The organism is Brachybacterium sp. NBEC-018, from assembly GCF_024860185.1.
GTDB lineage: Bacteria > Actinomycetota > Actinomycetes > Actinomycetales > Dermabacteraceae > Brachybacterium > Brachybacterium rhamnosum.
Genome location: NZ_CP100650.1, coordinates 3,324,829 through 3,380,791, shown reverse-complemented (window position 1 = coordinate 3,380,791; position 55,963 = coordinate 3,324,829). Strand labels below are relative to the sequence as shown.

49 protein-coding genes (2 of these 49 running past the window's edge) are annotated in these 55,963 nt (G+C 74.4%); 29 read left to right on the top strand and 20 right to left on the bottom strand.

Features of this window, described 5'->3' with window-relative positions; genetic code table 11:
- Both selA and selB read left to right on the top strand, forming a co-directional pair.
- Positions 1-324: the end of an L-seryl-tRNA(Sec) selenium transferase gene (selA, locus tag NLU66_RS15345; RefSeq protein ID WP_259360481.1), read on the top strand. Its footprint begins 1,011 nt before the window's first position; 324 of the gene's 1,335 nt are visible here — the last part of the coding sequence; the start codon falls outside the window, past its left edge; the stop codon is at positions 322-324.
- Positions 324-2,162, top strand: a complete 1,839-nt coding sequence (gene selB, locus NLU66_RS15340) for a selenocysteine-specific translation elongation factor (protein ID WP_259360480.1) — start codon at positions 324-326, stop codon at positions 2,160-2,162. The genes selA and selB overlap by 1 nt, the downstream gene beginning before the upstream one ends.
- Positions 2,163-2,190: 28 nt before the next feature.
- Here selB and NLU66_RS15335 read toward each other — a convergent pair whose 3' ends face one another.
- Entirely contained in the window at positions 2,191-2,667 is a 477-nt protein-coding gene (locus tag NLU66_RS15335) for a hypothetical protein (RefSeq protein WP_259360479.1), read from the bottom strand.
- Between the two features lie 109 nt (positions 2,668-2,776).
- Between NLU66_RS15335 and NLU66_RS15330 the strand changes: the two genes are divergently transcribed.
- Positions 2,777-4,051 (top strand): hypothetical protein, encoded by a 1,275-nt coding sequence (locus tag NLU66_RS15330; RefSeq protein ID WP_259360478.1) that lies wholly within the window; start codon positions 2,777-2,779, stop codon positions 4,049-4,051.
- 46 nt (positions 4,052-4,097) lie between these two features.
- On the opposite strand, the gene NLU66_RS15325 is transcribed toward NLU66_RS15330, so the two are convergent.
- Both NLU66_RS15325 and valS read right to left on the bottom strand, forming a co-directional pair.
- Entirely contained in the window at positions 4,098-4,586 is a 489-nt protein-coding gene (locus tag NLU66_RS15325) for a PH domain-containing protein (RefSeq protein WP_259360477.1), read from the bottom strand.
- A 97-nt stretch (positions 4,587-4,683) separates the two neighbouring features.
- Positions 4,684-7,350 (bottom strand): valine--tRNA ligase, encoded by a 2,667-nt coding sequence (valS, locus tag NLU66_RS15320; protein ID WP_259360476.1) that lies wholly within the window; start codon positions 7,348-7,350, stop codon positions 4,684-4,686.
- A gap of 138 nt (positions 7,351-7,488) precedes the next feature.
- On the opposite strand from valS, the gene NLU66_RS15315 reads away from it, so the two are divergent.
- Positions 7,489-8,277: a metallophosphoesterase family protein gene (locus NLU66_RS15315; RefSeq protein ID WP_259360475.1), complete on the top strand. Its 789-nt coding sequence runs from the start codon at positions 7,489-7,491 to the stop codon at positions 8,275-8,277.
- Here NLU66_RS15315 and NLU66_RS15310 read toward each other — a convergent pair.
- From NLU66_RS15310 to NLU66_RS15275, 8 genes are all read right to left on the bottom strand, one after another.
- Entirely contained in the window at positions 8,249-8,830 is a 582-nt protein-coding gene (locus tag NLU66_RS15310; RefSeq protein ID WP_259360474.1) for a GNAT family N-acetyltransferase, read from the bottom strand. The two genes, NLU66_RS15315 and NLU66_RS15310, sit on opposite strands and share 29 nt — an antisense overlap.
- The gene (locus NLU66_RS15305; RefSeq protein ID WP_259360473.1) at positions 8,827-9,852 is read right to left on the bottom strand and encodes a PLP-dependent cysteine synthase family protein; all 1,026 of its coding nucleotides are present in this window, start codon (positions 9,850-9,852) and stop codon (positions 8,827-8,829) included. The genes NLU66_RS15310 and NLU66_RS15305 overlap by 4 nt, the downstream gene beginning before the upstream one ends.
- Positions 9,853-10,024: 172 nt before the next feature.
- Positions 10,025-10,615, bottom strand: a complete 591-nt coding sequence (locus NLU66_RS15300; RefSeq protein WP_259360472.1) for a hypothetical protein — start codon at positions 10,613-10,615, stop codon at positions 10,025-10,027.
- Positions 10,616-10,646: 31 nt separating this feature from the next.
- Complete coding sequence (locus NLU66_RS15295; RefSeq protein ID WP_259360471.1) at positions 10,647-11,732, bottom strand: lipoyl protein ligase domain-containing protein; 1,086 nt, start codon at positions 11,730-11,732, stop codon at positions 10,647-10,649.
- Positions 11,733-11,797: 65 nt separating this feature from the next.
- On the bottom strand, positions 11,798-13,153 hold the full coding sequence (locus NLU66_RS15290; protein WP_259360470.1) for a hypothetical protein: 1,356 nt from the start codon (positions 13,151-13,153) through the stop codon (positions 11,798-11,800).
- A gap of 60 nt (positions 13,154-13,213) precedes the next feature.
- Positions 13,214-14,284 carry an ABC transporter ATP-binding protein gene (locus NLU66_RS15285; protein WP_259360469.1) on the bottom strand — a complete coding sequence of 357 codons (1,071 nt, stop codon included), beginning with the start codon at positions 14,282-14,284 and terminating at the stop codon, positions 13,214-13,216.
- 2 nt (positions 14,285-14,286) lie between these two features.
- Positions 14,287-15,144, bottom strand: a complete 858-nt coding sequence (locus NLU66_RS15280; RefSeq protein ID WP_259360468.1) for an ABC transporter permease — start codon at positions 15,142-15,144, stop codon at positions 14,287-14,289.
- Complete coding sequence (locus NLU66_RS15275) at positions 15,137-15,940, bottom strand: ABC transporter permease (protein ID WP_416232165.1); 804 nt, start codon at positions 15,938-15,940, stop codon at positions 15,137-15,139. The genes NLU66_RS15280 and NLU66_RS15275 overlap by 8 nt, the downstream gene beginning before the upstream one ends.
- A 125-nt stretch (positions 15,941-16,065) precedes the next feature.
- Between NLU66_RS15275 and NLU66_RS15270 the strand changes: the two genes are divergently transcribed.
- From NLU66_RS15270 to NLU66_RS15230, 9 genes are all read left to right on the top strand, one after another.
- Complete coding sequence (locus NLU66_RS15270; RefSeq protein WP_259360466.1) at positions 16,066-17,346, top strand: dicarboxylate/amino acid:cation symporter; 1,281 nt, start codon at positions 16,066-16,068, stop codon at positions 17,344-17,346.
- A gap of 120 nt (positions 17,347-17,466) precedes the next feature.
- Entirely contained in the window at positions 17,467-19,698 is a 2,232-nt protein-coding gene (locus NLU66_RS15265) for a molybdopterin oxidoreductase family protein (RefSeq protein ID WP_259360465.1), read from the top strand.
- Positions 19,695-21,173: an FAD-dependent oxidoreductase gene (locus tag NLU66_RS15260; RefSeq protein ID WP_259360464.1), complete on the top strand. Its 1,479-nt coding sequence runs from the start codon at positions 19,695-19,697 to the stop codon at positions 21,171-21,173. The genes NLU66_RS15265 and NLU66_RS15260 overlap by 4 nt, the downstream gene beginning before the upstream one ends.
- Positions 21,174-21,220: 47 nt before the next feature.
- On the top strand, positions 21,221-21,673 hold the full coding sequence (locus NLU66_RS15255) for an ArsR/SmtB family transcription factor (protein ID WP_259360463.1): 453 nt from the start codon (positions 21,221-21,223) through the stop codon (positions 21,671-21,673).
- Positions 21,673-22,608 (top strand): cation diffusion facilitator family transporter, encoded by a 936-nt coding sequence (locus NLU66_RS15250; RefSeq protein WP_259360462.1) that lies wholly within the window; start codon positions 21,673-21,675, stop codon positions 22,606-22,608. The genes NLU66_RS15255 and NLU66_RS15250 overlap by 1 nt, the downstream gene beginning before the upstream one ends.
- 87 nt (positions 22,609-22,695) lie before the next feature.
- Positions 22,696-23,493, top strand: coding sequence for an SDR family oxidoreductase (locus NLU66_RS15245; protein ID WP_259360461.1), 798 nt, complete (start codon positions 22,696-22,698; stop codon positions 23,491-23,493).
- A 14-nt stretch (positions 23,494-23,507) separates the two neighbouring features.
- Positions 23,508-25,328 carry an ABC transporter ATP-binding protein gene (locus NLU66_RS15240; protein ID WP_416232198.1) on the top strand — a complete coding sequence of 607 codons (1,821 nt, stop codon included), beginning with the start codon at positions 23,508-23,510 and terminating at the stop codon, positions 25,326-25,328.
- A 189-nt stretch (positions 25,329-25,517) separates the two neighbouring features.
- Positions 25,518-25,760: a hypothetical protein gene (locus NLU66_RS15235; RefSeq protein ID WP_259360460.1), complete on the top strand. Its 243-nt coding sequence runs from the start codon at positions 25,518-25,520 to the stop codon at positions 25,758-25,760.
- 128 nt (positions 25,761-25,888) lie between these two features.
- Positions 25,889-26,692, top strand: a complete 804-nt coding sequence (locus tag NLU66_RS15230; protein ID WP_259360459.1) for a phosphotransferase — start codon at positions 25,889-25,891, stop codon at positions 26,690-26,692.
- Positions 26,693-26,944: 252 nt separating this feature from the next.
- Here NLU66_RS15230 and NLU66_RS15225 read toward each other — a convergent pair whose 3' ends face one another.
- Together NLU66_RS15225 and NLU66_RS15220 are read right to left on the bottom strand one after the other, a co-directional pair.
- A complete protein-coding gene (locus NLU66_RS15225; RefSeq protein ID WP_259360458.1) occupies positions 26,945-27,850 on the bottom strand; it encodes a MurR/RpiR family transcriptional regulator in 906 nt (301 codons plus the stop codon).
- Positions 27,847-28,800 (bottom strand): N-acetylmuramic acid 6-phosphate etherase, encoded by a 954-nt coding sequence (locus NLU66_RS15220; RefSeq protein ID WP_259360457.1) that lies wholly within the window; start codon positions 28,798-28,800, stop codon positions 27,847-27,849. The genes NLU66_RS15225 and NLU66_RS15220 overlap by 4 nt, the downstream gene beginning before the upstream one ends.
- A gap of 333 nt (positions 28,801-29,133) precedes the next feature.
- Here NLU66_RS15220 and NLU66_RS15215 point away from each other — a divergent pair, with 333 nt between their 5' ends.
- Complete coding sequence (locus tag NLU66_RS15215; RefSeq protein ID WP_259360456.1) at positions 29,134-30,201, top strand: BadF/BadG/BcrA/BcrD ATPase family protein; 1,068 nt, start codon at positions 29,134-29,136, stop codon at positions 30,199-30,201.
- Between the two features lie 40 nt (positions 30,202-30,241).
- Here the strand turns inward: NLU66_RS15215 and NLU66_RS15210 are convergent, their stop codons facing one another.
- Positions 30,242-30,514 (bottom strand): 2Fe-2S iron-sulfur cluster-binding protein, encoded by a 273-nt coding sequence (locus NLU66_RS15210; protein WP_137771319.1) that lies wholly within the window; start codon positions 30,512-30,514, stop codon positions 30,242-30,244.
- A 124-nt stretch (positions 30,515-30,638) separates the two neighbouring features.
- The gene (locus NLU66_RS15205) at positions 30,639-31,046 is read right to left on the bottom strand and encodes a hypothetical protein (RefSeq protein ID WP_259360455.1); all 408 of its coding nucleotides are present in this window, start codon (positions 31,044-31,046) and stop codon (positions 30,639-30,641) included.
- Positions 31,047-31,224: 178 nt separating this feature from the next.
- Between NLU66_RS15205 and NLU66_RS15200 the strand changes: the two genes are divergently transcribed.
- From NLU66_RS15200 to NLU66_RS15180, 5 genes are all read left to right on the top strand, one after another.
- Entirely contained in the window at positions 31,225-33,093 is a 1,869-nt protein-coding gene (locus NLU66_RS15200) for a serine hydrolase domain-containing protein (RefSeq protein WP_259360454.1), read from the top strand.
- A 115-nt stretch (positions 33,094-33,208) separates the two neighbouring features.
- Positions 33,209-33,952 (top strand): response regulator transcription factor, encoded by a 744-nt coding sequence (locus NLU66_RS15195; protein WP_259360453.1) that lies wholly within the window; start codon positions 33,209-33,211, stop codon positions 33,950-33,952.
- Positions 33,949-35,496: a sensor histidine kinase gene (locus NLU66_RS15190; protein WP_259360452.1), complete on the top strand. Its 1,548-nt coding sequence runs from the start codon at positions 33,949-33,951 to the stop codon at positions 35,494-35,496. Before NLU66_RS15195 ends, NLU66_RS15190 begins: the two co-directional genes overlap by 4 nt.
- 279 nt (positions 35,497-35,775) lie before the next feature.
- Entirely contained in the window at positions 35,776-39,075 is a 3,300-nt protein-coding gene (gene ileS / locus NLU66_RS15185; protein WP_259360451.1) for an isoleucine--tRNA ligase, read from the top strand.
- 231 nt (positions 39,076-39,306) lie between these two features.
- Complete coding sequence (locus NLU66_RS15180; protein ID WP_259360450.1) at positions 39,307-39,735, top strand: hypothetical protein; 429 nt, start codon at positions 39,307-39,309, stop codon at positions 39,733-39,735.
- Between the two features lie 80 nt (positions 39,736-39,815).
- Here NLU66_RS15180 and NLU66_RS15175 read toward each other — a convergent pair whose 3' ends face one another.
- A complete protein-coding gene (locus NLU66_RS15175) occupies positions 39,816-41,357 on the bottom strand; it encodes a WXG100 family type VII secretion target (RefSeq protein ID WP_259360449.1) in 1,542 nt (513 codons plus the stop codon).
- A complete protein-coding gene (locus tag NLU66_RS15170; RefSeq protein ID WP_259360448.1) occupies positions 41,354-42,175 on the bottom strand; it encodes a hypothetical protein in 822 nt (273 codons plus the stop codon). Before NLU66_RS15170 ends, NLU66_RS15175 begins: the two co-directional genes overlap by 4 nt.
- A 233-nt stretch (positions 42,176-42,408) precedes the next feature.
- Between NLU66_RS15170 and NLU66_RS15165 the strand changes: the two genes are divergently transcribed.
- The 5 genes from NLU66_RS15165 to ftsY all read left to right on the top strand — a co-directional run bounded on the left by NLU66_RS15165 (position 42,409) and on the right by ftsY (position 46,606).
- Entirely contained in the window at positions 42,409-43,779 is a 1,371-nt protein-coding gene (locus NLU66_RS15165; protein WP_259360447.1) for a bifunctional folylpolyglutamate synthase/dihydrofolate synthase, read from the top strand.
- Positions 43,780-43,781: 2 nt separating this feature from the next.
- Entirely contained in the window at positions 43,782-44,237 is a 456-nt protein-coding gene (locus tag NLU66_RS15160; protein ID WP_259360446.1) for a DUF4233 domain-containing protein, read from the top strand.
- 76 nt (positions 44,238-44,313) lie between these two features.
- Positions 44,314-44,739 carry a nucleoside-diphosphate kinase gene (ndk, locus tag NLU66_RS15155; RefSeq protein WP_259360445.1) on the top strand — a complete coding sequence of 142 codons (426 nt, stop codon included), beginning with the start codon at positions 44,314-44,316 and terminating at the stop codon, positions 44,737-44,739.
- A 114-nt stretch (positions 44,740-44,853) separates the two neighbouring features.
- Positions 44,854-45,072, top strand: coding sequence for a hypothetical protein (locus NLU66_RS15150; protein WP_259360444.1), 219 nt, complete (start codon positions 44,854-44,856; stop codon positions 45,070-45,072).
- 91 nt (positions 45,073-45,163) lie between these two features.
- A complete protein-coding gene (gene ftsY / locus NLU66_RS15145) occupies positions 45,164-46,606 on the top strand; it encodes a signal recognition particle-docking protein FtsY (protein WP_259360443.1) in 1,443 nt (480 codons plus the stop codon).
- A 60-nt stretch (positions 46,607-46,666) separates the two neighbouring features.
- Here the strand turns inward: ftsY and NLU66_RS15140 are convergent, their stop codons facing one another.
- A complete protein-coding gene (locus tag NLU66_RS15140) occupies positions 46,667-48,040 on the bottom strand; it encodes an acetamidase/formamidase family protein (protein WP_416232164.1) in 1,374 nt (457 codons plus the stop codon).
- 246 nt (positions 48,041-48,286) lie between these two features.
- Here NLU66_RS15140 and NLU66_RS15135 point away from each other — a divergent pair, with 246 nt between their 5' ends.
- The 4 genes from NLU66_RS15135 (at position 48,287) to NLU66_RS15120 (ending at position 52,656) form a co-directional block, all read left to right on the top strand.
- Positions 48,287-49,651: an ammonium transporter gene (locus tag NLU66_RS15135; RefSeq protein ID WP_259360442.1), complete on the top strand. Its 1,365-nt coding sequence runs from the start codon at positions 48,287-48,289 to the stop codon at positions 49,649-49,651.
- On the top strand, positions 49,648-49,986 hold the full coding sequence (locus NLU66_RS15130; RefSeq protein WP_137771304.1) for a P-II family nitrogen regulator: 339 nt from the start codon (positions 49,648-49,650) through the stop codon (positions 49,984-49,986). The genes NLU66_RS15135 and NLU66_RS15130 overlap by 4 nt, the downstream gene beginning before the upstream one ends.
- Complete coding sequence (locus tag NLU66_RS15125; protein ID WP_259360441.1) at positions 49,976-52,321, top strand: HD domain-containing protein; 2,346 nt, start codon at positions 49,976-49,978, stop codon at positions 52,319-52,321. Before NLU66_RS15130 ends, NLU66_RS15125 begins: the two co-directional genes overlap by 11 nt.
- A gap of 110 nt (positions 52,322-52,431) precedes the next feature.
- Entirely contained in the window at positions 52,432-52,656 is a 225-nt protein-coding gene (locus NLU66_RS15120) for a hypothetical protein (protein WP_259360440.1), read from the top strand.
- Positions 52,657-52,677: 21 nt separating this feature from the next.
- Here the strand turns inward: NLU66_RS15120 and NLU66_RS15115 are convergent, their stop codons facing one another.
- Both NLU66_RS15115 and NLU66_RS15110 read right to left on the bottom strand, forming a co-directional pair.
- On the bottom strand, positions 52,678-53,820 hold the full coding sequence (locus tag NLU66_RS15115; RefSeq protein ID WP_259360439.1) for an NAD(P)/FAD-dependent oxidoreductase: 1,143 nt from the start codon (positions 53,818-53,820) through the stop codon (positions 52,678-52,680).
- A gap of 67 nt (positions 53,821-53,887) precedes the next feature.
- Positions 53,888-54,832 carry a sigma-70 family RNA polymerase sigma factor gene (locus NLU66_RS15110; protein ID WP_259360438.1) on the bottom strand — a complete coding sequence of 315 codons (945 nt, stop codon included), beginning with the start codon at positions 54,830-54,832 and terminating at the stop codon, positions 53,888-53,890.
- Positions 54,833-54,980: 148 nt separating this feature from the next.
- Here NLU66_RS15110 and ffh point away from each other — a divergent pair, with 148 nt between their 5' ends.
- Positions 54,981-55,963 carry the 5' portion of a signal recognition particle protein gene (gene ffh, locus NLU66_RS15105; RefSeq protein ID WP_259360437.1) on the top strand. The gene runs 601 nt beyond the window's last position, so the window shows 983 of its 1,584 coding nt (coding positions 1-983); its start codon is at positions 54,981-54,983; its stop codon lies beyond the right edge, outside the window.

The following is a 55,963-nucleotide window of genomic DNA, read 5'->3' as shown; positions in this document are numbered from 1 at the left end:
ACCGGGCCCGTGCCGCCCGTCCTCGCGGCGCTGCGCACCGACCCCGCCGCGCTGCGCCGGCGCACCGAGGCCCTCGCCGCGCGGATCGGCGGGGAGGTCGTCGCGCACGACGGCCGCGTGGGCGGCGGAGGCGGCGCCGAGGTGCCGCTTCCCGGCTGGGCGATCGCCCTCGAGCCCGAGCTCGCCCCTGCCCTGCGCACGGGAGACCCGGCCGTGGTGGGCGTGCTCTCCCAGGGACGGCTGCTGCTGGACCTCCGCTGCGTGCCCGAGGCCCAGGAGGACGCGCTCGTGACGGCGGTGGACGCGGCGAGGGAGCACCGCTGATGCAGGTCGTCGCGACCGCCGGGCACGTGGACCACGGCAAGTCCACGCTGGTGCGCGCCCTGACCGGCATCGAGCCGGACCGCTGGGACGAGGAGCGCCGTCGCGGGCTCACGATCGACCTCGGCTTCGCCTGGACGACCCTGCCCTCCGGCGCGGAGGTCGCCGTCGTCGACGTCCCCGGCCACGAGCGCTTCCTCGGCAACATGCTCGCGGGGATCGGCCCCGCCCCGATCGTCTGCTTCGTCGTCGCGGCGGACGCCGGCTGGCAGGCGCAGTCCTCGGACCACCGCGACGCGATCGCCGCCCTCGGCATCGACCAGGGACTGCTCGTCGTGACCCGCAGCGACCTCGCCCCGGACCGCGTCGAGGAGGTCACCGCGCAGGCCCGCGCCGAGCTCGCCGGGACGGGCCTCGCCCAGGTGCCCGCCGTCGCCGTCTCCGCCCGCACCGGCGAGGGCCTGGACGCGCTGCGCGCCGCCCTCGACGACGTGCTCGCCGCCGCCCGCCGGCCCCAGCCGGAGGCGCCCGTGCGGCTGTGGGTGGACCGCGCCTTCTCGATCACCGGCGCCGGGACCGTCGTCACCGGCACCCTCAGCGGGGGAACCCTGCGCACCGGCGACACCCTCGAGCTCGCCGGGGCGGGGGAGCCGAGGCGCGTCCAGGTGCGCGGGCTGCAGTCCCGCGGGGGTCAGGTCCCCGAGCTGGGTCCCGTGAGCCGCGCCGCCGTGAACCTCCGCGGCGTGGACGCCGACGACGTGGCCCGGGGCGACGCCCTGCTCACCCCCGGGGCATGGCCGGCGACGGCGCTCCTGGACGTGCGCGCGACCGTCCCGGGCACCTTCGCCGACGCGCCGGGGGAGCTCGTCGCCCACGTCGGCACCGCCGCCGTCCCGGTGCGCGTGCGACCGCTCGGCGAGGACCATGCGCGCCTCACCCTCGCCCGCCCGCTGCCGCTGCGGGTGGGCGACCGGATGGTGCTGCGCGGCTCGGGGGAGCAGACCCTCCGCAGCGGCGCCCTCGTGCTCGACGTCGACCCGCCCGTCCTCACGCGCCGCGGGGACGCCGCCCGCCGGGCCGCCGCGCTCGCCGCGACCGGCGACGGCGGCGACCTCGCCGCGGAGGTCGCGCGACGCGGCGCGGTGCCGTCGGCCGTCCTCGCGCGCCAGGGGGTGCAGGTGCCGGCCGTGCTGCCCGAGGGCGTGGCGCGGGTGGCCGACGGCCGCGGCGGCGAGCTCCTCGCCGCGGAAGCGGCGCTGCGGGACTGGACCGCGCGGCTGCGCGCCCTCGTCGAGGCCGAGCACCGGGAGCACCCGCTCTCCGCCGGCCTGCCCCGGAAGGCCGCGCTCGACGCCCTGGCCCGGGAGCCGGCGCCCCGTGCCTCAGGCGCACCGCCGCTGCCGGCACCCGCGCTCCTCGAGGTCCTCGTGCGGCGCGCCGGTCTCGAGGATCAGGACGGCCGGCTCCGCGATCCGGCGCGGCAAGACGGCCTCGGCGACGCCGAGGGAGCCGTCGCCGAGCTCGAGCGGCGACTGCGTGCGGAGCCCTTCCGGGCCCCCGAGGCGGATGATCTCGCCGCCCTGGACCTGGGTCCCGAGCAGCTCGCCGCCGCGGCGCGCCTGGGGCGACTGCTGCGCCTGCCCGGCGAGGTGATCCTGCTGCCCACGGCGGCGGCCCTCGCCATGCGGGAGCTGTCCCGGCTCGAGCAGCCCTTCACGACCTCCCAGGCCCGGCAGGCCCTCGGCACCACACGGCGGGTCGTCATCCCGCTGCTCGAGCATCTCGACGCGCGGGGCTGGACCCGTCGCCTCGACGCCGGGCACCGTCAGGTGGCCCGCTGAGCGGGAGTCCTCATGTCGGGGTGTGCTCTCAGCCCCGGGCGGCCAGCCACCGCTGGTGCGCGGTGACCAGCGCGTGCTGCACCGCCGAGTGATCGGGGCCGCCGCTCAGCACGGACGGCACCGTCGCGGGCTCCCACAGCGCCCGGACGGGCACGGCCGTGCCGTCGTGCAGCAGCGCGAATGCCACGAGCCGGCGGTCCCCCGGGGTGGGCGGCGCGATCCGCTGCAGCTGCTCCCAGCGCACCGACTGCTCGGCGCCCACGAAGCCCGCCCACCGGAAACCGGCGGCGTCGATCCGCAGCCGCGAGCGCCGGGCGCCCCACAGCACGAGCGCCCCGCCGCCCAGGGCGAGCGCGGCGGGGATCAGCAGGGCCAGGAAGCCCGCCTCGCCCAGCACGAGCGTGAGCACCACCGCGCCGATCGCGGTGCCGACCCCGATCAGCATCACCGCAGGGCCGACGACGACGTTCACGTGGGAGTCGGCGGAGCGGAAGGTCGAATGCATGGCCGCCAGCCTATGGGGAGTCCTCCCCATCGCCGTGCGGCACGGGGGCGGCCTAGTCTCGGGAGCACGTCAGGGACAGTGGGGCAGGACAGACAGGGACGGTGCCGCGATGAGCGGGTTCTACGGTGCGGACACGGAGCAGCTGCGCGAGCAGGCGGGGGCCTGCCTGCGCGGCTCGGGCACCCTCAGGGACCTCATCGGGACCACCTCCGCGATGGTCGGCGCGGTCGAGTGGACGGGGCCCGACGCGGAGGCCTTCCGCGAGCGCTGGCAGTCCGAGGTGCGCGCCCAGCTCACCGCGCGGGCCGACGCCCTGCGCGCCCGGGCGGACGAGCTGACCGCCCAGGCCGAGGAGCAGGACGGCGCCTCCGACGGCGACGGCAGCGGCGGCGGCGGGCCCTTCGGCAGCCCGCTGCCGTTCCCCTTCCCGTTGCCGGGGCCGGGAGGGCCGTGGGAGAACCCCGGCCCCTTCGATCGTGCGAATCTGCCGAAAGGTCCACAGGAGTTCTACGGCGACCCCGGGTACGGCACCCGCGGGCAGATGTACGGCCAGCAGCGCCCGGTGGGGGAGCAGTTCACTTGGACCGACGATCTGCTCCCCGGGCAGGAGATCAGCAACGGGACGGGCACCCTGGATGCGCATGCCGGGGTGAACTACAGCGTCGGAGCGAGTCTGACCGAGGATCCCTACGGCAACCACACGGGTACCGTCGGTGCGCGCGGGAGCCTCGAGGCAGGAGTGGACACGCACCTGAACGGGCCCTTCGGTACCGGGATCGACGCGAGCGCACGGGTCGGCGCCGAATCCTATGCCGAGGCCGGTGGCACGGTGGGACCGGACGGGTACTCGTTCGGAGCCAAGGCGGGATCGGGGCTGTACGCGTCGCAGAGCGCCACTGTCGACGGACCGCTCGGGACCTCGGGCACCCTGACCCAGGACTACTTCGTGGGTGCCAACGCGGATGCCTCGCGGTACGCGCATCTGACGCGCAACGAGGATGGTCAGGCCAACGGGGTGACGTTCGGTGGCGGGGCGAACGCCTTCGCCGGCGGTCAGGTCACGCAGAAGTTCGAGCAGACGGGCCCGTTCGGCTGGTTCTCCGGGTCCACATCGATCAGCGAGAAGGCGGGGGCGGGCGCCGGGGCCTCGGGAGGGGCGACGATCTCCACGGATGAGGTCTCGGTGAACGTCGGTGGCCAGCTCGCCGTCGAGCTCGGGCTCGGGGGCACGACCAGTCTCGCCGTTCATCCGAACGCCATCGTCAACACCTTCACCCCAGGGGATTACGACCTCGACGACGCGATCTCCGACGCCTCCGGAGCCTTCGACGGCGCTCGTGATGCCGTGGGCAGCACGGTGAGCGCGATCAACCCCTTCGACTGAGCCCGACAACGGGGCCCACGCTCAGCACATCCGCGTCCTGGCGGCCTCAGCGCCTCTGACCGTGATGACTCCACCATCCACGGTGCGCGTCCGTGATCGCCTGCGCGGTGCGGAGGTATCCGGCATCGGCGCTGTTGCCGCCCTCGCCCCCGGACATGCTCACCGCGGTGACCGGGACGACGGCGCCGTCCCTCAGGTGCAGACGGACGCTGCGCGGACCGCGGCGGGCTGTCGGGACCTCGACCCCCTGGATCGCGGAGAAGGGCACGGTGCGCGGGGCGCTCGTGAGCGTGCGCCAGGTGACGGCCTCCCCGGTGAGCTCGACCCGGCTGCGCCGTCCCGCGAGATGCAGGAGCAGCCCGGCGACCAGACTGACCGGCACGAACAGCAGCATCAGCAGCACCGCCGCGTCCCCGCTGGTCGCCCAGAGGACCAGGGGGAGCGGGACGAAGAGCACCACCGCGATCAGGGCGACGAACGGGCCGATCCACATCATCATCGTCGCGGCGCCGGAGCGGAACGTCTGGGTCTGCATGAGGTCGAGTCTGTCAGAGCACACGGAGCAGCACATGCCGACGGCGCCCCCTGTGGACAGGAGGCGCCGTCGGGACGCTCAGCGGTGCAGGCCCTGATCAACCCTGGTTGCGCGGCTGCTTCACGGGCGGCTCGCCCAGCTCGGCGTCCTCGGTGCTGATCGCGTCGACGTCGCCGCCGGCGATCTCGAGCGCTTCGATGCGGCCCAGCGCCATGAGGTCACCGCGGGCGGCCTCGAGGTGGCCGGCGGCAGCCTCCGGGGCGCGGAGCGTCACCGAGAGCACGGGCGTCTTCTGGGAGACCTTCGCGTCGGACTTCAGGCGGCGCACGACGATCGCGGCCTGGGCCACGGTGTCCAGCAGCGCGGCGTCCTGCCCCTGGGCGGCGGCGCGCAGCGGCTCCTCCACGGGCCAGGGCTGCGTGTGCACGCTGCCGCCGCGCCACCACGACCACACCTCCTCGGTCGCGAAGACGATCACGGGTGCGAACAGGCGCAGCTGCACCTCGAGCGCGATCGCGAGCGCCGCGCGGGCCGAGTCGGCACCGGCCTGGCCGGAGGGGGCGTTGCCGTGGGCACGCTCCTTGACCAGCTCGATGTAGTCGTCGCAGAACGCCCAGAAGAACGGCTCGACGAGCTCGAGCACCCGCGCGTAGTCCATGTCCTCGAAGGCGGTGGTGGACTGCTCGACGACCTCGGCGAGGTTCGCCAGCAGCGCCCGGTCCAGCGGATCGGTGACGGCGGCCGGGTCCGCGGCGAGGGCGCCCGAGGGATCCGCGGGGGCCTCGCCGAAGCCGAGCGCGAACTTCGAGGCGTTGAGGATCTTGATCGCGAGACGGCGACCGATCTTCATCTGGCCCTCGTCGAACGCGGTGTCCACGCCCTGGCGGGCACGGCCGGCCCAGTAGCGCACGCCGTCGGAGCCGTGCTGCTCGAGCAGACCGATCGGGGTGACGACGTTGCCCTTGGACTTCGACATCTTCTTGCGGTCGGGATCGAGGATCCAGCCGTTGATCGAGGCGTGCTTCCACGGCAGGGCGTCCTGCTGCAGGTGCGAGCGCACGATCGTCGAGAACAGCCAGGTGCGGATGATGTCGTGGCCCTGGGGGCGCAGGTCCATCGGGTACACCTTGGAGAACAGTTCCGGGTCGGAGTTCCAGCCGCCCGCGAGCTGCGGGGTGAGCGAGGAGGTCGCCCAGGTGTCGAGGATGTCGGGGTCCGCGACGAAGCCGCCGGCTTGGCCGCGCTGCTCCTCGGTGAAGCCCTCGGGCACGTCGATCGTGGGGTCGATCGGGAGGCGGTCGACGGACGGGGTGAGCACCGTGTCGTAGTCGGTCTCGCCGTCCGCGCCGACGCCGTACCAGACGGGGAAGGGCACCCCGAAGAAGCGCTGGCGGGAGATCAGCCAGTCGCCGGCGAGGCCCTCGACCCAGTTGCGGTAGCGGGACTCCATGTGCGCCGGGTGCCAGGTCAGCTCGCGGCCGCGGGCGATGAGCTCGTCGCGCAGACCGCCCTCGGAGCCGTCGCGGCCGCCGTTGGTGAGGTACCACTGGCGGGAGGTCACGTACTCGAGCGGCTTGTCGCCGTTCTCGTAGAACTTCACCGGGTGGGAGATCTTCTCGATCTCGCCGGTGAGGTCGCCGGACTCCGTCGCCATCTCCACCACGCGCTTCTGCGCGCTGAACACGGTGAGCCCCGCGAGCTCGGCGTAGTTCGCCTGCCCCTCGGGGGTGGTGATCCACGGGGCCTCGGGCAGGAAGCGGCCGTCGCGGCCGATCACCGAGCGGGTGGGAAGCTCGAGCTCCCGCCACCAGGTGACGTCGTTCGCGTCGCCGAAGGTGCAGATCATCGCGATGCCGGCGCCCTTGTCGGGCTGGGCGAGGGGATGGGCGAGCACGGGCACCTCGACGCCGAACAGTGGCGAGGTGACGGTCGAGCCGAACAGGCCCTGGTAGCGCTCGTCGTCGGGGTGGGCGACGAGGGCCACGCACGCGGGCAGCAGCTCGGGGCGGGTGGTCGCGATGACGACCTTCTCGCCGGAGCCGTCCGTGCGGGTGAAGCCGAGGCGGTGGTACGCGCCGTCGCGGTCGCGGTCCTCCTGCTCCGCCTGGGCGACGGCGGTGCGGTAGGTGACGTCCCACATGGTGGGGGCCTCGGACTGGTAGGCCTGGCCGGCGGCGAGGTTCTCGAGGAACGCCCGCTGGCTCGTGGCGCGGGAGTGGGCGTTGATGGTCTGGTAGCCGTGCTTCCAGTCCACCGAGAGGCCCAGGGTGCGGAAGACGTCCTCGAAGGACTTCTCGTCGATCTCGGTGAGGCGCTCGCACAGCTCGATGAAGTTGCGACGGGAGATCGGCAGCTGGTTCGCGGCCTTCGCGGACTTGTTGTCGCCGCCCTCCTGCGGGGGCGTGAAGTCCGGGTCGTAGGGCAGCGACGGGTCGCAGCGCACCCCGTAGTAGTTCTGCACGCGGCGCTCGGTGGGCAGGCCGTTGTCGTCCCAGCCCAGCGGATAGAAGATGTTCTTCCCGCGCATGCGCTGGTAGCGCACGATCATGTCCGCCTGCGAGTAGCCGAACACGTGGCCCACGTGCAGGGAGCCCGAGGCCGTGGGCGGCGGGGTGTCGACGCTGAACACCTGGTCGCGGGTGGTCTCCGGATCGAAGGCGTAGAGCTTCTGCTCGCTCCATACGCGGTCCCACTTCTCCTCGAGCCCCTCGAGGGAGGGCCGATCGGGGATGGCGGCGGGCTGGCGTGGTGCGGTATCGGTCATGGGGGCCATTGTTCCAGGCCCGCGCCCGCACGCAACGTCGATCCCGCTCCCTGGAGCGTCAGGTGCGCCACGCCCGGGGGAGGAGGGGCGGCCGACGGGTCGCTGCCGCGGTCCCCGGCCCCGCCGTAGCGTGAGCGCATGGCCCTCACCCGCATCGCCCTGGTCTCCGACGTGCACGGCAACCTCACCGCCTACGAGGCGGTCCTCGCGGACATCGCCTCCCGCGGCATCACCCGCGTGATCGACCTCGGCGACGTCGTCGGGAAGGGGCCGCGAGGTGCGGCCTGCGCGGACCTCACCCGGGAGCGCTGCGAGGCGACGGTGCGCGGGAACTGGGAGGTGTTCGTCGCGGGCACCGAGGCGCCCGAGGGGGAGGGGCCCGCGTGGTGGCACGGCGAGCTGGGCGCCGAGCGGCGCGGCTGGCTGCTCGGGCTCCCCGGCAGCCTCGACCTGCGGCTCTCGGGCCGGATCGTGCGGCTCGTGCACGCCTCGCCGATCGACGAGTTCACCCGGGTGCACCGGGACCCGGAACCGGCGACCTTCGCGATGATGTTCGAGCCGACGCCGTTCACCGGGGACGGCCCGTCGGCGGACGTGCTCGCCTACGGCGACATCCACGACGCCTTCCTCGAGGTGCAGGGGGAGCGGACGCTCGTCAACGTCGGCAGCGTCGGCAACCCGCTCGACGGCCCCGTCCCCTCGTACGTGATCCTCGAGGGCGACGACGAGGACGGGCCGGGCGGCGCACCCGCCCCGTTCGGCGTGCAGTTCGTGCGCGTCCCCTACGACGTCGAGGCCGAGATCGCCGTCGCCCACGAGCGGGGCATGCCCGCCGCGGAGGCCTGGGAGATCGAGCTGCGCACGGGGATCTACCGCGGGCGGCACGCGGCGCTCGGGCTCACGACCTCCCGGGCTGCGGCAGGGTGATCCCGAACGCGAGCGAGACGTGCCCGTCGCCGAACTCGCGGACCCGCTCGGTGAGCACCTCGAAGCCCAGGGACTCGTAGAGCCGGTGCGCGGGGTGCATCTGCCCGCCGCTGTTCATCACCACGGCGCTCGCGCCCCGCTCCCACGCGAGGCGCAGCACGTGCTGGGTGAGCGCCCGCCCCACGCCGCGACGGCGGGCCGACGGCGCGACGCCGAGGAGGCGGAAGTCGAGCTCGCCGGGCCGACCGATCGGGGTGATCAGCTCACCCGGTCGTCCCGTCGTCACGGTGCCGAGCAGGGAGCCGTCCTCGGCGTCCACGGCGACCCAGGTCTCGTGGTCCCTCGCCCGCGTGCGCACGTCCAGCAGCACCTGCCGGTAGCGCTCGTCGATCGAGTAGTCGGAGCCGTAGGCGTCGACCAGCAGCGCGGCCGTCGGCTCCAGCTCCTCCGGCGCGATCCGGCGGATCGTGAGCGCGGCCGCGGCCGCGGGATCGGGGCCCGCGGCGCGGGAGGCGGAGGGGGAGTGTGCGCCGACGACGGCGACCCCGGTCATCGCCGCGGCTCCGGGCGGGCGCCGAACACCCCGGCGGAGAGGTAGCGCTCGCCGGTGTCCGCGAGGATCACGACGATCGTCGCGCCCTCGAGCTCGGGCCGCTGGGCGAGCCGAGCGGCGACCTCGAGGTTCGCGCCCGCGGACGGGCCGACCAGCAGACCCTCCTCGTGGAGCGCGGCCCGCGCGGCGGCGTAGGCCTCCGCGGCCTCGACGCCCACGACCTCGTCCACGAGCGCGGCGTCGTAGTTGCCGGGGAGCTGCTCGGGCTCCACGTCGACGACCTTGTGCACGCCGTCGATCTCGTCCGGGTAGGGCGCCTCCTCGGTGGGCACCGAGCCCTCGCCCGGCTCGGCGATGACGACCCGCACCTCGGGCTTGCGCTTCTTGAGGAAACGGCCGGTGCCGGCGGAGGTCCCTCCGGTGCCGACCCCGGCGACGAGCACGTCGACCGCGCCCTCGGTGTCCCGCCAGATCTCCGGGCCGGTGCTCGCGTAGTGCGCGGCGGGGTTCGCGGGGTTGCTCAGCTGATCCGCGATGAAGGCTCCGGGGTTCTCCTCCTGGGCGCGGGCGAACAGGATGTCCAGCGCCTCGGGGTCCAGGAAGAGGCTGTTGGGGACCGTGACGAGCTCGGCGCCGATCGCCTCGAGCAGCAGGTGCTTGTCCGGGCTGATGTTGTCGCCGAGATAGAACTTCGTGCGGTAGCCGCGGCCGGCGGCGATCGCGGCGAGCGCGATCCCGGTGTTCCCGCTCGTGATGTCGACGATGAGGTCCCCGGGGTGGAGGCGGCCCTCCTCCTCCGCGCTGCGGATGATGCCCCAGGCGATGCGGTCCTTCACGCTGCCCAGGGGGTTCTGGAACTCCGCCTTGCCGAGGATCCGTGCGCGGGCCCCGCGCGCGGCGGCGAAGCGGCTCAGCTCGATGAGCGGGGTCCCGCCGATGAGGTCGATGATGCCGCTGGCGATGGGCCGGGCGGCGTCCGTCCCGGCGGCGCCCGCGAGGGGTGCGGTGTCGTGGAGTGTCATGGAGGCTCCCGCTTCTGCTGCGCTGCCGGGGCGCCTGCTGCGCCTCCGGTCGGTGTCGTCACGCTAGGCACGGCGGCACCGGGGGAGCGCGGTTCGTGGCGAAGAATGACCACAGCAGGGATCGGGTCGGGCAGAAGTTGAGCTTATGGGTTGACGTGGGTGTCGGCCCGGCTCACGCAGGGGCGATCCGCAGCGCCTCCGCCCCGTCGCCGGGGGTGGGGAAGCTCGGGCTCAGCGGCACGGCGGCGGCCGGCACGGTGGTGCCGTCGTGGTCGAGCACGCGGAGCGTCGGCCCCCACATCAGGGCGCCGGTCGCCATCACGACCGCCTCGCCGTCGGGCCCCATGAACAGGGCGAACGTCGCGGGGAGGTCCTCGTCGAGGGGCTCGGGAGCCGTCCGGGCGAGAGCGGCGGCTTCGGCATGGCGGAGCCAGAACGCGGAGTCGCAGGGCCGGCACGTGGCTCCCGCGGGGCTGGTCCGGCTCAGCGGATTCAGGAAGACGTCGGCGCCGCCTCGCACGCAGTTCCGCGCATCCTCCGGGGTGAGGCCGGCCTCCCGCAGGGCGCACAGCGCCCCGTCGAGATGGCGGAGGAAGAGGTGCGCGCCGTTCTCGGCGAGGTCGCCCGGTGCCAGGTCCCCGTAGGCGTCGCCGGGGGAGGCGTGGGTCGAGGCATCGGCGGTCAGCCCGGCGAAGGAGCCGGGCGAGAGGCCGCGGCTCAGCAAGTCCGCGCGGGCGCCGGGAAGGAATCGGCGAGCATTCACGTGCACTTCTCCTGGGTCGCGGGCCCGCACATCAGGGGATGCGCGCGGTCCATTCCTCGGTGCCGAACTTGGTGCGCACCAGCTCGCGGGCCGCCTCGAGCTCCGCCTCGGTGTACGCGGAGTCCGTCGTCGCGTAGCGGGAGCGGAAGACGTCCAGGAAGCCGGCGATGATCTCGTCGCGCGGAAGGCCCGTCTGCGAGCGGATCGGGTCCACGCGCTTGTTCGCGCTCTTCGTGCCCTTGTCGGAGAGCTTCTCCCGGCCGATCCGCAGCACCTCACCCATCTTCTGCGCGTCGATGTCGTAGCTCATCGTCACGTGGTGCAGCAGCACGCCGCCGGCGAAGCGGCGCTGGGCGGCGCCGCCGATCTTGCCCTGCTCCGAGGCGATGTCGTTGAGCGGGACGTAGCGGGCCTTCACGCCGATCTCCGCGAGCGCCGCCATGACCCAGTCGTCGAGGTAGGCGTAGGCCTGCTCGAAGCTGAGGCCCTCGACGAGCGAGGTGGGGACCACGAGCGAGTAGGTGATGCAGTTGCCGTGCTCCATGAACATCGCGCCGCCGCCGGTGATGCGGCGCACCACGTCGATGCCGTGGCGGGCGGCGCCCTCGGCGTCGACCTCGTTGCGCAGCGACTGGTAGGAGCCGATCACCACGCACGGCTCGTCCCAGTCCCAGATCCGGAACAGGGGCGCCCGGCGGCCCGCGGCGACCTCGTGGGGGAGCACCTCGTCGAGGGCGACGTGCATCGCGGGCGGCAGCACCTGCGGGCCGATGACGTCGAAGGTGAGGTCGTCCCAGGAGCTCGCCTGGCCCAGGGCGCGGCGGGCGGCGATCGCGACCGCCTCCGCGTCGAAGCCGATCATCTGCACGCCGCCGGGCAGCGCCTCGAGGCGGGTGGTGATCGCGGCGGTGGCGGCGGAGGAGGAGACGTCCGAGGGCAGGCCCACGAGTGCCGCGTCGATCTCCTCGAGCGCATGGTCCGGCTCGAGGAAGAAGTCGCCGAACACGTGGGCGGAGGCGATCCGGCCCTCGTCGATGGTGAGGTCCACCGAGACGAGCTTCCCGCCGCGGACCTTGTACTCCCCGTGCCGCACCGCGGCCCCTGCGCTCTCCGTCATGGCACCATCCTGGCGCACCGGGGCGGCAGGTGGCGGCGTGAGATCGCCGACGGCCGCGCGGATCCTCAGCCGCGCAGGTCGCGCACGGGGATCGTCAGCGAGCGCAGGGCCCGGTGGACCTCCCACACGAAGTCGGAGGTGGACTGGCCCTTCCCGGGCGCGACCGCGTAGGACTCGGGGGCCAGCTCCGCGGTCGCCTCGCGGGTCACGCGCGGCACGAGGGAGGTCCACGGCGCGGCGCCGCCCACCGAGATCCGGTACAGCACCTCGGGGTCGCCGTCGGCCTCGACGAGCCGCAGGGCGAGGGTCGTCGAGGTGAGCGCCGGCTGGCGGCGCGCCGGTGCCAGGGCGAAGCCGCGCTCGGCGAGCAGGGTCGGATGGAACAGGGCCCACAGCAGGAGCCGCGCGCCCTCCGCCTCGGGGGAGACCGCCGTGCCGATCAGCTCCGGGGGATCCGGGAGCAGGGACGGATCGGCCCGCCAGGCGGCGGCGTCGCGGGCGAGCGCGTCGAGCCGCTCCTCGGCCAGCGCGAGCTCGGCAGGGTCCTCGAGGGAGCCGATGCCGAGCGGGATCGGGGTGCGGGTGCCGCGGCGGGCGTGCACGAGGGTGCCGCGATCCGCCTCGCCCAGCTCGAGCCCGGCGCGGGCACGGGTCACGCCGGCCTGCAGGTGCGCGCCCACCTGGCCGCGGCGGGTGGAGAAGCGGGGCGAGGTGTTCAGCAGCTCGCGGCTCGCCCGGCGCAGCAGCTCGAGGTGGCCGTGGAGCTCCTCCGCGACGCGCGGGGAGGTGAGCAGGGCGCGGGCGTCGAGCGGGTACTGGACGACGGGCGAGCCGGCGTTCTCCCCGATCTCCCCGATCGTCTCCCAGAGGTCCTTGTGGCCGGGATCGGCCTTCGCGAGCTTCTTCCCGATGCGGCTCCAGGTGGAGACCACGATCGCGGGCACCGTGGGGGTGGTCGCCTCGAGCTGGGCGGTGGCCTCCGCGGCCGTGCGGCGCTGGGCGTCCGCGTCGTGGCTGCGCACGATGCTGACGATCGCGTCCTGCGGGTCCGGGCCCAGCGCGGCGGCGATGCGCACGAGGCGGGCGGTGCTCAGCGGCGACTGCACGCGCACGGCGACGCCGAGGCGGGCCGCGTCCTCCGCGGCGCCGTCCTCGGGCAGGAGGTCCGCGACGAGATCGGGGGAGGAGCGGCGGGGTCGGGGGTCGGCGACGATCGCGCCGGTCCCGCGCTCGCTGCGCGCGATCGTGCGCAGGAACGCCTCACGGCTGCGCGGCGCCATGAGCACGAACTCGAGCATGTGGCTCAGCATGAGCTCCACATGCGCGGTGTGGTCACGGTGGGAGGCGAGGTCCGGGGAGGAGACGGCCTTGTCCACGGCATAGGTCGTCATCTGGCCGACGGTCGCATACGAGCGGGCCATGGTCCTCCTTCAGGGGCGCGGGCGGGGAGTCGTCCATCATCGCACCACCCGGGGTGTCCCCTATGCCCGGTCCGGCCCCTGGTCGGGCCCGTCGCCCGCCCCGCGAGCCGGTCCCTTCCCCCGCGCGTACACCTGACGCACGAGGTCCTCGATCGCGGGCTCGGTCAGCGCGAGGTCCCGGATGGTCGCCTGCGTGCCGATCGCCTCGAGCAGGGCGGGCACGGTCAGCGAGGTGCCGGAGAAGCGGATGCGGTGGCGGATCCCCTCGGCCTCGACGGCGTCGGTCGCGGCCCCGGCGGGCAGGGTCAGGGCCTCGCGCGGCTCGGCGAGGTCCACGATCAGCTCGCGCGGGGAGTCGAGGTGCTCGCGGAACGCGGTGATCGTGCCGTCGAAGGCGACGCTGCCGTGGTTGACGACCGCGATCCGCTCGCACAGCCGCTCCACGTCGCCCATGTCGTGGGTGGTGAGGAAGAGCGTGGTGCCGCGCTCGGCGCGGTCCTCCTGGAGGAAGCGGCGCAGCCCCTCCTTGGAGACCATGTCCAGCCCGATCGTCGGCTCGTCGAGCACCACGAGCGCGGGGGAGTGCAGCAGCGCGGCGGCGACCTCGCCGCGCATCCGCTGGCCCAGCGACAGCTGGCGCACGGGCCGGTCCAGGAACTCCTCGAGGCCCAGGCCCTCGACGAGCCGCTCGAGCCGCCGCTCCCGGGCGGAGTCGGTGAGGCGGTGCATCGCGGCGAGGATCCGGTAGGACTCGCGCAGCGGCAGGTCCCACCACAGCTGCGAGCGCTGGCCGAAGACGACGCCGATCTCCCGCGCCAGGTGCCGCCGCTCGGGGACCGGCTCGCGGCCCAGCACGCTCACGGTCCCGGAGGTGGGGCGCAGGATGCCGGTCATCATCTTGATCGTCGTCGACTTGCCCGCGCCGTTCGCGCCGACGAAGCCGACGGCCTCCCCGCGGCGCACGGTGAGGGTGAGGTCGTCCACGGCGCGGACGGTGCGCCGCTCTCGGCGCAGGGAGCCGGGGCGACGGCTGCGCACGGCGAAGTCGCGGCGCAGGGCGTCCAGGACGATGGCCGGGGCGTCGTCGGCCGCGGCGGGGGAGTCGGTGATCGAGGTGGGGGACGTGGTCATGGTCAGCCTCCGGCTCCGGTGTAGCGGCGCACCCCGGCGCGCCAGAGCAGCGACGCGAGGGTCCAGGTGAGGATCGCCGCCGGCACCCCGAGCCATCCCGACCACGCCGGGATGAGGGCGGGGCCCGGCAGGTCCAGCAGGGTCAGGGTGGGGGCGTAGGCGATGAGGGTCGCGGGGACGACGAAGGTGAAGAAGGCCCGCAGCGGCAGCGGGAAGACGGCGCCCGGGTTCGTCGCGACGTAGTTGCCGCCGTAGGTGAAGGCGTTCGCGAACTCGCGGCCGTCGACGAGCCAGAACTGCATCGCCCCCGCCATCGTCAGCAGCGCCGCGAACACGGCCGCGCCGGCGAGCGGCGCGGTGACGGCGAGCAGGAGGGTGAGCGGCGTGGGCGAGAACCCGGCGACCACGAGCGCGATCACGTAGGTGGACAGCCCCACCAGGATCCGGCCCAGGCGCCGCAGAGAGAGGTCCATGCTCGAGATCTGCAGCAGCACGGGAAGCGGCCGGATCAGCAGCGTCTCGAGCTTCCCGGAGCGCACCATCGTGGAGAGCCCGTCGATCTCCCCGAAGAAGAGGTCCGCGAGGCCGAAGGCGAGGGCACCGAGGCCGTACACGACCGCCACCTGGGTGAGGGTCATCCCGCCGAGCACCCCGACCTGCGAGAGGATCACCCAGAGCTCGAGGAACTCGGTGCCCACCACGAGCATCTGGCCGAGGACGTCCGCGACGAAGCTCGTGCGGAACGAGGCCTGCGAGCGGATCCGGGACGCGTAGAGCAGGCCCATGACGCGGGGCAGGGAGAGCGGTCGCTCGCCGCGCGGGGACGCGGCGGCGGGAGCGCTGCGGGCGTGATCAGCCACCCTGCACCTCCAGGGAGCGCACGCCGATGCGCAGCATGAGCACGGCGGCGACCGTGAGCACGACCGCCCAGGCCGCCTGCTCGCCCAGCAGCGCGAGCGCCTCGATCGGCGGGATCCGGCCGGAGAGCGCATCGATCGGGGTCTGCACCATCGAGGGGAAGGGGGTCGCGCGGGCGATCGCGGCGAGCCAGTCCGGGAACCAGGCGATCGGGATGAGGAAGCCGGAGAGCAGGTTCATCACCGCCATGTAGACGACGCTCAGCCCGCGCGTCTCGACGAGCCAGAAGGAGGCGAGATTGATCATCGCGTCCCCGAGGAAGGCGACGGTGATCGCGAGCAGCAGGCAGGCGGCGCCCACGAGGTAGGAGAGCGGGTCGCTCGGCAGGGCGAGCCCGGTGAGCAGGGCGCCCACGAGCATCGGAGGCACGCCGCGGGCGAGCAGCAGGAACCCGGCGCGGCCCAGCTTCTGCGCGTAGAACATGCCGAGCAGGTGGGTGGGGCGCAGGAGGTCCACGGCCACGTCGCCCTGGTGCACGCGCTGGGAGATCTCGCGGGTGCCGAAGGCCTCGATGGGGGCGAGCAGCGCCTGCCCGAGCCACACATAGGTCGCGGCCTGGAGGGCGTCGTAGCCGCGCAGCTCCCCGCCGGCGGCATGGATCGCGGCGAGCAGGATCGAGGCGCGGATCAGCCCGAAGATCGAGTTGGTGAACACTCCCGCGGCCGTCGCCATGCGGTAGGTGGAGTACTGCCGGAAGGAGGCGCGGGCGACACTCCAGTAGGCAGACACTCGCGGCATAGTACGCAGTCGTGGCGCCGGTCACAAGGGGGTGCGGGAGGGAATCCGCGGATTCCCCTGCGGGCGGCTCCCGCCCCCGCCTACCCTGACCCGGTCCCCGCCCCCGCACGGAACCGGATCCCCGTATGACCTCCTCCGTCCCCGCGCCCGCACCCTTCGGCGCGCCCGACGCCGCCGGCGACCCCGCCGGCCCCACCCGCCGCAGCCGGTTCGGCCTGCTCCCGCGCATCCTCGTCGCGATCGTCCTGGGCGTGCTCCTGGGCCTCGTCATGCCCGAGGCGATCGCCCGGGTCTTCACGACCTTCAACGGGATCTTCTCGAACTTCCTGGGCTTCCTCATCCCGCTGATCATCGTGGGCCTCGTGACCCCGGCGATCGCGGAGCTCGGCCGCGGCGCCGGGAAGATGCTCGCCGCGACCACCGGCATCGCCTACCTCTCCACGATCCTCGCAGGAGGCTTCGCGCTCACCGTCGCGCTGCTCGTGCTGCCACGCATGCTCGACGGGGTCAGCGTCGGCTCCCTCGACAACCCCGAGGACTCCGCGATCGCCCCGTACTTCGCGATCGAGATCCCGCCGGTGTTCGACGTCATGACCGCGCTCGTGCTGAGCTTCTGCCTCGGCATCGGTCTCACGGTCGTGCGCCCCGGCGCGCTGCAGGAGTCCTTCGTGCAGCTGCGGGACATCGTCGTGAGGATCATCGAGGTGGCGCTGATCCCGCTGCTGCCGATCTACATCTTCGGCATGTTCCTGGGTCTGACGATGAACGGCCAGATCTGGATCGTCATCGGCACCTTCCTCGCGGTCATCGTGCTCGTGTTCGCGATGACGATCGTCGTGCTGCTGGCCCAGTACGGCGTCGCGGGCCTCGCGACCGGCCAGAACCCGCTGCGCATGCTCGGCCGGATGGCGCCCGCGTACGCGACCGCGCTCGGCACGAGCTCCTCCGCGGCGACGATCCCCGTGACCCTCGAGTGCACGAAGCGCAACGGCGTGCCCGCGGCGATCGCGGACTTCGTGGTGCCGCTGTGCGCGACGATCCACCTCGCCGGCTCCACCCTGAAGATCACCACCTTCTCGGTGGCGATCATGATCATCACCGGCATGGACCTGAACCTGCCCGTGCTGATCGGCTTCGTGTTCATGCTGGGCGTCGTCATGATCGCGGCGCCGGGCGTGCCGGGCGGGGCGATCATGGCCGCCGCCGGGATCCTCTCCTCGATGCTGGGCTTCGGGGAGGCCGCGGTGGGTCTCATGATCGCGAGCTACATCGCGATCGACTCCTTCGGCACCGCGACGAACGTGACCGGCGACGGTGCGATCGCCGCGGTCATGGGGCGCCTGTCCCGGGGCCGCGTCTCGGGGGACCTCTCGGTCGACGAGGCCCCGCACGTCCAGGGCGTCTGAGCGCAGCGGCGGCGGCCCGGGCGGCGAGATCGCAGGGCCTCCGTGACCGGATCGTGACCCGGCGTCCCGGGCGGTGACCCGGGGCCGACGCCACCCCGCCCTGCCGCGCACGCTCGGCCCATGCCGAGCACTCCGAGCGCCCCTGCGGGCTCCGTCCCCGCGGGCACCACTCCTGCGGGCAGTGCCTCGTCGGGGACGGCGACGCACTGCCCCTACTGCGCGCTCCAGTGCGCGCAGACGCTCACCCCCGTCGAGGGAGGCGGGGCCGACGGCGCCCCCGTGCTCACCGTCGAGGGCCGGGACTTCCCCACGAACCAGGGCGGGCTGTGCCGCAAGGGATGGACCTCCGCGGAGGTCCTCACCGCCCCGGACCGGCTCACCGTCCCGCAGCTGCGCGGCGCGGACGGGGTGCTGCGCGAGGTGAGCTGGGACGCGGCCCTCGACCACGTCGCGACCCATCTGCGCGAGCAGCGGGAGCGCCGCGGGGCGGATGCCGTCGCCGTGTTCGGCGGCGGCGGGCTCACCAACGAGAAGGCCTACGCGCTCGGCAAGTTCACGCGGGTCGTGCTCGGCTCGCGGCTCATCGACTACAACGGCCGCTTCTGCATGTCCGCCGCGGCGACCGCCTCCAACCGCTCCCTGGGCCTGGACCGCGGCCTGCCCTTCCCGCTGCCGGACCTCGCCGGCGCGGACTGCGTGCTGCTGCTCGGCTCGAACCTCGCCGCGACCATGCCTCCCTTCGTCCAGCACCTCGAGGGCGTGCGCTCCCGCGGCGGCCTCGTCGTCACGGACCCGCGCGGATCGGCGACGGCCGCCCTGACCGCGGAGGGCGCCGGCGTGTATCTCGCCCCGGTGCCCGGCACGGACCTCGTGGTGCTGCTGGCCCTCCTCCACGTGGTGCTCGCGGAGGACCTCGTGGACCACGAGTACGTCGCCGCGCGCACCACGGGCCTCGCGTCGCTCCGGGCGAGCGCCGCCGCCTGGTGGCCCGAGCGCGCGGAGGCCGTGTGCGGGGTCCCCGCCCGGCGACTGCGGCAGGTCGCGCGGATGCTCGCCGACGCCTCCCCGTCCCGCGGCGGCCGCGGCGCCTACGTGCTCACCGGTCGCGGGGTCGAGCAGTCCACCCAGGGCACCGCGACCGTCACCGCCGCGATCGACCTCGCCCTGCTGCTGGGCCTCGTGGGCCGTCGCGGCTCCGGCTACGGGCCGCTCACCGGCCAGGGCAACGGGCAGGGCGGCCGTGAGCACGGGCTCAAGGCGGATCAGCTGCCCGGCTACCGGAAGATCACCGATCCGGAGGAGCGCGCGCACGTCGCGGCCGTCTGGGGCGTGGACCCGGAGTCCCTGCCCGGCCCGGGCGTCCCCGCGGTCGAGCTGCTCGACATGCTCGGCACGGCGGGCGGCCCCTCCGCGCTGATCGTGTGCGGGGCGAACCCCGTCGTCTCGGCGCCGGACGTCTCCCGGGTGCGGGAGCGGCTCGCCGCGCTCGACCTGCTCGTCGTCCTGGACACCGTCCCCTCGGAGACGGCGCTGCTGGCCGACGTCCTCCTCCCCGTCACCCAGTGGGCGGAGGAGGAGGGCACGATGACGAACCTCGAGGGCCGCGTGATCCGCCGCCGCCGGGCGCGGGAGGCCCCGGGCGGGGCGCGCAGCGAGCTGTGGATCCTCCGCGAGCTCGCCGCGCGGCTCGGCGTGCCCCGCGGCTTCCCGGCCGAGGCCTCCGTCGTGTTCGACGAGCTCGCCCGGGCCTCCGCGGGCGGCCGCGCCGACTACTCCGGCCTCAGCCACGAGCGGCTGGACCGCGAGGGATCGATGCACTGGCCCGTCCCCGCTCCGGACCATCCGGGGACGCCGCACGCGCTGCTCGACGGCTTCCCGACGGCCGACGGCCGTGCCCGCCTGATCCCGGTGACGCACGAGGACCCGGCCGATCCGCTCCGGGCGGACGCCCCGCTGCACCTGGTCACGGGGCGCCTTCTCGAGCAGTACCAGTCCGGGGCGCAGACCCGCCGGGTGCCCTCCCTGCTCGCCGCGCGACCCGCGGCCTTCGCCCAGATGCACCCCCTGCTCGCGGACCTCCTCGGCATCGAGGACGGCGAGGAGGTGCTGCTGCGCACCCGCAGCGGCGAGCTGCGGGTGCCGGCGGAGGTCACCGAGGAGATCCGGCCGGACACCGTCTTCATGCCCTTCCACTACCCCGGGGAGGGGAGCGCGAACCTGCTCACGGGCGGCGCGACCGATCCGCTCTCCGGCATGCCCGGCTTCAAGGTGACGGCGCTCGAGGTGCTCCCCGCGCCCCGGCCCGTCCCCACCCCCGATGTGGTCACCGTCCAGCAGAGGAGCGCCGTATGAGGATCGTCGTGATCGGCCACGGCATGGTCGGCTCCCGGGTCGCCGCGGATCTCGCGGCGGCGGATCCGCAGGCCCGCCTGACGGTGCTCGGCCAGGAGGACCACGACCCCTACAACCGGGTCCAGCTCTCCTCGGTGGTCGCCGGGAAGGCGGATCCCGCCGCGCTCGCCCTCGAGCAGGTGGGGCCGGAGCGGGCGCGTGTGCTGCGCGGCGTGCGGGCCGTGCGCATCGACCGGGCCTCGCACCTGGTCCATGACGAGCTCGGCGAGGCGCACCCCTACGACCGCCTGGTGCTCGCGACGGGCTCCGCGGCCCGGATCCCCGACGTCCCCGGGCTGCGCGCACCCGGGGGCGTGGCGGAGGAGTCGACGCTGGTGGACGGCGTGAGCCCATTGAAGGACCTCGACGACGCGGAGCGGATCCTCCGCCGCTGCGAGGGCGGCGGCGAGGTCGTCGTCCTCGGTGCGGGCGTGCTCGGCATCGAGGTCGCCACGGGACTCGCCGGCCGCGGGGCGCGGGTGACCCTCGTCCATCACCGCGAGCGGCTCATGGAGCGGCAGCTGGACCGCGACGCCTCGGAGATCGTGCACGGCGCGCTCGAGACGCTCGGCATCACCGTGGTCACCTCGGCGAGCGCGACGCGCGTCGACGCGCCGGAGGGTCGTCTCGAGACGGTGCACCTCTCCGACGGCTCGGCGCGGCCCGCGGGCCTCCTCGTGCTGTGCACGGGCACCGTGCCGCAGACGGCGCTCGCCGCGGCGGCGGGCCTCGAGTGCGGGACGGGGGTCCTGGTGGGGGAGGACCTCGCCTGCCCGGGGGACCCGGACGTCTTCGCGATCGGCGACTGCGCCCAGCCGCCCGAGGGGGCGAGCGGGCTCGTCGCCCAGGGCTGGGAGCAGGCGCGCCGGCTCGTCGAGTCCTGGCGCCCGCGGGCGCAGGAGGCATCGGTGCCCGTGCCGGCGCGCGGGACGGGCGGGGACCTGGTGCGGGTCAAGGCGGTGGGCCTCGCGCTCGTGACCATGGGCCGCATCGAGCGGCCGGGGCCCGGCCTGCACGCCCCGCGGTCCGTGCGGCTCGCCGATCCCTCCGGCGGTCGCTTCACCGAGGTGGTCGTGCACGAGGGGCGTCTCGTCGCGGCGACGATCGTGGGGGACGAGGACGCCGCGGCGGAGCTCAGCGCCGCGTTCACCCTGCGCACCCCGGTCCCGCGGGACCCGGTGCACCTGCTCGCCCGTCCGCTCGCCGCGCGGGCCGCGGCCCCGGCGGCCTCCGTGGCGGACATGGCGGAGGAGGACGTGCTGTGCCAGTGCAACGGGGTCACCAAGGGGAGCGTGTGCGCGGCGGTCGCGGGCGGCTGCGGGAGCACGGCGGAGGTCTCGCGGGCCACGCGCGCGGGCACCGGCTGCGGCACCTGCCGCTCCCGGATCCAGGAGCTGCTGGACGCCTCCCGCGACCGGGAGCCCGCTCCCGTGTGAGCGGAGCCCCCTTGCCCTCGTGGGAGGGCTGCTCCTACCCTTGACGTATGAACATCTCGTCAGGTGATCAGGTGGCAGGGGTCGGCCCCGGCTCCCCCGTCGGCCCCGGCTCAGCGGTCGCTGACGCAGCGGTCGCAGATTCCGTGGACCCCGCCGCCGTCGAGCACGCCCGCGCGCACCTGCCGGCGCCCGCCGCGGTCGCGGACGTCGCGGACGTCCTCTCCCTCCTCGGCGAGCCGCACCGTCTCACTCTCCTGCTCGCCCTGCGCGGCGGGGAGCTGTGCGTCCACGACCTCGCCCTCACGGCCGGCCAGTCCGAGTCCGCGACCTCGCACGCGCTGAAGCTGCTGCGCGCCCACCGCGTCGTGACCCCTCGCCGCGAGGGGCGCCGCATGTACTACCGGCTCGAGGACCCGCACGTCCTCGAGCTGCTGGACCTCGCCCTCACCCACACGGCGCACTCGCCGCTGCGCCATCCCGAGCGCGGGGAGGGAGCCTGATGGGACACAGCCACGGCCACGGCCACAGCCACACCCACGGCGGAGGTGCGGAGGCGCTCAGCGCCGGCGGCCGCCATCGCTCCCGCCTCGCGATCGCCCTGGTGCTGATCGGTGGCTTCTTCGTCGTCGAGCTCGTCACCGCCCTGCTCACCGGATCGCTCTCGCTGCTCTCCGACGCCGGGCACATGGCCGCGGACGTCCTCACCCTCGCCGCCGCGCTCGGCGCCGCGACCGTCGCCGGCCGCGGGGACCGCAGCGGGCGCCGCAGCTTCGGCCTCTACCGGATCGAGGTCTTCGCCTCCCTCTTCGCCGTGCTCGTCATGCTCGCCGTCGCCGCCTGGGTGCTCATCGAGGCGATCGGGCGGCTCGGGACCGCACCGGAGATCGGCACCACCGGCATGCTCGTCGTCGGCGCGCTCGGACTCGCCGTGAACCTCGTGGTCATGCGGATCCTCTCCGGCGGCGCGCGGGAGAGCCTCGCCGTGAAGGGCGCCTATCTCGAGGTCCTCGCGGACACCGTCGGCTCGATCGGCGTCGTCGTCGCCGGGGTGCTCGTCGCGCTCACCGGCAGCGCCCTCGCGGACACGGTCGTCGCCCTCGCGATCGGCGCCTTCGTCGCCGTGCGCGCCGTGATGCTGGGCCGTGAGGTGCTCGGCGTGCTCGCCCAGGAGACGCCCCGCCACCTCGACCCCGCGACGGTGCAGACGGATCTCGCCGCCCTGGACGGCGTCACCGAGGTGCACGACCTGCACCTGTGGACCCTCACCTCGGGCATGGACGTCGCGACCGCCCACCTCCGTGTCGAGGAGCGGGCCGACGCCCACGGCGTGCTCGACGCCGCCCAGGAGCTGCTCCGCACCCGCCACGGTCTCGAGCACTGCACGCTCCAGATCGAGCCCGAGGCCCACCGCACGGACGAGGAGTCCGCGTGGTGACCCGCGCGCCCGCCGTCCCGCCCGCGCGGCCCCGCGCCGCCGGGACACCGGCGCCGCGCGCCGCCCCTGCGACGTAGGCTCGGCGCCATGACCTCCGCCGCTGCCGCAGACCGCCCCGCCCCGTCCTCCGCGCCCCTGACCGCCGTCGTCACCGGCGCCTCCTCCGGCATCGGCCGCGCGACCGCCGCCCGCCTCGTCGCCGACGGCTGGCGCGTGCTCGCGATCGCCCGCCGCGAGGAGCGCCTCGCCGCCCTCGCCGAGGAGACCGGCTGCGAGGTGCTCGCCGTCGACGTCACCTCCGACGAGTCCGTCGCCGCCCTCACCGACCGCGTCGAGGAGCTCTTCGGCGGCACGCTCAACGCCGTCGTCCACGTCGCCGGCGGCGCCCTCGGCGTCGAGCCCGCGGCGGAGGCGGACCTCGACAAGTGGCAGGGCATGTACGAGACCAACGTGCTCGGCGCCGTGCGCGTGACCCGCGCCCTGCTGCCCGCCGTGCGCCGCAGCGGCCGCGGCGACCTCCTCTTCCTCACCTCCGTCGCCGGCCACGAGGCCTACCCCGGCGGGTCCGGCTACAACGCCGCGAAGGCCGGAGAGCACATGCTCGCCGCCGCCCTCCGGCTCGAGCTGAACGGGGAGCCGATCCGCATCATCGAGATCGCCCCCGGCATGGTCCGCACCGAGGAGTTCTCCCTCGTGCGCCTCGGCGACCAGGGGAAGGCCGACGCCGTCTACGACGGGGTCGAGAACCCGCTCACCGCCGAGGACTGCGCGGACGTCCTCTCCTACGCGCTGAACGCCCCGCACCACGTGAACCTCGACCTCGTGACCGTGCGCCCCCTCGCCCAGGCGGCCGCCCACCGCGTGGCCCGGCACCAGGGGCTGTGACGGTCCATCCCGGCATGGGCGGGCCCGGCATGGGCGGCGGCGGAGGCGGTCGCGGGGGCCCCGAGCTGCGCCTCGCCCCCGGGCAGAAGGCGGACGTCCGACGGGTGCTCGCGCTGTTCCGGCCCTACCGTCGGACCCTGCTCGCGGTGCTCGCGCTCATCGCCCTCGGCGCCGCCGCCGGCGTGGTCTCCCCGTTCCTCGTGCGGGAGATCGTCGACGTCGCCCTGCCCGATCGTCGCGAGGACCTCCTGCTGTACGCCGTCGGCGGGCTGATCGCCGTCACGATCGTCTCGAGCGCCCTCGGCGTCACCCAGGCGATGCTCTCCACCCGCGTCGGGCAGTCCGTCATGCACGACCTCCGCGTCGCCGTCTACGGGCACCTCCAGCGGATGGGCCTCGGCTTCTTCACCCGCACCCGCACCGGCGAGATCCAGTCCCGGATCTTCTCCGACATCGGCTCCATGCAGGCCGTCGTCACGAACGTCATGACCCAGATCGTCTCGAGCGGCGCCGGGATCCTCATGGCGGTCGTCGCGATGCTCGCCCTGGACTGGCGGCTCACGCTCTTCTCGCTCATCGCGCTGCCCTTCGCCGTGTGGATGAACCGCCGCGTGGGCTCGCGCCGCCGCGTGATCGTCAAGCAGCGCCAGGAGAAGGCCGCGGACCTCTCCGCCGGGATCCAGGAGTCCCTCTCCGTCTCCGGCATCCTGCTGGGGCTCACCATGGGCCGCACCCGGGCGCTCGTGGACGCCTTCACCGCCGACTCCCGCGGCCTCGCGGACCTCGAGGTGCGCTCCGAGATGGCGGGCCGCTGGCACATGGCCGTCTTCACGACCCTCATGGCCCTGTTCCCCGCGCTCACCTATCTCCTCGGCGGGCACCTGCTGCTCGCCGGCGGCGGCGTCACGATCGGCACCCTCGTCGCCTTCATCGCCCTCCAGTCGAGTCTGTTCCCCCAGGTGAACGGCATGCTCCGGGTCGCGGCGCAGGTGAACTCCTCGCTCGCCCTGTTCACCCGGGTCTTCGAGTACCTCGACGCGCCGCTCACCGTGGTCGACGCCCCCGGCGCGGTCGCCCTGGACCCCGCGCAGGTGCGCGGCGAGATCCGCCTCGAGCACGTCGACTTCACCTACCCCGGTGCGGAGTCCCCGTCCCTGCACGACATCGACCTCACGATCCCCGCGGGCCGGCACACGGCGCTCGTGGGCACCACCGGCTCCGGGAAGACCTCCACCGGCTACCTGCTCGCCCGGCTCTACGACCCGAGCGGCGGGCGGATCACCCTGGACGGCCACGACCTGCGGGAGCTGACCCGCGAGTCGCTCGCCGCGAGCCTCGGCGTCGTCACCCAGGAGACCTACCTGCTGCACGCGAGCATCGCGGAGAACCTGCGCTTCGCCCGCCCCGGCGCGAGCGACGCCGAGCTCGTCGCCGCGTGCGAGATTGCCCAGATCCACGAGCACATCTCCTCCCTCCCGGACGGCTACGCGACCGTGGTGGGGGAGCGCGGCTACCGCTTCTCCGGCGGCGAGAAGCAGCGCCTCGCCCTGGCCCGCACGATCCTGCGGGACCCGCCCGTGCTGCTCCTGGACGAGGCGACCTCCGCGCTGGACACCGCGACCGAGCGCGCCATGTCCGGGGCGCTCGACGCCGTCTCCCGCGGCCGCACCGTCATCTCGATCGCCCACCGGCTCTCCACCATCCGCGACGCGGACCAGATCGTCGTCCTCTCCCACGGCCGGATCGTCGAGCGCGGCACCTACGCCGAGCTGCTCGCCGCGGGCGGCTCCTTCGCGGAGCTCGCCGCGCGGGACACGGACCCCGCGGAGCGCTGAGGGCGCGGTGCGATGATCCGGCGGGAGCGTGCCCGCGGCGGCCGCTCCCGTGCCGGACGTACGACGAAAGGATGACGGCGTCTCCTCCGGCGAGGGGATGACCGGGGCGGCGGGGGCGAGGAGGATCGGGTCATGTCGCCCGTCCCCGAGCCTCCCGGCCCGAGGAACCCTGCTGTCGACGAGGACACCATGACCACGCTCACGCACCACCAGGACCCGGACCTCCGCGAGGGGGAGACGCTCGCCCGCGGGGGCCGCCGCGCCATGGGCCGTCCGCTGCTCTTCGCCGTCCTGCTCAGCGTCGCCTCGCTCGTCGTGCTCGGGCTGCTCGTCGCCGGGCCGGCCCTGCCGCTCGCGGCCGCGATGCCCGTCGCCGGCGGCGCCGCGGTGCTCGTGATCCTCGCCTGGGCGCTCGCCGGACCCCGCCTCTGACGACGCAGCCTCTGACGACCCTGCCGTCGGCGACGTCGACGACGCAGCCGTCGAACGCTCAGCCGCCGGCGACGTCGCCCCCGACACCACCACGTCGGGGCGTGCCGGGCCGCCGCTACGCTCCCGGTATGGAACCGGAGATCCCGCTCGCGGGCGGGAACGCCAGCGCGGGCGTCGTGCGGGTGGGGGACACCGTCCGCAAGCCCTGGACGTCGCACTCGCCAGGGGTGCTCGCGCTCATGGGCACGCTGCGGGACCGCGGCGTGGACCTGCCGGCACCGCTCGGGCAGGACGAGCAGGGCCGCATGGTGACCGAGTACGTGCCCGGCGCCCTCGCGATGGACTCCCCGGCGCTCACCCGCGCGCAGCTCGCCGAGGTCGGGGCCATGGTGCGCGGCATCCACGATGCCTGCGCGGGCCTGAGCGCACAGGAGCTGGGCCTCGGGCCGGCCCTGATCCCCGTCCCCGACGCGGACCTCGTCTGCCACGGGGACCTCACCCCCTGGAACCTCGTGCTCGGTCCGCGGTGGGTCTTCATCGACTGGGACGGCGCGGCGTCGAGCACCCGCGCCTGGGACCTCGCCTACTCCGCGCAGGCCTTCACGCTCAACGACGTCACCGCCGATCCGCACCACGCCGCCGAGGACCTCCGCGCCTTCGTGCTCGGCATCGGGGACGGTGCAGACGGGGCCGATGGCACCGACGGGAGGACCGGCCGGGGCTACGACGCCGACGCCGCGCTGCGGGCCGAGCTCGCGGCCCTGCTCCCGCGCCGGGCGCAGGCGATGCACGACCACCTCGAGCGCGCCCACCGCAGCGGCTGGGAGCCGTGGGGCTCGATGTTCCTCGAGGGCCACGGCGCGCACTGGGCGGGCGTGGCCGCGCACCTCGAGCGGCACGAGGAGCTCTGGCGCGACGCGCTCTGCTCCTGAGCCGAGCCGAGCCGAGCCGAGCCCGCCTCGCCATCGGAGCCCAGGGGTCGTTGGCACAGCAGAGGCTATGGGCACCACAGAAACAGTTGGCACCCCAGCGGCAATTGGCACCTCAGGGAGCATGCCGGGACGATCATGCTCCCTGTCGTGCCAATACTGGGCTGTGGCCTGTGGCCTGCGGCCCGTGGCCCGAGGCCCGAGGCCGTGAGTCGAGCCGTGGCCCGTGTGTCGGGAGCGCAGTCGGGGTCCGGCTCAGCGGCGGCGGCCGCCCCGGTCCAGGCGCCGCGCCGCGATCGCCTCGCGGGTGCGCTCGAGCGCCCTGCCCGCCTCCTCGTGATGCCGCTGCGCGACCGTCACGAAGATGATGTCCACGAGGGTCAGCTGCGCGAGGCGGGAGGCCGTCGCGCCGGAGCGGAAGGGCGACTCCTGGGCCGCGGTGAGCAGCGCATGGTCCGCGAGCGAGACGAGCGGGGAACCGGCGGTGTTGCTCAGCGCGACCGTCCGCGCCCCCGCCTCCTGCGCGATCCGCAGCGCGTCGACGACGTCGATCGTGTCGCCGCCGTGCGAGATGCCCACGGCGACGTCCCCCTCGCCGAGCAGCGAGGCGGCGGGCAGGCCTTCGTGGGCGTCGCTGTAGGCGGCCGCCCACAGACCGATCCGGGAGAGCTTCTGCTGGAGGTCCGTGGCGGCGAAGGCGGAGGCCCCCACCCCGAAGGTCGCGACCCGGCGGGCGGAGGAGAGCTGCTCCGTGATCGCGGCGAGCTCGCCGGTGTCCACGCGCTCGCAGGTCTCGGTCACGGCGCGGGAGTCCGCGAAGGCGATCTTAGCGATCACCTGGTCCAGGGAGTCGGAGGGGTCGATGTCGCGGTGGAGATCCGCGGACCCCCCGTTCGAGGCGTCGCGGCCGGAGGCGTAGGCGAGGTCCGCCCGCAGGGCGAAGCGCAGCTCCCGGTAGCCGGAGAAGCCGAGGTCCCGGGCGAGGCGCACGACGGAGGCGGGGGAGGAGTCCGCGGCCTCGGCGAGACGGTCGATGGACAGCTCCGCGGCGGCCGCGGGATCGGTGAGCATGACGTCGGCGATGCGGCGCAGCGCCCCCTGCATCCCGGGGGCGATCGCGCGCAGCGTCGTGAGCACCTGCTCGTGCCCGGCGGCGGTCATCGGCGCGCCTCCGTCAGCAGCGCGACGGCGGCGCGGATCCCGGCCGGGTCGCCCGCCCGCGAGGGATCGGGGGGCCGCGCGGCGGCGGCGTCCCGGGCGGCGGGGACCTCGGCCCCCGCGAGCAGGGCGACGAGGGCCACCCGGATCGAGCCCTCCGCCTCCTCGAGCACCTCGGCGGCGTGCTCGGGCGCCGCGCCGCTCGCCTGCACGAGCATGCGGACGCTGCGGGCGCGCAGCTTCTGATTGCTCGCCCGCATGTCGATCATGAGGTTCGAGTAGGTCTTCCCGAGCCGGACCATCGTCGCGGTGGAGAGGGCGTTCAGCAGCAGCTTCTGCGCGGTCCCGGCCTTCATGCGGGTGGAGCCGGTGACGACCTCGGGGCCGACGTCGGCGAGCAGGGTGTGATCGGCGAGATCGGCGAGCGGGGCCCGCGGGTTCGCGGCGATCAGGGCGGTGACCAGGCCCGTCTCCCGGGCGGCGGTGAGCGCTCCGCCTACGTAGGGCGTGCGGCCGGAGGCGGCGAGCCCGATCACGACGTCGCGGGGGCCGCACTGCTCGCGCACGAGCGCGGCGCCGTCCTCGGCGGAGTCCTCGGCGCCCTCGCCGGCGACGACCATCGCGCGCGGACCTCCCGCGAGGTGCGCGGTGAAGTGGTCGGGGCCCACGTTGAACGTGGGCGGGAGCTCGGCGGCGTCGAGCACGGCCAGGCGCCCCGAGGTGCCCGCGCCCACATAGTGCACCGTGCCGCCGGCGGCGATCGCGGCCACGCAGTCCTCGACGAGCGCGGCGAGGGGCGCGGAGAGCGCCTGCACGGCGGTGATCACGGCGGCGTCCGCCGCGAGGATCCTCGCGGTGAGCTCGGCGGCCGGCAGCGTGTCGAGGTCCTCGGTCGCCGGATTGCGCTCCTCGGTGGGGGAGGCGAGGTCCAGCAGCGACTGCCATGAGCTCATCGCAGGTCTCCTTCCGTCGCACGCACCGGGACGGGGCGCCGCTGCATGGTCGTGCCGCACATCATCGCGTGCCGGCCGTGCGGGGCGCGTGCTGTCCACGGGATGGTGCGTGTGCCTCCGGGTGGGGAGGCACGACGGTCGCCGGCGCGGCTCCCCGGGGCGGACGATCCTTCATGATGGTCACCTCCGGGACGGGGTGCGGCGCGCACGCGTGGCCGGCGACGGGACCGCCACCGTGCGGAAAGAACTTTCGGATGAAAGACTTCGCAGGAAAATAGCATGCGGGATCGGGGATCTCCAGGAGACACCCCCGGCCATGGACGAGGAGGCGCGATGGGCGGCGGGACGAGCCGGGGGAGCACGCTGCTGCTCGGGGCGGACGTCGGCGGGACCCACGCCCGCCTGCGACTCCACCTCCTCGATCCCCGCACCGGGGAGGCGGGGGAGGAGCTCCTGCGCCGCGCGGGGTCCGGGGCGAACCCCGGCTCCACGGCCCCCGGTGCGCTCGAGGCGCTGCTGGACCTCGCCGCCGCCGCGCTCGTCGAGGGTGCTGACCTCCTCGCCGGGTCGTCGCGGGCCGAGGGTGCAGGGCGTGCGGTGCGCGCGGTGGTCGTGCTCGGCATCGCCGGGGCCGGGCCGGCCCGGCACGAGCGGGTCGAGCGCGCCGTGCGGGAGGGGCTCGGGCAGCGGCTCGCCGCCCGCTCGCCGGCGCAGCGTGATCGGGACCTGCTGGACCCTGCGGACGTGCAGGTCGTGGACGACATGGTCACGGCCTTCGCGGCGGGCGGGACCGGCGGGGACGGTCTGCTCCTGCTCGCCGGCACGGGCGCCGCGGCGGTGCGCTTCGCGGGCCACCTCCCCGTGGAGCGGTCCGACGGGATGGGCTGGCTGCTCGGGGACGCGGGCTCCGCGGTGTGGATCGGCCGGGAGGTGCTGCGCGCGGCGGCCGCGGATCTCGACCGTCGCGGCCCCACCACGGCGCTGATGACGGCGGTGCTCGGGGAGCTCGGCCTCCCCGAGCCGGGGGAGCCGGGGGCGGGGGACGTGCGCCAGGCGATGATCGCGGCCGTCGACCCGCTCGCCCCGGCCGCCTGGGGGCGCTTCGCACCGCTCGCGAGCGGTGCGGCGGCCGCCGGTGACTCCGTCGCGGCGAGGATCCTCGAGGCGGCCGCGGAGAGCCTGCTCGGCACGCTCGACGCGGTGCGGGAGCGCGGGGCGGACGACGGAGGGGCCGTCGTCATGACGGGATCCGTGCTCGAGCGCAGCGCGTCGGTCCGCTCAGGCGTCCGGGCCGGGCTCGAGGCCCGGGGGCTGAGGGCGGTGACGGGAGCGGAACCCGTCCATGGGGCTCTCCGGCTCGCGGCCGAGCTCGCCGCACGTTCGGTGGGCGAGGCCCGCTGATCGCACCCCCGCCGGAGGGCCGGCGGGGATCAGCGGTGGATCAGACGTCGATCTCGATCTCGCCCACACCACGGGAGACGCACGTGGTCATCTGGGTGTCGTGCTCGTCGTCCATGAGGAACTCGTCGAGGTGCTCGACCTCGCCGGAGACCAGCGGCACGACGCAGGTGCCGCACACGCCGCCCTCGCACGAGTAGTCCATCGAGATGCCGGCGTCGAGGAGCGCCTGGAGCAGGGATTGGCCCTCGGCGACCTCGACAGTGACCCCCGACTTCAGGCACTTGGCGGTGAAGGGCTCTCCGAACAGCGACATCCTCGCTCCTTGATGGTCGATCCGGGCCCCGGCCGATGCCGGGCGCCGTTGCACCAGCATCCCACGCACCGCCCCTGCGTCGCAGGTGAGGATCACCTCACCCGCGGCGCCGCGCAGCACCGGATCAGGCCTCGAGCTCCTGCTCGCGCTGCGTCACGGCGACCTCGGGAGCGGCATCGACCCAGGCGGCCGCGCGCACGGGATGGGGGGCCTCCGCCGAGGCCGAGGGCGGCGAGGTGGCGAGCGTGCTCGGCTCGAGGGCCAGGGCTGCCGGCCCGAAGGTCATCACGAGCAGCGCGGCCGCGCCCAGAGAGGCGGCGCCGGCGCCGAGGGCGGCGCGGGCGAGGGTCGACATCGACCGTCCCCCCGGCTGCACGACCTCGGTGAGCGGGGCCTCGACGGCGTCGGCCACGGGCTGCACGTGCGCGCCGCCGGAGTGCGCACCCGCCGCGCGGGTGAGCGCGCGGGAGCTCGCGGGCATGTGGGCGGGAGAGGGGCGGAGCGGGGGGTCGGGCTCGCGCGGACTGCTCATCGGGACCTCCGGTGATCGGGGGACGAGGCGGCTGCCCCGTCGACGAGGACCATCGGACCGTCGCTACCTGTGGGGGCGCTGTGCGAGGAGGGCCGGTTCCCTGAGAACGGGCCGCACCGGGCGGGGCTGCGGGTGTGACGGTTGCCACATGGCAGGCTCCGCCCTACGGTGGGCGGGCATGACCTCCTCCTTCCCCCGTCGCACGGGCCTCATGGCCGCCGCCCTCGCCGCAGGGCTCGCCTCGCCCGTCCCCGCCCTCGCGATAGGTGACCCCTCGCCGCCCAAGCCGAGCCCGCGCGCCGCCGCCGCGGCCGCCGTGCCCGCCTGGGATCGCGGACGGCGCCCTGCCGGCCGCCACCCGTGGGACCGCCGACCGGGGCACTCCCTGCACCCCTCCTCACCGCACGCCGCCGGCCTCGACGAGGCATGGATCGAGAAGGTGCCGGAGATCCTGCGGGCCGCGATCGCCCAGGATCCGCCGCGCTTCGCCGGGGCGAGCGTGCTGGTGGCCGTCGGCGGCGGCATCGTCCTCGAGCACGCGGAGGGCGACGCCCTGCGCTGGGCGGACGCCAGCACCCCGCTCCCGGAGACCGAGCGGATCCCCGCCCGCACGGACACGATCTTCGACCTCGCCTCCCTCTCGAAGCTGTTCACCGCGACCGCCGTGCTCCAGCTCGTCGAGCAGGGCCGCGTCTCCCTCGAGGACCCGGTGGCCCGGCACGTGCCCCGCTTCGGCGAGAACGGCAAGCAGCAGATCCTCGTGCGCCACCTCCTCACCCACACCGGCGGGCTGCCCGCCTTCCTGCCGCTGTACAGCGACTGGCCCGACGAGGCCTCGCGCTGGGACGCGGCGCTCACCGCGACCCCGACCGCGCCCCCGGAGGAGGGCTATCTCTACAGCGACCTGGGCCTCATCGCGCTCGGCCGGATGGTGGAGGAGCTCAGCGGTCAGCGCCTGGACGCCTATGTGCACGACCACATCACCGCGCCGCTCGGCATGACGGACACGATGTACACCCCGGACGCCACCCTGCGCCCCCGCATCGCCGCGACCGAGTACGAGGAGTTCTACGGCGAGCTCGTGCACGGCCGCGTCCACGACGAGAACGCCTTCGCCCTGGGCGGGATCGCGGGCCACGCGGGCGTCTTCTCCACCGCGCGGGACGTCGCGGTCTTCGCGAGCATGCTGCTGGGCGGCGGGAAGCACCGCGGCGCCCGCGTGCTCGAGCGGGGCACCGTCCAGGACATGTTCACCGACCGCATCGCGGGGATCACCGGGGAGGGCGGGGCGCGGCGCGGCCTCGGCCCGGAGCTCGCCACCTGGTCCTACCACTCCGGGCTCACGAGCCCCTTCAGCGGCGCCCACACCGGCTTCACCGGCACCTCGCTCGTGATCGACCCGCTCACCGACACGGTGATCGTGCTCCTCACCAACGCCGTGCACCCCACCCGCGAGTGGTCCAGCACCAACGCCGTGCGGCGCGAGGTCTCGACCGCCGTCGCCCGCGCCCACGGCATCCTGCCCGCGGAGGCCGGATGGCTCGCCGGCCAGGAGGACGCCCGCACCGCGACGCTCACCGCCTCCGCCGACCTCCCGGCGGCGGCGGAGCCCGCGCGGCTCGAGGTCGAGCTCTTCGCCCACCTCGAGACCGCCTACGACACCCTGCGCATCGAGGCCAGCGCCGACGGCGGCGGCTCCTGGACGCCCCTTCCCGGAGTCCTCGAGCGTCGCGACCGCGACACGGGACGGCCCGTGGAGGACCTCGTCGAGGAGCGGATCGAGCTCCCGGACGGCGTCGTCACCGGCTGGGGCGGCCGCCTCACCTGGCGCGGCGGCTTCGACCTCGTCGACGCGGGCGGGACCGCGCTCGCCGGGGAGGTGCAGGTGCGCGCCGCCGTCACGACCGACAAGGCCGTCCGCGGTCTCGGCGCGCTCGTCGGCCGGATCGCGATCACGCGCGGAGGGGAGACCCTGCTGGACACCGACCGCGAGGCGGACGCCGCCGCCGTCAGCGCCGACGGCTGGGAGCGGGTCGAGCGGAGCTGAGGCCTGTGCGCGCGCTGTGGGGAGCGCCAGCGGTCCCTGTGACCTGGAGGATCGCCGGTGCCCCGGTCGCGATCGCCCAGTAGTCTCGGAGCAGCATCCCGCCAGGAGGTCCCCCGTGCCCGACAACGCCCTCGCCGCCCTCGCCGCGCTCCCGCGCCTCGAGCACCCCGACGGCAGCCCCGTCCGCGTGCTCGTCGTCGAGGACGAGCCCACGATCGCCGATCTCCTGCGCTTCCCGCTGCAGATGACCGGATGGGACGTGCACCTCTCCGGGGACGGCCTCGACGCCGTGCGCCAGGCCCGTGAGCTGCGACCCGACGTCCTCGTCCTGGACCGCATGCTCCCCGGGATCGACGGGGTCGAGGTGCTGCGCCGCGTGCGCGCCCTGCACCCCGACATCCCCGCCCTCATGCTCACCGCGATGGACGCCCCCACGGACCGCATCGAGGGCCTCGCCGCCGGGGCGGACGACTACGTCACCAAGCCCTTCACGATCGAGGAGGTGCTGCTGCGTCTGCACCGCCTCGTGCAGCGCTCCGGCGTCGTCGCCCAGGGGGCGGAGGAGCTCGTCGTCGGCGACCTCGTCATGAACGTCGACACCCACGAGGTGACCCGCGGCGGGGAGGTCGTCCCGCTGACCGCGACCCAGTACCAGCTGCTGCAGTACCTCATGGAGAACCCGCAGCGCGTGCTCTCCAAGGCACAGATTCTCGAGGCGGTGTGGAACTACGACTTCGGCGGGCAGGCGAACATCGTCGAGCTGTACATCTCCTACCTGCGCAAGCGGATCGACGCGGGCCGGGATCCGATGATCCACACGGTGCGCGGCGCCGGGTACGTCCTCAAGCCCGCCGGATGAGGCGCCGCCCGCTGACCCTCCGCACGCGGCTCCTCGCCCTGCTCGCCGCGACCGTCGCCGTGGTGTGCCTCGCGATCGGGGTGATCGCCCACGTCTCCGTGCGCGGCCAGCTCTACGACGAGCTCGACGGCCAGCTCGAGCGGGCCGCCTCCCGGGCGCTGGTCCGGGAGGGCGTGGTCACCACCCCGCAGGAGGGACCGGACCCCTCCGGCCTGCCCTCCGCGCCGACGGGCGGTGACCCCGGCAGCGGTGAGTACGAGCTGACCGTCGCCCTCGAGGACGGCGAGGTCACCTCCGCCACCTGGCGCGACCAGTCCGGGGACCTGAAGGACCTGGGCGCGGAGGACCTCTCCACGCTGCGCACGGCCCTCGCGGACCTCGAGCCCGCCCCGATCGGCTCGACCGGTCACGACGGACGCACCACCGTGTCCCTGAGCATCGGGACCTACCGGGTCCTGCTGACCGACGGCGGCTCCGGGTCCGGAGGCTCCGACGACGGCGGCGCCGGAACGGGAGGCTCCGACGCCGGCGCGGACGCCACCGCGATCGCGACCGGGCTGCCCGTGGACCCCGTCCGCGAGACCCTGCTGCGCCTGGACCTCACCCTCCTGATCGCCACCCTCGCCGCGCTCGCCGCCGCGGGGATCGGCGGCTCCGCCCTCGTGCGCCGCACCCTGCGCCCGCTCGACGGCGTGGCCCGGCTCGCGGGGGACGTCGCCCGCACCCCGCTGGACCGCGGCAGCGTGACCCTCACCGAGCGGGTCCCCGAGCGCTACGCCGTCCCCGGCACCGAGGTGGGGGAGGTGGGCCGCGCCCTGAACCACCTGCTGGACAACGTCGATGGCGCGATCGACACCCGCCACCGCAGCGAGGAGCGCATGCGCCGCTTCGTCGCGGACGCCTCCCACGAGCTGCGCACCCCGCTCACCGCGATCCGCGGCTACACGCAGATGCTGCGGCTCACGGAGGACCTCACCGAGCAGGGCGGGCGCTCCGTGGACCGCCTCGACGCGCAGTCCGCGCGCATGACCTCGCTCGTCGAGGACCTCCTGCTGCTCGCCCGGCTCGAGGAGGACGCCCCGCGCCAGCACGAGGAGGTCGACCTCGGCGAGATCGCGCTCGAGAGCGTCATGGACGCCCGCGCGACGGCCCGCGAGCACCGCGTCGACGTCCACGTGCCCGACGCCCCCGTCACCGTCCGGGGCGATGCCCGCCAGCTCACGCAGGTGATCGTCAACCTGCTCTCCAACGCCCGCAAGCACACCCCCGCCGGCTCCCACGTCTCCGTGCGACTGCGGGTCGAGGGGGAGCGGGCGGTGCTCGAGGTCGCGGACGACGGCCCCGGCATCGACCCCGAGATCCTGCCCGACGTCTTCTCCCGCTTCACCCGCGCCGACCGCGCCCGCTCCGGGAGCGAGAACACGACGGGCCTGGGGCTGTCGATCGTCCGCGCGATCGCCGAGGCGCACGGGGGCACCGTCGAGGTCGCCTCCCGGCCCGGCCGCACCGTGTTCACCCTGTCTCTTCCCCTCGGCGCGGGATGACCGGGCACGGCGCCGCGCGTACACTGGCGCGCATCGGCACCGACCCGGCCATCACCGGAGAGCCGCGGGAAGAACAGTGCACCGGCCCCGTGCCGCGCGCCCAGTAGAACCCGCCGGGACCAGCCCGTCACAGCTGAGGAACAAGGGGGCGCCCCGCACCGGCACGACCGGCGAGGGACGCCAACCGAGGTGGTACCGCGCCACCGGCCCCGCGCCGGGAGCGTCCTCGGGCAGCAGAAGTCCCGCCGCCGCCCCCTGTGCTTCCTCGGAGGTCCCCCCATGGTCTACCCGGTCTCCGGCGACCCGCTCGTCCCCTCGCCGAACCTGCCCGCCCTGGAGAACACGATCCAGGAGTTCTGGCGCACCGACGACACCTTCCGCGCCTCGATCGCGCGCCGCGAGGGCGCCGAGGAGTTCGTCTTCTACGACGGCCCGCCCTTCGCCAACGGCCTCCCGCACTACGGGCACCTGCTCACGGGCTTCGTCAAGGACGTCATCCCGCGCTTCCGTACCATGGACGGCCTCAAGGTCGACCGCCGCTTCGGCTGGGACACCCACGGGCTCCCCGCCGAGCTCGAGGCCATGCGCGAGCTGGGCATGACGGAGAAGGCGGAGATCGAGGAGATGGGCGTCCAGGCGTTCAACAACGCGGCGCGCTCCTCCGTCCTGAAGTACACGAAGGAGTGGGAGGACTACGTCACCCGCCAGGCCCGCTGGGTCGACTTCGAGAACGACTACAAGACCCTCGACGTCTCCTTCATGGAGTCCGTGCTGTGGGCCTTCAAGACCCTCCACGACAAGGGCCGTGCCTACGAGGGCTATTACGTGCTGCCCTACTGCTGGAACGACCAGACGCCGCTGAGCTCCCACGAGCTGCGCATGGACGACGACGTCTACCAGGACCGCCAGGACCAGACCGTCACCGTCACCTTCCCGTTCGTCGGCCAGAAGGCGGAGGAGCTCGGTCTCGCAGGCGTCAAGGCCCTCGCGTGGACGACGACCCCGTGGACCCTGCCCACGAACTTCTCCCTCGCCGTGGGTCCCGAGCTCGACTACGCGGTCCTGCCCGCCGGCCCGCTCGGCGCGGCCGACGGCACCGCCGCGGGCGAGGGCCGCTACCTGCTCGCCGCGGCGCTCGTCGGCGCGCACGCCAAGGAGCTCGGCTACGCCGACGCCGAGGAGGCCGTCGCCGCGATCGAGCCGCGCACCTACCGCGGAGCCGAGCTCGAGCACATGGCCTACGAGCCGCTGTGGACCGTCTACTCCGAGGACCGTGAGCAGTGGGGCACGCAGAACGCGTGGATCGTCACCGTCGCGGACTACGTCTCCACCGACGACGGCACCGGCGTGGTCCACCAGGCCACCGCCTACGGTGAGGTCGACCAGCAGGTCAACGCCGAGTACGGCATCCCCGTCATCGTCTCCGTGGACGACGGCGCCCAGTTCCTGGACTACTTCCGCGGCACGGCCCTCGACGAGATCGCCGGGCTGCAGGTGTTCGAGGCGAACCGCCCGATCATCCGCATCCTGCAGCGGCAGGGGCGACTGCTGCGCGAGCAGTCCTACGTGCACTCCTACCCGCACTGCTGGCGCTGCCGGAAGCCTCTGATCTACAAGGCCGTCAGCTCCTGGTACGTGAAGGTCGCCGACCAGCGCGAGCGCATGCTCGAGCTCAACGAGCAGATCGACTGGGTGCCCGGCAACGTCAAGCACGGCCAGTTCGGCAAGTGGCTCGAGGGCGCCCGCGACTGGGCGATCTCCCGCAACCGCTACTTCGGCTCGCCGATCCCGGTGTGGAAGAGCGATGACCCGAACCACCCGCGCGTCGAGGTGTACGGCTCCCTCGCGGAGCTGGAGGAGGCCTTCGGGACCCTGCCGCGCGACGAGCACGGCGAGGTGAACCTCCACCGTCCCTACATCGACGAGCTCACCCGCCCGAACCCGGACGACCCGACGGGCCGCTCCACCATGCGCCGCATCCCCGAGGTGTTCGACGTCTGGTTCGACTCCGGGTCGATGCCCTTCGCGCAGGTGCACTACCCCTTCGAGAACACCGAGTGGTTCGAGTCCCACAACCCGGCGGACTTCATCGTCGAGTACATCGGGCAGACCCGCGGCTGGTTCTACATGATGCACGTGCTCTCCACGGCGCTGTTCGACCGCCCGGCGTTCACCTCGGTGATCTGCCACGGCATCGTGCTGGGCGAGGACGGGCAGAAGATGTCCAAGTCCCTGCGCAACTACCCCGACGTGCGCGAGATGTTCTCGACGTACGGGGCCGACGCCATGCGCTGGTTCCTCATGTCCTCGCCGATCCTGCGCGGCGGGAACCTCGTGGTCGACGAGCCGAAGATCCGTGAGGCGACCCGCCAGGTGGTGCTCCCGCTGTGGAACGTCTGGTACTTCCTCGCGCTCTACGCGAACGCGGCGGGGGAGAAGGACGCCGAGGGCCGGCCCACCGGGTACACCGGCCGGGAGCGGTACGAGTCCGACGACGTCATGGACCGCTACCTGCTCTCCCGCACCGGGGACCTCGTGCGGGGCGTGCGCACGTCCCTGCGGGAGCTCGCGATCGCGGACGCCGCCGAGCAGATCCAGGACCACCTGGACATGCTCACCAACTGGTACGTGCGCCGCTCGCGCGACCGGTTCTGGGAGGGCGACGAGCAGGCGATCGACGTGCTCTCGACCTGCCTGGAGACCCTGCTCCGGGTCGCCGCCCCGCTGCTGCCGATGGTCACCGAGGAGATCTGGAAGCAGCTCACGGGCGGCCGCTCCGTGCATCTCACGGACTGGCCGGACGACGCCCTCTTCCCGCGGGACGAGGCGCTCGTGGCGCAGATGGACGACGTCCGCGCGATCGCGAGCGCCGGCAACGCGGTGCGCAAGAAGGAGGGCCTGCGCGCCCGTCTCCCGCTCGCGGAGCTCACGGTGGTTTACCAGGATCCTGCGTCCCTCGAGGCGTTCGCCGAGATCCTCGCCGACGAGCTCAACGTCAAGGCCGTGCGGCTGCTCGACGCCTCCGGCGACGAGGCCCGCGAGATGGGCGTGGAGCAGCGGCTGAGCGTCAATGCCCGTGCGGCCGGGCCGCGTCTCGGCAAGCAGGTGCAGGTCGTCATCAAGGGCGCGAAGAGCGGGGACTGGTCCCAGGCGGAGGACGGCACCGTCACCTCCGGCGGCATCGACCTGGTCGAGGGCGAGTACACCCTGGACCTCGTCGCCGGCTCCGGCTCCGCGACGCAGGGCCGGGCGATCGGTGTGCTCCGCGGCGGCGACTTCCTCGTGCTCGACACCGAGGTCACTCCGGAGCTCGAGGCGGAGGGCACCGCGCGCGACGTGGTCCGTGCGATCCAGCAGGCGCGCCGCGAGGCCGGGCTCGACGTCTCCGACCGCATCGCCCTCACGGTCGCCGGGGACGAGGCGGTCGTCGCCGCGGTCTCCGCGCACCGCGACCTGGTGGCCGGCGAGGTGCTCGCGACGCAGCTCGAGGTGCCCGCCGATCCCGCCGCGGGCGCCCATGCCGCGACCGAGAAGGTCGCGGGCGGCACGGTGACCGTGTCGGTGGCGCTCCTGTCCTGAGCGACGGTCCCCGAGAGCCCCGCGCCGCACCCCGGATGGGGTGGGGCGCGGGGCTCTCCCGTTCGGGGGCTCTCCGCTCGGCGCCCTCCCGTCCGTCGCGGGCCGCCGAGCGGAGACCTCGTGCGCGGCGGACCCGGCGGGCAGCGCGGTCGTCCACAACCTCGGACCGGCCGCGCGCGCGGCGGGCCGGGGGATGCGATGCTCGGACCAGGACCGGACGAGGAGGCGATGATGGTGGCACGACGCGGACTCCTGGGCGGCGCCGCCACGGCGGCGGCGCTGCTGCTGAGCGGATGCGGCCTGGGGAAGGGCTCGCTCGAGAAGGCGCTGAACCGCGCCGCCGAGGACGTCGACGGCGTGACCTCCGCCGGCCTCGAGGTCGGCTTCGAGGCCGAGTTCCGCCGGTACGTGCGCGGGAGCGTCGAGACCTCCGCCGCGTCCTCGGAGGAGGCGCTCGAGGTCTACGGCGCGGTGATGGCGGCGATCGTCGCCGCGGCCTACGAGCACAGCGGTCGCGAGGAGCAGCGCGACCGGCAGGCGGGGGAGATCACCTTGCTCGACGCCTCGGGCGCCGAGTACGACATGTGGGACCTGCGCCCGGAGCTCGAGGCCGAGCGCGGGCGCCTCGACGGGGTGCTCCTGTCCGACTTCGAGGGCTGAGCGCCCGCGTCCCCCCTGCGCACGGACTGTGCCCCGGCGCCGTGCACGGCTCCCGGGCACGCGCCACGTGCCGCCCGTTGTCACGGCTCCCCGCGTCCCACCGTCACGACCTGGGAGGAGAGCACCTCCGTCCCCTCGCCGAGGTACGTGCCGGTGAGGTCCCGCTGCAGCGCCGAGAGCGTGGGATCGCCCGCGGTCGCCCGGCCCACGCTGCCGGCGTAGCCCAGATCGGGGTCCCGCCCCGGCCCCACCGTGTCGTGGTTCCGCTCGAGCACCGGCACCGGGTTCCAGCTCGTGCCCGGGTACGGGTCCAGCGTCACCTCGTGCCGGTTCGGCGCCGTGAGGTGCCCACCGTCGACCTGCAGCCCGCCGAGGTCCGTCTCCGCGATGAGGTCGCCGCCGAACCCGCCCGCGCCGAGCGAGGCCTCATGGCCCACGTTCACGCTCTGCGTGCCGGCCTGGGCGGGGACGACGGTCTGGATCGGGGAGCCGACGGAGAAGGTGTGCGTGACGTCGTAGGTGCCGGGCGCCCCGCTCGCGCTGTTGAACGTGGGATCGGCGGCCAGATGGCTGGCGATGATCCCACCCTGGGAGTGGCCGACGATCATGACCTCGGCGCCGTCCGGCACCTGCACCGCGGTGAGCGCGGCGCGCACGTCGTCCATCGCGGCCGGGTCCTGCCCCGCGACGAGGCGCAGGTTCGATCCCCAGTCGCGGGAGTTGCCCTGGCCGCCGTAGGCGCCGGGGACCTCGGTGATCCCGGATCCCTCGGTGGGCGGGACCTGCACGAGGTAGACGCTCTCGCCGCCGTCGGCCGGCCGGATCCGCTGGATCCCGATCTGCCCGGCCTCGACGGCGGCCGCGCCCCCCGGTCGCAGGGCGTCGTTCGCGACCACGAGGTCCTGCAGGGTCCGCGGTCCCTCGTCGGGCAGCGGCTCGGTGCGGACGTCCGTGACGATGCCGCCGGGGCGGTCGTCGAGGAACGGGGTGTCCTGCCCGGTCGCCGCCTCGTAGAGGCCGACCCCGGCGGATCCCGCGGTGAGCAGGGAGGCGGCGCCCAGCTCGGCGAGGGTGGGCACGCGCTCGCCGGTCACCCAGTCCTCGAGGATCCCGCCCAGGTGGTCGGCGTCCCGCTGGAACTGCGCGATGCCCTCGGTGCGCACCCCGAGCATGTCGAGCCCGCCCTCGAGCAGGTCGATGCCGGCATCCCACCCGTGCCCCAGGGCCTCGGAGGCGGCGCCGGCGAGGTCCGGGAGGAGGCCGTCGCCCTCACCCGTGCCCGCGCCCGGACCGTCCGTCCCGGGACCAGGCGCGCCCGGTGACCGGGGCGCGTCCTCGCCGGGCAGCCCGGCGTCGCCGCGGGAGGCGGCGTCCTGGGCGTCGGCCTCCGCGAGCGAGCGGAGCGACCGCGCCGAGAGCTCCTCGCCGAGGTCGCGCAGGCGCGTCGTGGCCACGTGCTCCCAGCGCTCCCGGAAGGCGTGGGCGTCCTCGCCCTCCCAGGCGACGGCGTGCACGGCGGCGTCGAGCCGGAGTCGGATCTGCTCGACCTGGGCCGAGGAGTCCTGCAGGTGCCGGGCATGGTCGCGCACCTGCGCGGTGTCCATGCCGCAGAACGCGCTCATCGCCGTTCACCCGAGGTCGGTCCGGCCGTCGCTGCGGCGGCGAAGCGCACGCCCTCCTCGATGACGGCCAGTAGACTGCCCGCCACGTCCCCGTCGCCCACGGGGAGGACCGGGCCGAGAGGAGCGTCGCTCGCGTCGGTGCGGTACAGGCCGTGCTCACCGCGCACCCACAGCCGCGACCAGCTGACCGGCCCCGCGAGGGCGCGGTGGCGCGGGTCGTGCAGCGTGAGGGAGGCCGCGAGCCGAGGGCCCCGCGCGGTGAGCGCGTCCCGCAGCGGGACGGGGAGATCATCGAGGGAGCCGAAGGCCACCTCCGGGGCCACGCCGCGGGCGAGGGACTCCCGGGCGCTCGCGACCTGCTCATCGGTCAGGCGCAGCGCCTCCTCCTCGCGTCCCACCTCCTGCCGGGGCACGGACGGGGCGATCCCCGCCCGGGTGAGCAGGGCGGTGATCCTCTCGGGGAGCACCTCGAGCGCCGCTTGCTCCAGGAGCGCGGGCCCCGCCCCGTGCGACGTCTCGAGCGTGATCCGCTGCGGGGCGAGCGCGACCCGCAGTCGACGCGTGCCCTCATGGTCCGTCACGGCGAGCACGAGCAGGGCCCGTGCGGTCAGCTGCGCGGTGATCAGCGCGAGCTCCCCGGGCGAGCCGGCGCCGGCGCTCGCCCCGGTCGGTGCCGTGCCCGGGGACGGGGACGCCGGGGCAGGGTCGCCGCGACGGTCCAGCAGGGCCCGGTACACGGGGTGGAGATGCTCCGGAGGGACGCCGCCGGCGACCGCCCGGGCGGCGGCCTCCTCGAGCGTGACCTGCAGCTGGCTCATCGTGCGCCTCCTCGCTCCCGACCCGGGCGGTCCCGGGTGCTGTGCTCCCGGCCGAGGCTACGGTCGCGCCCGCCGTCGACCCATGGGGAGAACTCCCCGTGTGGACACAGGGGCGATGGGGAGGAACGGCCGCGGGGTCCGCCTCGTCACACGGCCGGTCCCGCACCGCCGGCGGCCGGGGCCGCCCTCGTAGACTGGCGGGCGTCCCGCTCAGCCGTCGAAGGAGCCCCTCCGTGCCCCCGAAGTCCCATCGGGTCCTCTCTCCCGAGCTGCGCGAGGTCTACGCGGCGCTCCTCCGGCGTGCCCCCGAGAACCGCATCGAGCCGGACCTCTCCCGCATCCGGAGGGTCATGGAGCTCATGGGGGACCCGCAGCGCTCCTACCGCACCGTGCGCATCGCCGGCACGAACGGCAAGACCACGACCGCGCGGATCCTCGAGCGGATCCTCCGCGAGGCGGGGCTGCGCACGGGCCGCACCACGAGCCCGCACCTGCACTCCCCGGCGGAGCGGATCGCGATCGACGGCGAGGCGATCGACGACGAGGGCTTCGTCCAGGCCTACGAGGACGTCCTGCCCTTCGCGCTGATCGTGGACGAGGAGTCCGCCGCGGCGGGCGGCCCCCCGCTGACCTTCTTCGAGTACCTCACCGCCATGGCGTTCCAGGCCTTCGCCTCCGCCCCCGTGGACGTGGCCGTCGTCGAGACGGGCCTCGGCGGGACCTGGGACGCGACCGGTGTCGCGGACCCGGACGTCGCCGTGATCACCCCGATCGGCCTGGACCACCAGGAGTACCTGGGGGACACGATCGAGCTGATCGCGGGGGAGAAGGCCGGGATCCTCACCGAGCGCGCCATCGCCGTGCTCGGTGCGCAGGTCGAGCCCGAGGCCATGGACGTGCTGCGCGAGCGGGTCACGGAGCTCGGCGCGGAGGCCGCGGTGCAGGACGAGCAGATCGGCGTCATCGCCCGCACCCCGGGCGTGGGCGGCCAGATGCTCACGATCCAGGGCATCGCCGGTCGCTACGAGGAGGTGTTCCTGTCGCTGCTCGGCGAGCACCAGGCGAGCAACGCGCTGCTCGCGGTCGCCGCCGCGGAGGCGCTGCTGGGCGGGGGGACGATCCCGCTGGACGGCGAGATGCTCTCCGCCGCGCTCTCGACGGTGACCTCGCCGGGACGCGCCGAGGTCGTGCGGCAGTCGCCCACCACGATCGTCGACGCCGCCCACAATCCCGCGGGCGCGGAGACCCTCGTCGCGACAGTCCGCGAGAACTTCCGCTTCACCCGCACCGTCGGCATCGTCGGCATCCTCCAGGAGAAGGACGCCGAGCAGATCCTCGCCGTGCTCGAGCCGCTCCTGGACCAGGTCGTCGTGACGGCGTCCTCCTCCCCGCGCGCCATCCCGGCCGACGTCCTCGCCGACCTCGCCCGGGACGTGTTCGACGACGAGGACCGGGTCGTCGAGACCGCGAGCCTGCCCGACGCGATCCAGCTCGCGGTGGATCTCGCCGAGCAGGAGGGCGACCAGTTCGGCGGCATCGTCGTCGCCGGGTCGGTGACCCTCGCCGCCGAGGTCCGCGAGCTGCTCGGCGCGGAGGGGGAGTGACCATGGCCGACCGCACCGCCGGGGCGCCGCGCCGCTCCCCGCTCGCCGCGCTCGCGCCCTCGGGGCGCGCGCACGGCGCCCAGCGCATGTTCGCCGCGACGACGCTCACCGTCGAGGCGGTCGTCGTCTTCTTCGCCGTCCTCGTCGCGCACCAGCTGGTGCCGGACGAGCGCGCCCTCACCTGGACCTGGGGCCTGCTCACCGTGCTCGCGCTCGTCGCGTGCGGCGGTCTGCTGCGACGCGGCGCGTGGCCCTACCTGCTGGGCGTCGTGCTGCAGGTGCCCGTCATCCTGCTGGGGCTCCAGGTGGGGCTGATGTGGGTGGTCGGCACCTTCTTCGCCCTGCTCTACGTCTACGGCCTCGTCGCGGGGCACCGCTTCGACGCGGAGAAGGACGCCGTGGACGCCCGGGTCCTCGCCGAGCGCGGGGCCGACGGCGCCGAGGACGCCGACCGCTGAGCTCCGTCGCCCCGGCGCCCGGCGTCGGGGGAGGGGCGTCGGCCGTCCCGGTCCGCGTCGCCGGTACCCTGGTGCCATGACCGCACAGCGCACCCTCGTCCTGCTCAAGCCCGACGCCGTCCAGCGCAGCCTGCGCGGGGAGATCATCCGCCGCATCGAGGCGAAGGGCTACGACATCGTCGCCCTCGCCCAGCGCACCGCCACCGCCGAGGAGCTCGCCGCCCACTACGCCGAGCACGAGGGCAAGCCCTTCTACCCCGGCCTCGTGGAGTACATGGGCGCCGCCCCGCTCGTCGCCCTCGTCGTCGAGGGCGTCGAGGTCATCGCGGGCTTCCGCTCCCTCGCCGGGGCGACCAACCCCACCGCCGCCGCCCCGGGGACCATCCGCGGCGACCTCGCCCGCGAGCAGGACCTCCCCGTCATCCAGAACCTCGTGCACGGCTCCGACTCCGAGGAGTCCGCCGCCCGCGAGATCGGCATCTGGTTCCCCGAGCTGGGCTGATCCGAACCGTCCCGGGCGCACCCGCGCCCTCCGCGCGATGAGAACTCCGTCGCACTGCGCCGCGCCCGCCCGGATCTCCCGGTCATGGGCGGGTTCGGCGTGCACAATGTGGGAATGACCATGACGCTGGTGACCGTCGTCTTCCTCCTGGTCGCCCTGGTGGTGGCCCTGGTGATCCTCGCCGTCGTCGCGCTGCCCAACCTGCGCGGTGACCGCGACGGGGATCCTGCCGCCTATTTCCAGGCGAGCGCGGAGCGCCGCTCCGCCGCGCGACACAGCTCGCGCACCTCCCGCACGGACGTCTCCGAGCGCTCGGGGACCGCGGATTCCTGATCCCGGGTCCGGGACGTCTCCCGGGGACCGCCGCCTAGACTGGCCGCTGGCCCGCCGCTTCGACCGGCTTCCCCGACCTCGGAGGTGACCCGTGGATCCGAACGACATCCTCGCCCTGATCGCCGGAGGCGGTGGCGCCTTCCTGGTGATCGGCGCCGGCGCCTGGGCCGTGCTGCGCGGCCGCGGCGGCCGAGGCCGCGACGCCGGCACGGACGACCAGCAGGGCCCCGAGGGCACCTCCTCCTCGACCGGTGCGCCGACCGCCACGAAGGAGCGCCCCGCGGCGCCCACCTGGGCGGACACGCTCTCCGCGCCGGCCGAGCCCGCGGCGCCCCCCGCCGCCCCCGCCGAGGACGCCCCGACCGCCGAGTCGCCCGAGCAGGCCGCCGCTCCGGCGGGCGACGAGACGACCCGCGCCGACGAGCCCACCGCCGCGGAGCCCGCGACGACCGCCGCCGAGCCCGATGCCGCGGAGCCCGCCGAGCAGGAGCCGGCAGACGGGACCGCCGAGGAGGCCGCCCCGGTCGAGGACGTCGCCGGCACCCCCACCACCGAGCGCCCGTCGGTCGCGGTCATCGAGACCCCCGAGGCCCCGCAGGACCGCATGGTCCGCCTCCGCGACCGGCTCTCCCGCTCCGGATCGATCGGCCGCGGCATCCTCGGGCTGCTCACCCGCTCCACCGTCGACGAGTCCACCTGGGACGAGATCGAGGAGACGCTGCTGCTCGCGGACCTCGGCCCCGACGCGACCGACGAGCTGCTCGCGAACCTCCGCCGCCGTATCCAGGTGCTCGGCACCGAGGACCCGGCCGCCGTGCGCGAGGTGCTCCGCGAGGAGCTCGTGGGCCTCGTGGACCCCCAGCTGGACCGCCGGATCGCCGCGACCGTGCGCACCGCGCCGGACGGGGAGACGGTCCCCTCCGTCATCCTCATGGTGGGCGTCAACGGCACCGGCAAGACCACGACCGTCGGCAAGCTCGCCCGCGTGCTCGTGGCCGCGGAGCGCAGCGTCGTCCTCGGCGCGGCGGACACCTTCCGCGCCGCCGCCGCGGACCAGCTCGCCACCTGGGGCTCCCGCGTGGGCGTGGACACGGTGCGCTCGGACAAGGACGGCGCCGATCCCGCCGCCGTCGCCTTCGACGCCGTGAAGCAGGGCATCGACCAGGGCGTCGACGTCGTCATCATCGACACCGCGGGGCGCCTGCAGAACAAGAAGGGCCTCATGGACGAGCTCGGCAAGGTGCGCCGGGTCGCGGAGAAGGGCCTGCACGGCGACCAGGTCGCCGAGGTCCTGCTCGTCATCGACGCCACCACCGGCCAGAACGGCATGCAGCAGGCGCGCGTGTTCTCCGAGGCCGTGAACATCACCGGCATCGTCCTCACCAAGCTCGACGGCACCGCGAAGGGCGGCATCGTCGTCAACGTGCAGCGCGAGCTCGGCGTGCCCGTGAAGATGGTGGGCCTGGGCGAGGGGATGGACGACCTCACCCCCTTCGACACCTACTCCTTCGTGGACGCCCTGCTGGGCGACTGAGCCACGGATCCGGCGAGGGCCGGTGCGCACCGCAGGGTGTGCACCGGCCCTCGCGGCCGTTCAGGAGAAGTGCGCCTTGGGGATCACGCCGTGCACGCCCACGGTGCGGTCCACGACCTGCGAGAGCGTGAAGTCCGCGGCGGCGGAGAGGTACGCGTAGGCGGTCGCCCGGTCCATGCCGCGATCCTGCTCGAGGAAGTCCAGGGCGTTGACGACGGCGGTGCGCATGGCCACGTCCAGGTCGCTGCCCTGGCCGTCGGTGCTCCCGTCGGGGTCGGAGAGCCCGATCGGGATCCAGGCGTCCGCGGTCTCCGCGAAGGGGTAGCGGTGCGCGACCGAGGGCGCGTCCCCGGCTCCCTCCTTGCAGACGGTCAGGCGGAAGGTGCCCCGCAGGGAGCCCTCCATGGCCGTGAGGGCGACCTCGCCGTCGCCCATCGCATGGTGCGGGTCGCCCACGTAGAACAGGGCCCCCTCCGTGTGCACCGGGAGGTAGAAGGTGGAGCCCTCGCCGAGCAGGCGGATGTCGATGTTCCCGCCGCCCAGGGTGGGCGGGATCGAGTTCGCCGTGGGATCGGTGGGGGAGGAGGCGTCGGAATAGGCGACGCCCATCATCCCCATGAAGGGGCGCAGCGGGAACCGGGCGGAGCCGCCGTCGAAGTCCATGACACCGCGGCCGTCCTCGATGCGGGTGAAGGTCGAGACGTCACCCCAGTCGGCGGGATCGGGCCGGTCCCGGGCATCGGTGCCCAGCGGCGGCATGACCTGCTCCGTGGTGATGCCCTCGGGGGCGCCGCCGTCCTTCGTGGAGCCGAGCGCCCCCTTGCCGTGGCGGCTCGAGACCACGCCGTAGGGCACGCGCGGCGTCGCCTCGAGCGTCTCGATCTTCAGCACGTCGCCCGGCTCGGCGCCCTCGACGAAGACGGGGCCGGTGACGACGTGGGGCCCGTCGAGCACGAAGTCGCGCGGGGTGCGGTCGTAGTCCGCGGCGATCGCGACGGCGTCCTCGAGCACCGAGCTGCGCTCCACGCCGTGGCCGCCGAAGTACGCCAGCGGGTCGCGGCCCTGGTCCTCGAGGATGCCCTCGTGGGAGACGGCGTCGATCGTCACGGTCGTGCCCGAGGCCATCTGCAGCACGGGCGCGGTCGAGGTGGTGGGCACGTAGCCCCAGAGCACGGAGTCGGGCTCGGAGGGCAGGTAGTGGTCGCCCGCGATCTCCCCGGAGCCGGGCTGGAGGATCGACCCGGCGCCCGTCCCCGAGGCCGTGGCCGTCGGCGTCGGGGTCCCGGTGGAGGGGGCGCACGCGCCGAGCAGCGCCGAGCTGCCTCCGATGAGCGCGCTGATCGCCATGAGGCGTCGTCGGCCGACCCCTCGCTCGACGACCTCGGCGGCGTGGCGCCCCGGGATGCTCGTGTCCAGGCGGGTGCTCGTCTCCACGGTCTGCTCTCCTCATGACGGGTCGCCCCGCCGGTCCCGGCGGGGCTCCTCGACGCTAGGGAGCCGTCGGAGGCCGCTCCCGCGCGGTCCCACGGAGCGGATCGCCGGATCACGGAATGATCACGGCGCCCTCTCGGCATAGGCGAATCTCGGCAGTGCTCACACCATGAGACACACGACCGATCCGGTCGGACGGGGCCGTGCGCAGGCGCGCCGGCACCGCCCACTGAACACTCTGGAGCCGACATGGAGCCCTTCACCCTCGACACGGGGGCGACCGCGTGGATCCTCGTCAGTGCCGCCCTGGTGCTGCTGATGACCCCCGGTCTCTCCCTGTTCTACGGAGGCATGGTGCGTGCGCGCACCGTCCTCAACATGATGCTGATGTCCTTCGGGGCGATGGCCGTCGTCGCGATCGCCTGGGTCCTCGGCGGCTACTCGATCGCCTTCGGCAGCGACATCGGCGGGCTCCTCGGCAACCCGCTCGAGTTCCTCGGCCTCTCCGGCACCGACGAGCAGTCGATCCTCGCCGGGAGCGGCGTGCCCTTCCTCGTCGCCGCCGGGTTCCAGATGACCTTCGCGATCATCTCCACCGCGCTGATCTCCGGCGCGATCGCCGACCGCGTCAAGTTCGGCACCTGGATGGTCTTCGCGCTCGTGTGGGTGCTCGTCGTGTACGCACCCCTCGCGCACATGGTGTGGGGCGGCGGCCTGCTCGGCGCCGACGGCATCTTCGCCTCGATCGCGGAGCCCGTCGACTTCGCCGGCGGCACCGTGGTCCACATCAACGCCGGCATGGCGGGCCTCGTCCTCGCGATCGTCGTCGGCGCCCGCAAGGGCTTCGGCAAGGAGCCGATGAAGCCCCACAACCTGCCGCTGGTCATGCTCGGCGCCGCGCTGCTGTGGTTCGGCTGGTTCGGCTTCAACGCCGGCTCCGCCGGCACGGCCGACGCCACCGCGGGCCTCGCCTGGGTCAACACGACCGTCGCGACCGCGGGCGCCATGCTCGGCTGGGCGCTCATCGAGAAGATCCGCGACCGCCACGTGACGAGCCTCGGCATGGCCTCGGGCGTCGTCGCCGGCCTGGTCGCGATCACCCCGGCGGCCGCCGCGCTGAACCCGGTCACCTCGATCGTCCTGGGCCTCGTCGCCGGCATCGCCTGCGCCCTCGCCGTGGGCCTGAAGTACCGCTTCGGCATCGACGACTCGCTCGACGTCGTGGGCGTCCACCTCGTGGGCGGCCTCGTGGGCACCGTGCTCATCGGTGTCCTCGCCTCCGACGGCGGCCTGATCTTCGGCGGCGGCGTGAGCCTGCTGCTGGTGCAGATCCTCGTCGCGGCCTCCGCGCTCGTCTTCTCCGGCGTGCTCACCCTTGTGATCGCCCTGGCCCTGAAGTACACGATGGGCTGGAGGATCTCCGAGGCCGACGAGGCCGCCGGCATCGACATCACCCACCATGCGGAGTCCGGATACGATCTGGGCAGCTCGCTGATCACCCGGCGTGACCGCGTCGTCCCGGCGCCGGCGGCCCCCGCCGCGCCGACCAGCTCGGCGCCCACCTCGTCGACCACCGAGGACCCGCAGCCCGCCACCGCAGGAGACGCCCGATGAAGCTCATCACCGCCATCATCCAGCCGCACGCCCTGCAGGCGGTCACGGACTCCCTGCGCGAGTACGGGGTCAGCGGTCTGACCATCACGGAGGTCGCCGGATGGGGCCGCCAGGGCGGTCACACCGAGGTCTACCGCGGCGCGGAGTACACGATCGACACCATCCCGAAGGTGAAGGTCGAGGTGCTCGCCGATCCCGCCGACGAGAAGGACATCATCGACCTCGTCGTCGCCTCCTCCCGCACCGGCCGCATCGGCGACGGGAAGGTGTGGACCACCGAGGTCGGCACCGTCGTCCGTGTCCGCACCGGTGAGCGGGACGCGGATGCCCTCTGAGGAGCTCCCCGGCCGCCGGCTGACCCAGGTCCTCCACGCCGGCTTCGCGGATCCCACCGCCGGCCCCCAGCGCAGGCTCGATCAGGCGTCGCTCGTCGACTCCTGGCTGATCGAGCTCTGGCAGGGGGCCGGCGCCCCCGCGTCCGGCGCGGCGCTCGCGGCGATCGGCTCGCTGGGTCGGCGCGACCTGGGCCCCGGCAGCGACCTGGACCTCGTGCTCCTCGTGGACACCGAGGTGATGAGCGCCGAGGAGTCCGCCCGGCTCGCGAGCGCCCTGTGGTACCCGATCTGGGACTCCGGCACCTCCCTCGACCATGCGATGCGCAGTCCGCTCGAGTGCGAGCAGGTGGCCCGTGAGGACCTCCGCGCCGCGATCTCCCTGCTGGACCTGCGGCTCGTCGCGGGGCAGGCCGATCTCGTGGACGACGCCGCGCACCGCGTGCGCGGGCAGTGGCGGCGCGGTGCGCGACGCCGCATCGGTGAGCTCGTGGACCTCGCCCACGACCGCTCCGACCGGTACGGCCCCCTCGCCCACTCCACCGAGCCGAACCTCAAGTCCGATCGCGGCGGCCTGCGGGACGTGACCGTGATCCGCGCGATCGCGGAGAGCTGGCTCGCGGACCACGACCACGCGGTGGTCGACTCCGCCGCCCGGGTCCTGCTCGACGCGCGGGACGCGCTGCAGGCCGTCACCGGGAAGTCCGGGACGCGGCTGGGCCGCGCGGACCAGGACGCGGTCGCCGCGCTCACCGGCCACGCCACCGCGGACGACCACCTCGCGGTGCTCGCCGAGGCCGCCCGCGCGGTGAGCTGGGAGCTGCACCGCACGATCCGCGCCGCGGAGGCGGCCGTCGCCCCCGGCGGTTCCTCGACCCGCGGCCAGGGCTCCGAGCGCCGGCCCGCGATCACCCGCGTCGGCAACGGGGTGATCGTGCAGGCGGGGGAGATCTCCGTGGACCCGCGCGGCACCGACCCGCTGCGGGACCTCGCCGCGGTCCGTCACGCCGCGACCACGGGCCTGCCGCTCGCGGACGCGACCCTGGACCGCATCGCCCAGAGCCCGGAGCGTCCGCTCTCCGCCGCCCAGCGGGACGTGTTCGTCGACGCCCTCGCGGGGGAGCACATCGCCGACGTCTACGAGGCCCTCGACGTCAAGGGCATCTTCGAGCGCTGGGTGCCGGGCTGGCACGACGTGCGCAACCGCCCGCAGCGCTCCGCGGTGCACCGCTTCACCGTGGACCGCCACCAGATCGAGACGGTCAAGGAGGTCCAGCGCTTCCTGCCGAAGGTCGCCCGACCGGACCTCCTGCTCATCACCGCGCTCGTCCACGACCTCGGCAAGCGGGCCGACGCCCGCGACCACGCCGCCGAGGGCGCTCCGCTCGCGGAGGCCGCCGCCCGTCACCTCGGCTTCGACGAGACGGACACGCGCACCATCACGACCCTCGTGCGCGAGCACCTGACCCTCGTGGCGCTCGCGACGGGCCGCGACCTCGCCGACCCGGCGACGCTCCAGGACCTGCTGACGAAGATCCGCTTCGACCCGACGATCCTCGAGCTGCTCCGCGCGCTCACCGAGGCGGACGCCATCGCGGCCGGCCCCGCCGCCTGGTCCACCTGGCGCTCGACCCTCGTCGACCACCTCACGGACCTCGCCCGGGACGCCCTCACGGGCAGCTCTCCCGCCCCGCGCCTGCTGCTCACGCCGCAGCGATCGGTGCAGGAGGCCGTGCGCGCCTCCGTGGAGCGCAGCGGCAGCGCGCAGGTGCTGTACCCGGCGCCCACCGAGGACGAGCCGATCTCGCAGATCTGCCTGGGCGCGCCCGACGGCGCCGGCGTGTTCGCGGCCATGGCACGCGTGCTCGCCCGCCAGCGGATCGACGTGCGCAGCGCCGTCGTCGTCACGATGGACGGGATCGCGGTGAACACCTGGTGGGTCTCCGGCACCCAGGAGGACCTCCCGCACCCGACCGTGCTGCGCCAGGCGCTGGACCGGGAGCTCAAGCACCGCGACCGGGCGGACGCCCGCGTGCTCGAGCTGCCGCCCGCCCCGCCGCCCCGCACCACGGACGACACGCCCGTCGTCACCCTGCTGCCGGGCGCCTCGAGCGAGGCGACCGTCGTGCAGGTCAACGCCCGCAACCGTCCGAGCCTGCTCGCGGACGTCGCGGAGACGATCACGGTGCACCGCCTGCAGCTGCGCAGCGCGCACGTGATGACGCTCGGTCAGCGCGCGATCGACGTGCTCTACCTGACCGACGAGCGGGGGCGCGCGCTGGACGCGCCGACCGTCGGCCGCATCATCGCCGGCCTCATGGACGCCGCCGCGACCTGATCGGGCTCCCGTCCCCGGGGGTAGGGTGCCGGCCATACGGGCGGCGCCGCCCCGGGGACCGGGGCGGCGCCGCAGGGCACGGCACCGAGCGGGCCGGGGGAGGGGGCACCATGCAGGAGCAGGAGAGCCGGAGGCCACGGCTGCGGCGCGCGCCGTCGCTGCCCGAGGTGTTCCCGGGGCAGAACGAGCGAGCCGACGGCATCGAGATCGCCCACGAGTCCGGGGCGACGGAGCACCTCGGCCCGTCGGCGGATCCGTCGTTCCTGGACAGCGGGACGATCACGCTCACCCCGTCGGCGTCAGACGAGGGAGACGAGCCGGCCGAGCATCCCTGATCGCCTCAGGCCGGCGGCCGTTCAGCGGGAGGATCCCGTGGGCACCGAGTACCCGAAGGTCGGATGGGCGGCGCCCCACGCGGCGCTGCGGCACACGGACTCCTTCGTGAGGGCCGCCGCACGTCCCGTCAGCGCAGTGCGCCGCGGCGAGTCGTCGGCGTGCACCGGCTGGATCACGCCGTCGCGGCGGCCCAGGCTGATGCACTGCGTGACATAGGCGAAGGTCATCCGGCGTGCCCGGCGCCCCCGCAGCTCCGCCACGAGCGTCTCGGCCGCCTGCCACCCCATCGGCATCCCCGAGGCGCAGGACATGCGCAGCGGCGCCCCGCCGTTCCCCTCGGCGCGGGCCACGTCCCCCACGGCGAGCACCTCGGGATGGGAGAGGGAGCGCAGGGAGCGGTCCACGAGGACCCGGCCGTCGGCATGGGTGTCGAGGGCGCTCGCCGCCGCCAGCGGGCTCGGGACGAAGCCGCCCGACCACGCCACGAGATCCGCCGGGCGGCGACCCCCGCCCTCCAGGTGCACGCTCTCCTCGTCCATGCCCTCGACCCGCTCGTCCTCACGCAGCGCGATGCCGAGGCGAGCCAGGGCCCGGTGCAGATGGCGGACCGCCGGGGTCGAGAGCCCCGTGCCGAGGGGACGGGCCGTGTGGAGCGTGAGGCGCAGGTCGGGACGGGACTCGGCGATCTCGGTGGCGAGCTCGAGGCCGGTCAGCCCCGCCCCGACGACGCTCACCCGCCCTCCGGCCGGCAGCGCGGAGAGGTCGTCGCGCAGCCGCAGCGCCGAGGCCGTGTCGCCGACGGTGTGCGCGAGGGCGCCCGCGCCGCCCGGGACCGTGGCGGAGGAGCTGCCGAGTCCGAGCACGAGGGAGTCGTAAGGCAGGTCCGTGCCGTCGTCGAGCGAGACCTGCCGCGCCCCGACGTCCAGACCGTCCACCCGGGCGATCCGCAGGTCCAGCGGCGTGCCCGCGAACATCGCGTCGAGGGGGCGATGGCGCAGCTCGCGGCCGACGGCGCGCTCGTGCAGGCGCACCCGCTCGACGAAGTCCGGGGCGGCGTTGACGAGCGTGATCCGGGCCTCCGAGGGGCGGAGGCACCGGGCGAGGGAGCCGGCGGCGATGGCGCCGGCATAGCCGGCTCCGAGGACGAGGATGCGGTGCGTCATGGTCATCTCCTGGTGTCGGGGTCACCTCTTCGACCGGACAGGGCGCGCTTTCCTGACGTGATCCCGCTCACCACAGGTGCAGCAGGGGATCCTCGGGCGCGCGGTCGGACCAACCGCGGGAGAACCGCTCGAGCTTGCCCGGCGCCACCTGGATGCGCACCTCGCGCACGGCGTCACCCTCCAGCTCCAGGGCGATCACGCCCCACACGAGACCGTCGGTGACGACCACCAGCCCGGGGTCGCCGTCGATCCGGGCGAGGTGCACGTCCGCGCCGTCGGGCACGAGGCGCGACTTCGCGGCGCTCGGACGGAAGATCCCGCACAGGTAGGCGGCCACCGCCTCCCGGCCGAGGACCGGGCGGCGGGCCGCGGAGCGCTCGCCGCCGCCGTCCGCCCGGCTGACCGGGTCCTCGGCGAGCAGGGCGAGGAGCCGCTCCACGTCCCCGCTCACCGCCGCCCGCAGGAAGGACTCGACCACCCGGCGGGCGAGGGCGGGGTCCGAGGTGCCGCGGGCGCGCCGCGACCGCAGGTGCCCCCGGGCCCGCGCGAGCGCCTGCTGGCTGCCGGCCTCGCTCGTGCCGAGGGTTTCGGCGACCTCGGCATGGGAGTACCCGAAGGCCTCGCGCAGCACGAGGACCGCCCGCTCCTGCGGGGGCAGGTACTCGAGGAGGTCGAGGACCGCGTAGGAGACCGCGTCCCGCTGCTCGGCGAGCGCCTCCGGTCCGAGCAGGGGGTCGCCCGGCGGGAGCGGCTCGGGGAGCCACTGGCCCACGTACGACTTGCGGCGAACGCGCGCGGAGTCCAGCTGGTGCAGGCACAGGTTGACGACGACGCGGGTGAGCCATGCGGCGGGGCGCTCGATCGTGGTGCGCTCCGCCGCGTCCCATCGCAGGAAGGTCTCCTGGACGGCGTCCTCCGCCTCGCCCGCGGTGCCCAGCAGCCGGTACGCGACGGCGCCCAGGTGGGACCGGGCCCGTTCGAAGTGCTCGAGGTCCTGCGTCCCCATCGTCATGCGCACGATCCTAGGATCCGGTGCGCCCGGCGCGGCCCGGCGCGAGGGTGCTCCTGTGTCCCTCGACTCCGCGAGCACCGTGCGCCTCGGTCTCCCCGGGCATGGCCACTACACTGGGGCGGTCCACACGACCTAGGGGAAGCTCTTCGTGTTCAACAACCTCTCCGATCGCATCACCGCCAGCCTCAAGGGGCTGCGCGGTCACGGCCGTCTCACCGAGGCCGACGTCGACAAGACCGTCCGCGAGATCCGCCGCGCCCTGCTGGACGCCGACGTCGCCGTCCCGGTGGTGCGCGAGTTCACCGCCCGGGTGCGCGAGCGCGCGCTGGGCGAGGAGGTCTCCAAGGCCCTCAACCCGGCGCAGCAGGTCGTCAAGATCGTCAACGACGAGCTGGTGCAGATCCTCGGCGGCGCCACCGGTGAGCTCCACTTCGCCAAGAACCCGCCCACCGTGATCATGCTCGCGGGCCTCCAGGGCGCCGGCAAGACGACCCTCGCGGGCAAGCTCGCGCACTGGATGAAGTCCGAGGGCCACACGCCGATGCTCGTCGCGGCGGACCTCCAGCGACCCAACGCCGTCAACCAGCTGCAGATCGTCGGCGAGCGGGCCGGCGTGCCGGTCTTCGCGCCGGAGCCCGGCAACGGCGTGGGCAACCCCGTGCTCGTCGCCATGAACGGCGTCTCCACCGCCCAGTTCCAGCAGCACGACGTCGTCATCGTCGACACCGCGGGCCGCCTCGGCATCGACGAGGAGATGATGCAACAGGCGCGGGACATCCGCGACGCCGTCAACCCGCACGAGACCCTCTTCGTCGTCGACGCGATGATCGGCCAGGATGCTGCCCGCGTGGCCGAGGCGTTCCGCGACGGCGTCGGCTTCTCCGGTGTGGTCCTCTCCAAGCTCGACGGCGACGCCCGCGGCGGTGCGGCGCTCTCGATCACCGGGGTCACCGAGCGGCCGATCCTCTTCGCCTCCACCGGTGAGGGCCTCGAGGACTTCGAGCGCTTCCACCCGGACCGCATGGCGAACCGCATCCTCGACATGGGTGACGTGCTCACCCTCATCGAGCAGGCGGAGAAGAGCTTCGACCAGGCGGAGGCCGAGAAGGCCGCGAAGAAGCTCGCGAGCGG

What these genes read in the sequence shown, in the direction of transcription:
- NLU66_RS15170 (WP_259360448.1), bottom strand. Translation starts at nt 42,175, where the DNA reads ATGAGCCAGCTGCAGGTCACGCTCGAGGAGGCCGCCGCCCGGGCGGTC.
- NLU66_RS15220 (WP_259360457.1), bottom strand. Translation starts at nt 28,800, where the DNA reads ATGAGCTCATGGCAGTCGCTGCTGGACCTCGCCTCCCCCACCGAGGAG.
- NLU66_RS15260 (WP_259360464.1), top strand. Translation starts at nt 19,695, where the DNA reads ATGAGGATCGTCGTGATCGGCCACGGCATGGTCGGCTCCCGGGTCGCC.
- selB (WP_259360480.1), top strand. Translation starts at nt 324, where the DNA reads ATGCAGGTCGTCGCGACCGCCGGGCACGTGGACCACGGCAAGTCCACG.
- NLU66_RS15210 (WP_137771319.1), bottom strand. Translation starts at nt 30,514, where the DNA reads ATGTCGCTGTTCGGAGAGCCCTTCACCGCCAAGTGCCTGAAGTCGGGG.
- NLU66_RS15115 (WP_259360439.1), bottom strand. Translation starts at nt 53,820, where the DNA reads ATGACGCACCGCATCCTCGTCCTCGGAGCCGGCTATGCCGGCGCCATC.
- NLU66_RS15200 (WP_259360454.1), top strand. Translation starts at nt 31,225, where the DNA reads ATGACCTCCTCCTTCCCCCGTCGCACGGGCCTCATGGCCGCCGCCCTC.
- NLU66_RS15230 (WP_259360459.1), top strand. Translation starts at nt 25,889, where the DNA reads ATGGAACCGGAGATCCCGCTCGCGGGCGGGAACGCCAGCGCGGGCGTC.
- NLU66_RS15305 (WP_259360473.1), bottom strand. Translation starts at nt 9,852, where the DNA reads ATGACACTCCACGACACCGCACCCCTCGCGGGCGCCGCCGGGACGGAC.
- NLU66_RS15310 (WP_259360474.1), bottom strand. Translation starts at nt 8,830, where the DNA reads ATGACCGGGGTCGCCGTCGTCGGCGCACACTCCCCCTCCGCCTCCCGC.
- NLU66_RS15175 (WP_259360449.1), bottom strand. Translation starts at nt 41,357, where the DNA reads ATGAGCGCGTTCTGCGGCATGGACACCGCGCAGGTGCGCGACCATGCC.
- NLU66_RS15240 (WP_416232198.1), top strand. Translation starts at nt 23,508, where the DNA reads ATGGGCGGGCCCGGCATGGGCGGCGGCGGAGGCGGTCGCGGGGGCCCC.
- NLU66_RS15125 (WP_259360441.1), top strand. Translation starts at nt 49,976, where the DNA reads ATGCCCTCTGAGGAGCTCCCCGGCCGCCGGCTGACCCAGGTCCTCCAC.
- NLU66_RS15285 (WP_259360469.1), bottom strand. Translation starts at nt 14,284, where the DNA reads ATGACCACGTCCCCCACCTCGATCACCGACTCCCCCGCCGCGGCCGAC.
- NLU66_RS15215 (WP_259360456.1), top strand. Translation starts at nt 29,134, where the DNA reads ATGGGCGGCGGGACGAGCCGGGGGAGCACGCTGCTGCTCGGGGCGGAC.
- NLU66_RS15335 (WP_259360479.1), bottom strand. Translation starts at nt 2,667, where the DNA reads ATGCATTCGACCTTCCGCTCCGCCGACTCCCACGTGAACGTCGTCGTC.
- NLU66_RS15225 (WP_259360458.1), bottom strand. Translation starts at nt 27,850, where the DNA reads ATGACCGCCGCCGGGCACGAGCAGGTGCTCACGACGCTGCGCGCGATC.
- NLU66_RS15130 (WP_137771304.1), top strand. Translation starts at nt 49,648, where the DNA reads ATGAAGCTCATCACCGCCATCATCCAGCCGCACGCCCTGCAGGCGGTC.
- NLU66_RS15265 (WP_259360465.1), top strand. Translation starts at nt 17,467, where the DNA reads ATGCCGAGCACTCCGAGCGCCCCTGCGGGCTCCGTCCCCGCGGGCACC.
- NLU66_RS15180 (WP_259360450.1), top strand. Translation starts at nt 39,307, where the DNA reads ATGGTGGCACGACGCGGACTCCTGGGCGGCGCCGCCACGGCGGCGGCG.
- NLU66_RS15160 (WP_259360446.1), top strand. Translation starts at nt 43,782, where the DNA reads ATGGCCGACCGCACCGCCGGGGCGCCGCGCCGCTCCCCGCTCGCCGCG.
- valS (WP_259360476.1), bottom strand. Translation starts at nt 7,350, where the DNA reads ATGACCGATACCGCACCACGCCAGCCCGCCGCCATCCCCGATCGGCCC.
- NLU66_RS15325 (WP_259360477.1), bottom strand. Translation starts at nt 4,586, where the DNA reads ATGCAGACCCAGACGTTCCGCTCCGGCGCCGCGACGATGATGATGTGG.
- NLU66_RS15315 (WP_259360475.1), top strand. Translation starts at nt 7,489, where the DNA reads ATGGCCCTCACCCGCATCGCCCTGGTCTCCGACGTGCACGGCAACCTC.
- NLU66_RS15290 (WP_259360470.1), bottom strand. Translation starts at nt 13,153, where the DNA reads ATGGCCCGCTCGTATGCGACCGTCGGCCAGATGACGACCTATGCCGTG.
- NLU66_RS15135 (WP_259360442.1), top strand. Translation starts at nt 48,287, where the DNA reads ATGGAGCCCTTCACCCTCGACACGGGGGCGACCGCGTGGATCCTCGTC.
- NLU66_RS15255 (WP_259360463.1), top strand. Translation starts at nt 21,221, where the DNA reads ATGAACATCTCGTCAGGTGATCAGGTGGCAGGGGTCGGCCCCGGCTCC.
- ndk (WP_259360445.1), top strand. Translation starts at nt 44,314, where the DNA reads ATGACCGCACAGCGCACCCTCGTCCTGCTCAAGCCCGACGCCGTCCAG.
- NLU66_RS15295 (WP_259360471.1), bottom strand. Translation starts at nt 11,732, where the DNA reads ATGACGGAGAGCGCAGGGGCCGCGGTGCGGCACGGGGAGTACAAGGTC.
- NLU66_RS15150 (WP_259360444.1), top strand. Translation starts at nt 44,854, where the DNA reads ATGACCATGACGCTGGTGACCGTCGTCTTCCTCCTGGTCGCCCTGGTG.
- NLU66_RS15110 (WP_259360438.1), bottom strand. Translation starts at nt 54,832, where the DNA reads ATGACGATGGGGACGCAGGACCTCGAGCACTTCGAACGGGCCCGGTCC.
- NLU66_RS15270 (WP_259360466.1), top strand. Translation starts at nt 16,066, where the DNA reads ATGACCTCCTCCGTCCCCGCGCCCGCACCCTTCGGCGCGCCCGACGCC.
- NLU66_RS15250 (WP_259360462.1), top strand. Translation starts at nt 21,673, where the DNA reads ATGGGACACAGCCACGGCCACGGCCACAGCCACACCCACGGCGGAGGT.
- ileS (WP_259360451.1), top strand. Translation starts at nt 35,776, where the DNA reads ATGGTCTACCCGGTCTCCGGCGACCCGCTCGTCCCCTCGCCGAACCTG.
- NLU66_RS15245 (WP_259360461.1), top strand. Translation starts at nt 22,696, where the DNA reads ATGACCTCCGCCGCTGCCGCAGACCGCCCCGCCCCGTCCTCCGCGCCC.
- NLU66_RS15120 (WP_259360440.1), top strand. Translation starts at nt 52,432, where the DNA reads ATGCAGGAGCAGGAGAGCCGGAGGCCACGGCTGCGGCGCGCGCCGTCG.
- NLU66_RS15205 (WP_259360455.1), bottom strand. Translation starts at nt 31,046, where the DNA reads ATGAGCAGTCCGCGCGAGCCCGACCCCCCGCTCCGCCCCTCTCCCGCC.
- NLU66_RS15190 (WP_259360452.1), top strand. Translation starts at nt 33,949, where the DNA reads ATGAGGCGCCGCCCGCTGACCCTCCGCACGCGGCTCCTCGCCCTGCTC.
- NLU66_RS15330 (WP_259360478.1), top strand. Translation starts at nt 2,777, where the DNA reads ATGAGCGGGTTCTACGGTGCGGACACGGAGCAGCTGCGCGAGCAGGCG.
- NLU66_RS15235 (WP_259360460.1), top strand. Translation starts at nt 25,518, where the DNA reads ATGACCACGCTCACGCACCACCAGGACCCGGACCTCCGCGAGGGGGAG.
- NLU66_RS15275 (WP_416232165.1), bottom strand. Translation starts at nt 15,940, where the DNA reads ATGCCGCGAGTGTCTGCCTACTGGAGTGTCGCCCGCGCCTCCTTCCGG.